43 protein-coding genes, 1 tRNA gene and 2 pseudogenes (1 of these 46 only partly in view) are annotated in these 43,525 nt (G+C 68.6%); 15 read left to right on the forward strand and 31 right to left on the reverse strand.

Going from position 1 to position 43,525, the window contains the following annotated elements:
- Positions 1-1,702: the 5' portion of a coagulation factor 5/8 type domain-containing protein gene (locus L942_RS31400; RefSeq protein WP_235079524.1), read on the reverse strand. Its footprint begins 56 nt before the window's first position; the window shows 1,702 of its 1,758 coding nt (coding positions 1-1,702); its start codon is at positions 1,700-1,702; the stop codon falls past the left edge of the window.
- Positions 1,703-2,465: 763 nt separating this feature from the next.
- Here L942_RS31400 and L942_RS31405 point away from each other — a divergent pair.
- Positions 2,466-2,538: transfer RNA gene (locus L942_RS31405), tRNA-Ala, on the forward strand.
- A 319-nt stretch (positions 2,539-2,857) separates the two neighbouring features.
- Here L942_RS31405 and L942_RS43285 read toward each other — a convergent pair.
- The 11 genes from L942_RS43285 to L942_RS31455 form a co-directional block, all read right to left on the reverse strand.
- Positions 2,858-3,469 (reverse strand): DUF3558 domain-containing protein, encoded by a 612-nt coding sequence (locus L942_RS43285; protein ID WP_235079522.1) that lies wholly within the window; start codon positions 3,467-3,469, stop codon positions 2,858-2,860.
- A 7-nt stretch (positions 3,470-3,476) separates the two neighbouring features.
- Complete coding sequence (locus L942_RS43290) at positions 3,477-3,992, reverse strand: hypothetical protein (RefSeq protein ID WP_235079523.1); 516 nt, start codon at positions 3,990-3,992, stop codon at positions 3,477-3,479.
- A 793-nt stretch (positions 3,993-4,785) separates the two neighbouring features.
- Positions 4,786-5,862, reverse strand: a complete 1,077-nt coding sequence (locus L942_RS31415) for an acyl-CoA dehydrogenase family protein (protein WP_037367343.1) — start codon at positions 5,860-5,862, stop codon at positions 4,786-4,788.
- Complete coding sequence (locus L942_RS31420) at positions 5,859-7,034, reverse strand: acyl-CoA dehydrogenase family protein (RefSeq protein ID WP_037367344.1); 1,176 nt, start codon at positions 7,032-7,034, stop codon at positions 5,859-5,861. Before L942_RS31420 ends, L942_RS31415 begins: the two co-directional genes overlap by 4 nt.
- Complete coding sequence (locus tag L942_RS31425) at positions 7,031-8,263, reverse strand: acyl-CoA dehydrogenase family protein (RefSeq protein ID WP_037367345.1); 1,233 nt, start codon at positions 8,261-8,263, stop codon at positions 7,031-7,033. The genes L942_RS31420 and L942_RS31425 overlap by 4 nt, the downstream gene beginning before the upstream one ends.
- A complete protein-coding gene (locus tag L942_RS31430; RefSeq protein ID WP_037367346.1) occupies positions 8,263-9,288 on the reverse strand; it encodes a phosphotransferase family protein in 1,026 nt (341 codons plus the stop codon). Before L942_RS31430 ends, L942_RS31425 begins: the two co-directional genes overlap by 1 nt.
- Complete coding sequence (locus tag L942_RS31435; RefSeq protein ID WP_037367347.1) at positions 9,285-9,737, reverse strand: MaoC family dehydratase; 453 nt, start codon at positions 9,735-9,737, stop codon at positions 9,285-9,287. Before L942_RS31435 ends, L942_RS31430 begins: the two co-directional genes overlap by 4 nt.
- On the reverse strand, positions 9,734-10,498 hold the full coding sequence (fabG, locus tag L942_RS31440; RefSeq protein ID WP_037367348.1) for a 3-oxoacyl-ACP reductase FabG: 765 nt from the start codon (positions 10,496-10,498) through the stop codon (positions 9,734-9,736). Before fabG ends, L942_RS31435 begins: the two co-directional genes overlap by 4 nt.
- A gap of 25 nt (positions 10,499-10,523) precedes the next feature.
- The gene (locus L942_RS31445) at positions 10,524-11,282 is read right to left on the reverse strand and encodes an SDR family oxidoreductase (RefSeq protein ID WP_037367349.1); all 759 of its coding nucleotides are present in this window, start codon (positions 11,280-11,282) and stop codon (positions 10,524-10,526) included.
- Positions 11,279-12,493 (reverse strand): acetyl-CoA C-acetyltransferase, encoded by a 1,215-nt coding sequence (locus L942_RS31450; protein WP_037367350.1) that lies wholly within the window; start codon positions 12,491-12,493, stop codon positions 11,279-11,281. Before L942_RS31450 ends, L942_RS31445 begins: the two co-directional genes overlap by 4 nt.
- Before the next feature lie 118 nt (positions 12,494-12,611).
- Entirely contained in the window at positions 12,612-13,097 is a 486-nt protein-coding gene (locus L942_RS31455; protein ID WP_037367351.1) for a VOC family protein, read from the reverse strand.
- A 202-nt stretch (positions 13,098-13,299) separates the two neighbouring features.
- Between L942_RS31455 and L942_RS44565 the strand changes: the two genes are divergently transcribed.
- From L942_RS44565 to L942_RS31470, 3 genes are all read left to right on the forward strand, one after another.
- On the forward strand, positions 13,300-13,503 hold the full coding sequence (locus L942_RS44565; RefSeq protein WP_051166371.1) for a ferredoxin: 204 nt from the start codon (positions 13,300-13,302) through the stop codon (positions 13,501-13,503).
- Between the two features lie 2 nt (positions 13,504-13,505).
- A complete protein-coding gene (locus L942_RS31465) occupies positions 13,506-14,675 on the forward strand; it encodes an NAD(P)/FAD-dependent oxidoreductase (protein ID WP_051166372.1) in 1,170 nt (389 codons plus the stop codon).
- Positions 14,676-14,830: 155 nt separating this feature from the next.
- Positions 14,831-15,160 (forward strand): peptidase inhibitor family I36 protein, encoded by a 330-nt coding sequence (locus L942_RS31470; protein ID WP_268745751.1) that lies wholly within the window; start codon positions 14,831-14,833, stop codon positions 15,158-15,160.
- Positions 15,161-15,243: 83 nt separating this feature from the next.
- On the opposite strand, the gene L942_RS31475 is transcribed toward L942_RS31470, so the two are convergent.
- A complete protein-coding gene (locus tag L942_RS31475) occupies positions 15,244-15,588 on the reverse strand; it encodes a hypothetical protein (protein ID WP_037367352.1) in 345 nt (114 codons plus the stop codon).
- A 54-nt stretch (positions 15,589-15,642) separates the two neighbouring features.
- Here L942_RS31475 and L942_RS31480 point away from each other — a divergent pair, with 54 nt between their 5' ends.
- The 3 genes and pseudogenes from L942_RS31480 to L942_RS45615 form a co-directional block, all read left to right on the forward strand.
- A complete protein-coding gene (locus tag L942_RS31480; protein WP_037367353.1) occupies positions 15,643-16,101 on the forward strand; it encodes a MarR family winged helix-turn-helix transcriptional regulator in 459 nt (152 codons plus the stop codon).
- A 37-nt stretch (positions 16,102-16,138) separates the two neighbouring features.
- Positions 16,139-17,035, forward strand: coding sequence for an NAD(P)H-binding protein (locus tag L942_RS31485; RefSeq protein WP_037367354.1), 897 nt, complete (start codon positions 16,139-16,141; stop codon positions 17,033-17,035).
- 302 nt (positions 17,036-17,337) lie between these two features.
- Positions 17,338-17,559, forward strand: a pseudogene (locus L942_RS45615) (CPBP family intramembrane glutamic endopeptidase); the annotation flags it as partial.
- 108 nt (positions 17,560-17,667) lie between these two features.
- On the opposite strand, the gene L942_RS31490 reads toward L942_RS45615, so the two are convergent.
- Positions 17,668-18,291, reverse strand: coding sequence for a VC0807 family protein (locus L942_RS31490; protein WP_037367355.1), 624 nt, complete (start codon positions 18,289-18,291; stop codon positions 17,668-17,670).
- A gap of 218 nt (positions 18,292-18,509) precedes the next feature.
- Between L942_RS31490 and L942_RS31495 the strand changes: the two genes are divergently transcribed.
- The 5 genes from L942_RS31495 to L942_RS46040 all read left to right on the forward strand — a co-directional run bounded on the left by L942_RS31495 (position 18,510) and on the right by L942_RS46040 (position 23,075).
- Entirely contained in the window at positions 18,510-19,118 is a 609-nt protein-coding gene (locus L942_RS31495) for a DUF1453 family protein (protein ID WP_037367357.1), read from the forward strand.
- Complete coding sequence (locus L942_RS31500; RefSeq protein ID WP_037367358.1) at positions 19,115-20,269, forward strand: sensor histidine kinase; 1,155 nt, start codon at positions 19,115-19,117, stop codon at positions 20,267-20,269. Before L942_RS31495 ends, L942_RS31500 begins: the two co-directional genes overlap by 4 nt.
- Positions 20,266-20,916, forward strand: a complete 651-nt coding sequence (locus L942_RS31505) for a response regulator (RefSeq protein WP_037367359.1) — start codon at positions 20,266-20,268, stop codon at positions 20,914-20,916. Before L942_RS31500 ends, L942_RS31505 begins: the two co-directional genes overlap by 4 nt.
- Positions 20,917-21,157: 241 nt before the next feature.
- Positions 21,158-21,889 (forward strand): phosphotransferase family protein, encoded by a 732-nt coding sequence (locus L942_RS31510; protein ID WP_037367418.1) that lies wholly within the window; start codon positions 21,158-21,160, stop codon positions 21,887-21,889.
- 16 nt (positions 21,890-21,905) lie between these two features.
- On the forward strand, positions 21,906-23,075 hold the full coding sequence (locus tag L942_RS46040) for a GyrI-like domain-containing protein (protein ID WP_081655305.1): 1,170 nt from the start codon (positions 21,906-21,908) through the stop codon (positions 23,073-23,075).
- A gap of 232 nt (positions 23,076-23,307) precedes the next feature.
- On the opposite strand, the gene L942_RS45935 is transcribed toward L942_RS46040, so the two are convergent.
- Positions 23,308-23,433 carry a hypothetical protein gene (locus L942_RS45935; protein WP_255409804.1) on the reverse strand — a complete coding sequence of 42 codons (126 nt, stop codon included), beginning with the start codon at positions 23,431-23,433 and terminating at the stop codon, positions 23,308-23,310.
- Between the two features lie 51 nt (positions 23,434-23,484).
- The gene (locus tag L942_RS31520) at positions 23,485-23,880 is read right to left on the reverse strand and encodes a cupin domain-containing protein (protein WP_037367421.1); all 396 of its coding nucleotides are present in this window, start codon (positions 23,878-23,880) and stop codon (positions 23,485-23,487) included.
- A 62-nt stretch (positions 23,881-23,942) separates the two neighbouring features.
- On the opposite strand from L942_RS31520, the gene L942_RS31525 reads away from it, so the two are divergent.
- The gene (locus tag L942_RS31525; protein WP_037367360.1) at positions 23,943-24,413 is read left to right on the forward strand and encodes a MarR family winged helix-turn-helix transcriptional regulator; all 471 of its coding nucleotides are present in this window, start codon (positions 23,943-23,945) and stop codon (positions 24,411-24,413) included.
- Positions 24,414-25,024: 611 nt separating this feature from the next.
- On the opposite strand, the gene L942_RS31530 is transcribed toward L942_RS31525, so the two are convergent.
- From L942_RS31530 to L942_RS31580, 11 genes and pseudogenes are all read right to left on the reverse strand, one after another.
- Positions 25,025-25,855, reverse strand: coding sequence for a spermidine synthase (locus L942_RS31530; RefSeq protein WP_037367361.1), 831 nt, complete (start codon positions 25,853-25,855; stop codon positions 25,025-25,027).
- On the reverse strand, positions 25,852-26,229 hold the full coding sequence (gene speD / locus L942_RS45630; RefSeq protein ID WP_037367422.1) for an adenosylmethionine decarboxylase: 378 nt from the start codon (positions 26,227-26,229) through the stop codon (positions 25,852-25,854). Before speD ends, L942_RS31530 begins: the two co-directional genes overlap by 4 nt.
- A pseudogene (locus L942_RS31540) lies at positions 26,224-27,360 on the reverse strand (type III PLP-dependent enzyme); the annotation flags it as partial. The gene speD and the pseudogene L942_RS31540, both read right to left, overlap by 6 nt.
- Before the next feature lie 350 nt (positions 27,361-27,710).
- Positions 27,711-28,901 carry a cytochrome P450 gene (locus L942_RS31545; RefSeq protein ID WP_037367362.1) on the reverse strand — a complete coding sequence of 397 codons (1,191 nt, stop codon included), beginning with the start codon at positions 28,899-28,901 and terminating at the stop codon, positions 27,711-27,713.
- A gap of 14 nt (positions 28,902-28,915) precedes the next feature.
- A complete protein-coding gene (locus L942_RS31550) occupies positions 28,916-29,731 on the reverse strand; it encodes an ABC transporter permease (RefSeq protein WP_037367364.1) in 816 nt (271 codons plus the stop codon).
- A complete protein-coding gene (locus L942_RS31555) occupies positions 29,728-30,687 on the reverse strand; it encodes a daunorubicin resistance protein DrrA family ABC transporter ATP-binding protein (protein WP_037367366.1) in 960 nt (319 codons plus the stop codon). The genes L942_RS31550 and L942_RS31555 overlap by 4 nt, the downstream gene beginning before the upstream one ends.
- 20 nt (positions 30,688-30,707) lie before the next feature.
- Positions 30,708-31,553 (reverse strand): DUF4097 family beta strand repeat-containing protein, encoded by an 846-nt coding sequence (locus L942_RS31560; protein WP_037367367.1) that lies wholly within the window; start codon positions 31,551-31,553, stop codon positions 30,708-30,710.
- Between the two features lie 76 nt (positions 31,554-31,629).
- Positions 31,630-32,151 (reverse strand): YlcI/YnfO family protein, encoded by a 522-nt coding sequence (locus L942_RS31565; RefSeq protein WP_037367368.1) that lies wholly within the window; start codon positions 32,149-32,151, stop codon positions 31,630-31,632.
- 369 nt (positions 32,152-32,520) lie between these two features.
- Positions 32,521-33,753: an iron uptake transporter deferrochelatase/peroxidase subunit gene (efeB, locus tag L942_RS31570; RefSeq protein ID WP_037367424.1), complete on the reverse strand. Its 1,233-nt coding sequence runs from the start codon at positions 33,751-33,753 to the stop codon at positions 32,521-32,523.
- A 19-nt stretch (positions 33,754-33,772) separates the two neighbouring features.
- The gene (efeU, locus tag L942_RS31575) at positions 33,773-35,794 is read right to left on the reverse strand and encodes an iron uptake transporter permease EfeU (protein WP_037367369.1); all 2,022 of its coding nucleotides are present in this window, start codon (positions 35,792-35,794) and stop codon (positions 33,773-33,775) included.
- Positions 35,795-35,870: 76 nt separating this feature from the next.
- Positions 35,871-36,440, reverse strand: coding sequence for a TetR/AcrR family transcriptional regulator (locus L942_RS31580; protein ID WP_037367370.1), 570 nt, complete (start codon positions 36,438-36,440; stop codon positions 35,871-35,873).
- A gap of 71 nt (positions 36,441-36,511) precedes the next feature.
- Here L942_RS31580 and L942_RS31585 point away from each other — a divergent pair, with 71 nt between their 5' ends.
- Entirely contained in the window at positions 36,512-37,096 is a 585-nt protein-coding gene (locus tag L942_RS31585; protein WP_037367372.1) for a dihydrofolate reductase family protein, read from the forward strand.
- A 154-nt stretch (positions 37,097-37,250) separates the two neighbouring features.
- Here the strand turns inward: L942_RS31585 and L942_RS31590 are convergent, their stop codons facing one another.
- From L942_RS31590 to L942_RS31600, 3 genes are all read right to left on the reverse strand, one after another.
- The gene (locus L942_RS31590; protein WP_037367373.1) at positions 37,251-38,072 is read right to left on the reverse strand and encodes an aldo/keto reductase; all 822 of its coding nucleotides are present in this window, start codon (positions 38,070-38,072) and stop codon (positions 37,251-37,253) included.
- A 14-nt stretch (positions 38,073-38,086) separates the two neighbouring features.
- Positions 38,087-39,265, reverse strand: coding sequence for an MFS transporter (locus L942_RS31595; RefSeq protein ID WP_037367374.1), 1,179 nt, complete (start codon positions 39,263-39,265; stop codon positions 38,087-38,089).
- Positions 39,266-40,250: 985 nt separating this feature from the next.
- Positions 40,251-41,585 (reverse strand): pyridoxal phosphate-dependent decarboxylase family protein, encoded by a 1,335-nt coding sequence (locus tag L942_RS31600; RefSeq protein WP_037367375.1) that lies wholly within the window; start codon positions 41,583-41,585, stop codon positions 40,251-40,253.
- Positions 41,586-41,816: 231 nt separating this feature from the next.
- On the opposite strand from L942_RS31600, the gene L942_RS31605 reads away from it, so the two are divergent.
- Positions 41,817-42,164 (forward strand): helix-turn-helix domain-containing protein, encoded by a 348-nt coding sequence (locus L942_RS31605; protein WP_037367378.1) that lies wholly within the window; start codon positions 41,817-41,819, stop codon positions 42,162-42,164.
- A gap of 716 nt (positions 42,165-42,880) precedes the next feature.
- Here L942_RS31605 and L942_RS31610 read toward each other — a convergent pair.
- Positions 42,881-43,471, reverse strand: a complete 591-nt coding sequence (locus tag L942_RS31610; RefSeq protein ID WP_037367425.1) for a ClpP family protease — start codon at positions 43,469-43,471, stop codon at positions 42,881-42,883.
- Between the last annotated feature and the right edge of the window lie 54 nt (positions 43,472-43,525).

Genomic DNA, 43,525 nt, shown 5'->3' on the forward strand with positions numbered 1-43,525 from the left:
CGTCGTTGATCACGTGGACGATCGTCCCCTGGTGGTTGAGCGAGACCGTCACCATGCCGTGGAACCGCACGTCGGGGGCGACCGGTGCGGCGAAGGCGTGCGAGCAGGACACCGACGGGTTCGTGCTGAAGAAGCAGTAGCTGCCCAATCCCCAGGCTTCGTGGCTGGTCACGTCCGAGGCGACCTCGTACGCGGCGTAGCCCGCGCGCTCGCCGTTCATCCAGGCTGCCTGGTCGGGGACGTCGTAGGGCATCTCGTTCTGGAAGAAGTAGGTGCGCCCGGCGTTTCCGTTCCAGGTCACCTGGGTCTTCTGGAAGTGCTCGACGAACAACCCGTAGACGGTCACGTCGTCGCCGTTCACGACCAGGCCGGTGTCCGCGGTATTGGCGCTCCAGCCGACGTGGCTGTCGTCTGCGCCGTGGTCGGCCCGCCAGAGCCACAGGTGGTCGCCGATCACGTTGTTGCTGTTGATGACGAGGCTGGTGCGCGCTTTGCCCGCGACGGCACCGCCGACGCGGAAGAACACATCGTGCAGCGAGGTCGGGTTCGCCGCGTGGTCTGCCCCCGAACCGGGGTCGCCGACCTGCATGAGAGTGGCCGACGAGGTTGTTCCCGCGTCGATCAGCAGGCCGGCGATCTTCACGCCGTCCACGTCGTCGACAGAGATGGCGGTGATTCCGCCGTCCGGCACCAGAGTCGCGATGCCGAGGCCGAGGACGACAGTGTCCGGGCGGATCACGTGGATCGGTTGATCAAGGTGGTACACGCCTGGAGTGATCAGCAGGTTCTTGCCCGCCGTCAGAGCGTCGTTCATCTCGGCTGCGGTAGCGCCCGGCTTCACGATGAAGAACTGGTCGATCGGCAGCGACGCACCTGGTGCGCTGTCGTGTTCCCAAGTGATCCCGGAAGTGTTGTTTCGCAGTGCGGGGACGAAGACCCGATATTGGCCGGACTCGTCGACCTGGAGGCACGGCTTCTCGCGGACAACCGGAGTCCGGGCGATCGTCGTGTAGGGCGGATCCGGGAAGGTGCCGGCGGGAGCGCCGTCCACTCCGACGAACACCATGTTCCAGGTAGAGCCGGTCCAGCCGCCGAACTGCGAATCGCGCGAGATCCATTGCTGCTGCGATCCGGAACGGACCTGGCCGTCGATCTTCGTGTCCGAGATCCAGCCCCCGCTCGACCAGCCGCCGCCGTCGTCGAGGCGGAGGTCACCGCGGACGTGCATGCGCCGGTACGGGCTGGCCTGCGACACGGCCCATTGATCCACGCCCGCGGCCGGGTTCACTGACAGGTTTTCCGCGCCGCGCCAGAAGTTCTGGGTCGCGTTGTTCGGGGGGAACCAGTCTGCTTCGACGTGCACCGCACCGTTGATCGTCACGGCGTCGGGCGTGCTGCCCAGTCCGAGGATTTGGGTGTAGAAACCGACGTTCACGTCGTTGGAGTACGTACCTGGCTTGAACAGGACCGCGTAGCGCTGACTGCCGAACTGGTTCTTCTCCTGCTCCGCGAAGATCGCGTCCAGCTCGCGCTGAATGCGCGCACTCGGCGTTGACGGATCGAAAACGACGACGTTCGGCCCCAGGTCCACTTGTCCCGGCGGCGGAGAAGTAGTGCCACCCACGGAAGTCAGTGTGAACGACTGGTTGGCGGCGTCCGGACGGCCGGGCTGCTGCGGCGTCGCCCGGTCGGCAGCCAGCATGGCCGGGCAGGCTTCCTCGTCTCGGGCGGGGATCAGATCAGTAATCGGAGCACTCGGATGCGCTGGCCATTGCGGGTCGGGCTCGGTAGACGGCAGCCGCGGCAAGGCTGCGCCATCGCGGGCCCCCGGTGCGTTCGTGTCCTTCGACGAGGGGAGTCGGGACGGACGGGTGGTCGCCTCGGTATCGCCCTCGCGGGTGAGGTGGAAGTGCCAATCGTGCGCGTTTGTTCCGGCGCTGGTGTACGGGCGGGCCAGCGAGACGGGTGTGGCGAGCGGACGAGCAGCGACACGCCTGTCGTCCGCCGTGCGGGCCTGACTGGGCCACGCTTCACTGTTCGCCTCGAGGGCCTGGTAGGGCGGTGTTCCACTGTTCTGGATCGGGCAGGCGACCGAACTCGGAGGTGCCAGCGCCAAGGCGGCCACTCTCCGTGGCTCCGGGTTCATCGCCACCTCCTCCTGAGACGGGACCGCCGGGCGGTCACAACCGGCGATACGACCACTGCGTGGCGGTGGGTGGCCCGGCGGCACGACTGCGGAGGAATGTAACCGCGCACACACCCGCACTCAACCTAAACCTGAAGAAAAGTCAGGAAGTGCAGGTGACCTGCACTAACATGCCCGGAGGGACGAGCAAAGGAGCGCGTTCGACCAGTTTGGCGGGCTGTTTCAGCAGGCTTGCGACACCTAACCGACCCCCTGACGAAGGCGCCGCAGGCGGGGTGTACTGTATGTCCATACGAGATGCGGAGTTCACCTCTGCTTCGGGGCTATGGCGCAGCTGGTAGCGCACCTCACTGGCAGTGAGGGGGTCAGGGGTTCGAGTCCCCTTAGCTCCACCGCAGGTCAAAGGCTCTTTCCGGACTACCGGGGAGGGCCTTTTTGCTGTCGTACAGCTGCCAAGTACAGCAGTAGCCCTCATTCGAGTGGGTCGCCCAGCTTCTTCAGGCCAGCCCGGGTGACCTCGTCCGGGGACAGCGTCGCCGGTCCATCCTTCCTCCGTCGCCGCGGCCCGCGACCGGATGTCCGCCGCCCGGCGGTCGTACCGGGCCTGGAACGAGTTGATGTGGTCGGCCGCCTGCATCAGCCCGCCCGGCCCCACGCCATTGGCGAAGTTCTCATAGATCTGCTGACCGGACATGGACTGCCCTCGCCATCTCACTGCCCGCCTTGCACGGTCGACAGGACAGCCTTCGCGACGTTCGTGGCCGCGGTCGTGGCATTGCTGCCAGGCACCCCCTGGATCAGCACCAACATTTCGTCTTGATCCGACAAGCCGACGATCAGACTCGCCTGTCCTTCTTTTCTGCGATCGGCCGTATTGGCCATAACCGCCGGAAAACCGTTCACCACGGTCGGTTCGAAGTATCCGTCGCGATAATACCCGGTCGCATGCTGTCGGTAGGTATTGGTAAGACCGTCCTTGACGGTCGTGAGAAACGTGGCACTGACAGCGGTGTATCCGTCACTGAACCGCCAGGAACAACGGATTCCAGTCGATTCCGAGTGCGCTTCCGCCTTGCTGAGCTGCAGCGATGACAGCTGGGTCGACGTCAACATGCCGCACGGATCAGAAAGGAACTTGTCGATCTTCAGCGGGGTCGCAACCTTGGGCGCAGTGACATGTCGACTTCCGGCCGAAGCAGGCGGACCGGCTTCACCGGAAGCAGGGCTCGCCGTCCCCGGATTCGAATTGCCGCAACCCCCAATGAAAGCGACTCCGAAACTTGCCGCAGCAGCCACCGTAAGGCGAAATTGATAGCGATTCACAATAGTCCTATTGGTACATTCCACCCGAAGGGGAGTTACTCGGATTTGCTTTCCCGAGGGCTTCCGCCACGTCGGCATTGTGTTGCACATAAGTACCGTTGGCTTTTTTCAGCGCATTGATATAGACGCAAGCACTGCGCTGCATCGACACATTGTGGGCAATCATTTTTTGAATTGACGCCTGCGCGACTTGCGCCTGCTGGACGGCAGGCTGGTCAGGCGACGGGGGTTGGGCGGCAGTCAACGCGCTTTCCTGAGTTTGCTGGTCGTCCTGCAGATCGTGGAGCACGTTCTCCCATCGGGAGATCAGTGCGGCGACAGTGCCCGGATCGAACCGATACCCGCCTGGGCGCGTGGAGTTCATCGTGGCGAACGCCGAATCGCCGGCGTCCGCGGTCCCTGCGTCCCACGGGGCGATGAGCTGGTCGGATGCCCGCTGCACCGATGTTCGGTCAGTGTCGGTCGACGAGTGCCCTGGCCCCATCGGCTGCCGTCGAGTGCCTGCCTGGCGGCGCACCGCCATCCGCTCTCCCCACGTGATGCTCCCCTCACAACCCGTCATCACTTTGCCGTCAGAGTATCGCACGAGGCTTCGTCGCGGGTGTCGATTGGCGAACCGGGACGCACTCGGAGCGCGACCGCTCGCAAGGGCCCCTGACCTGCGGCAGACACCTACTCTCGACGGCAAGGCTCGAACCCCGGGCGAGCCGTCTTTTTCGCGAGCTGGGCCTCGTGGGTGCGCCGGCTCGATCCAGGGCACGAAATTCGTCCACCGCTCCTTACCGCTCCCAGGGGAACCCCGCTCCGGGGCCCCATGCCTCCCGACGGCGCACCGCAACGGACGACGTCCGCTCGCACGCCATGCCCGATCTCGCCTGAGCCTGCCGCCGACGCTGGCCTGCACCCATGAGCCGTCTGACGACGGCCACGCCAAGGAGATCAAGGCGATCTTGCCGGCCAAGCCGCCCGAATTGACGACAGCAGCCGCGCAGCCTGCTCGCCCTGCTCCTCGAGACCGAACCCGCACCACCGCCTGCCCGGCGATAACGTACCGCCACGAATACCGCCAGGCTCGTCCGCCTGCGCCACGACAACCTCCCGACGCACGACACGACACGCCACCCCGTCATGTACTCAGGTGCCTTGCGGAAGTCGACCCCTGGCGGGAGCAGCACGATGACAGGTGTCGGGCTCTGACGTTCCGTGTCAATGAGGAGTTCAGAGCCGGGAGGTGTCGGGCCGACAAGCCGACTGGCGGCTGGCTCGCTACCGACGAGCCGTATGGGGCCTCGAAACGTTGACGGCCGCCGTACTGATCAGGACGGCAGGTCGACCAGCGCTGAGAGTCGGGAGCGGTGAACGCCGGAAGTGCCGAGTGCGAGCTGGTCCGACTTGGCGCGTTTGAGGTAGAGATGCGCCGAATGCTCCCAGGTCATTCCGATGCCGCCGTGCAGTTGCACGGCTTCCTCCGCGGCCACCACAGCGACGTCGCCGCAGTAGGCCTGTGCGACGGCCACCGCGACCGGGACGTCCGGGTCGCCTGTTGCGAGGGTTGCGGAGGCGTATTGGGCTGCTGCGGCGGCGGATTCGACGCTCGTGTACAGGTCGGCCAGGCGGTGTTTGAGGGCTTGGAATCCGCCGACGACCCGGCCGAACTGACGGCGCATCTTGAGGTACTCGACGGTGCTCTCCAAACACCAGCGGGAGACGCCGACCTGTTCGGCGGCGAGCAAACCCGCACCGCACTCGAGTGCGCGGCGAATCGCGAGCGAGGAGTCGGCGAGGACGCGGCGGCTGGGTGCGGCATCGAGGCGGACGTCGGCGAGTTGGCGGGTCATGTCGAGCGAGACGACCGGTCTCACCGTCGCATCGGCGGCCGCGACCTCGTACAGCGCTCCCCCGGCGACGGCCAGGAAGACGTCGGCCTCGAGTGCACCGGCGACGCTGGTGACGGTTCCGGTGATCCGGTCTCCGTCCAAGCCCAGCAGGGGCAGGTCCGCGTCGGGTGCAGTGGACCAGGGAACCAGCAGTGCTGCAGTGCGGGTGCCGGCGGCCAGGTCGCCGAGAAGGGCGGTGTCGCTGCCGGCCAGGGCGGTGGTGGCGATGACCGCGCTGGTGAGGAACGGGACCGGGGCGGCGGCGCGGCCCAGTTCCTCCAGGACGACTGCTGCTTCGCGGGCCGACGCGCCGTGGCCGCCGTGTTTCTCGCTGACCAGGAGTCCGGCCAGGCCGAGGTCGTGGGCCAGGGACTTCCACAGGCCGGGGACGAGCGAGCGGTCGCCGTCGTAGAGGGCCGTCACCGCTGCCGGGGAACAGCGGTCGTGCAGGAGGTCCCGCACGGTCGCCTGCAGGTCCTGTTCGAGTTCGCTGGGGAGCAGGTCGAGTTCGCTCATCGGGGAATCTCCTTCCACGGCACGTTTTTGTCGGCCCGGGGTTCGGCGGGCAGGCCCAGCACGCGTTCGGCGACGATGTTGCGCAGGATTTCCGAGGTGCCGCCTTCGATGGAGTTGCCTTTGGCCCGCAGGTAGCGGTATCCGGCGTCGCGGCCGGTGAAGGTGACCGATTCCGGGCGGGTCAGGGTCCAGTCGGAGTAGCGCAGGCCGGCTTCGCCGAGGATTTCCAGTTCCAGGCCGGACAGGTGCTGGCTCAGGCGCGCGAAGGCCAGTTTCATCGCCGAGCCTTCGGGACCGGGCTGGCCCTGGGCGAGTTTCTGCCGCAGGCGAGCGCCGGTCAGGCGGACGACTTCGGCTTCGACCCACAGCCGCAGCAAGCGCGCGTGCAGTTCCGGGGTGCGTCGTTCCGGACGGTCGCGCCAGGTTTGCGCGACGACGCCGATCATGCCGGTCTCGCGTTCGGCGGACTTGCCGATGGACACCCGCTCGTTGTTCAGCGTCGCGTTGGCGACCTTCCAGCCCTCGCCGACCGCACCGAGCCGCTGACTGTCGGGGATCCGGACGTCGGTGAGGAAGACCTCGTTGAACTCCGCCTCGCCGGTGATCTGGCGCAACGGCCGCACGTCCACGCCCGGGTCGGTCATGTCGCACAGGAAATAGGTGAGACCGGCGTGTTTGGGCGCGGACGGGTCGGTGCGCGCGAGGAGGATCGCGCACCGGGCCCGGTGCGCGACGGAGGTCCACACTTTTTGGCCGTTGACGACCCAGTCGTCGCCGTCGCGGACCGCGCGGGTGGCGACGTTCGCCAGGTCCGAGCCGGCGCCGGGTTCGCTGAACAGCTGGCACCAGATCTCTTCGCCGGTCCACAGTGGACGCAGGTAGCGGTCCTTCTGCTCGGCGGTGCCGAACGCGGCGATCGTGGGCGCGGCCATGCCGAGGCCGATACCGTTGGCTTCCGGACGGTTGCCCGGCGCGCCGGCGTCGGCGAAGAGCCGGTCCACGTCCGGCTGCAGCGACTGCGGGAGCCCGAGGCCGCCACAACCTTCGGGGTAGGAGATCCAGGCCAGGCCGGCGTCGAAACGCGCCCGAAGGAACTCCAGCCGTTCGACGGCGGCCGGATCGTGCGAGGCCAGGAACCGGGCGACCCGGTCGCGGAGCTGATCGGGAGTCATCGCCTTCCTCTCTTGTCTGCTTGCCGACGGATTTCCGCGCGGGCGAGCGAGTTCTTGTGCACTTCGTCGGGTCCGTCGGCGAACCGGAGAGTCCGGATCCCGGCGTACGCGGCGGCGAGCGGAAAGTCCTGCGAGAGCCCGCCGGCGCCGTGCAGCTGGATGGCCTTGTCGAGGATCCACTGCACGGTCCGCGGGGCCGCGATCTTGATCGCCTGGATCTCGGTGTGCGCGCCCTTGTTGCCGACGGTGTCCATGAGCCAGGCCGTCTTGAGCACGAGCAGCCGCAGCTGTTCCAGCTTGACCCGCGACTCGGCGATCCAGTCCTGGACGACGCCTTGCCGCGCAAGCGGTTTGCCGAACGCGACGCGTTCTTCCGCGCGGGCGCACATCAATTCGACCGCTCGTTCGGCGACCCCGATCGCGCGCATGCAGTGGTGGATCCGCCCCGGGCCGAGGCGGGCTTGGGCGATCGCGAACCCGTCGCCCTCGCCCGCGATCAGGTTCGCCGCCGGGACCCGGACGTCGGTGAACGTCAGCTGGGCGTGCCCGCCGTGGTCGTGGTCGTCGTATCCGAACACCTCCATGCCGCGTTCCACGACGAGGCCCGGGGTGTCGCGCGGGACGAGGATCATCGACTGCTGCCGGTGCCGGTCGGCGTCCGGGTCGGTCTTGCCCATCACGACGAAGACCCGGCAGTTCGGGTTCATCGCGCCGGTGATCCACCACTTGCGGCCGTTGAGCACGTATTCGTCGCCGTCCCGCTCGATCCGGGTGGCGATGTTGGTGGCGTCCGAGGACGCGACATCCGGCTCGGTCATGGCGAACGCCGACCGGATCCGGCCGTCCAGCAGCGGGGTCAGCCACTGCTGTTTCTGTTCCGCGGTGCCGAACTGCGCGAGCACCTCCATGTTGCCGGTGTCCGGGGCCGCGCAGTTGAGCGCGGGCGGTGCCAAGTGCAAGGCGCGGCCGGTGATTTCGGCCAGTGGCGCGTACTGCAGGTTGGTGAGGCCGGCACCGTGCGCTCCGGGGAGGAACAGGTTCCACAGTCCGCGGCGGCGGGCCTCGGCGCGAAGGTCGGCGAGGACCGGAGCGGAGTCCCAGGCCCAGCGGTCCGTCAGCCCGGCCAACTGCTCGGCGAACTTCGCTTCGGCCGGGTACACGTGCGTGTCCATGAAGTCAAGCAGTTCGGTCCGCAGCCGCGCGGTGCGGGAATCGAAGGCGAATTCCATCAGCGGTGCTCCTTCAGGGACTTCAGACCGCTGTCCAGCAGCGCCACGACGAGGTCGCCGATGCCGGCGAATCCGTCCCCGACCGTCAGGCCCCGGACGTAGCGGCAGTGAATGCCTTCGAGAATTCCGGCGAGTTTGAACGACGCCAGCGCCAGGTAGTACCCGAACGCGGAGAGATCGCGACCGCTTCCGCGCGCGTACCGTTCGATGATTTCGTTCTCGCGGAGAAAACCCGGCGCGGTGGAGACGTCGGCGATCAGGTCGCTGTCCGCGGCTTCGGCGAGCCGGCCGTAGACGAGCATCAGCGCGAGATCGGTCAGCGGGTCGCCGAGGGTCGCCATTTCCCAGTCGATCACCGCGGCCGGGCGGTCCTTCGCGTCGACGAGGACGTTGTCGAGGCGGTAGTCGCCGTGCACGATCCCGGCCGGGGACTCCGGCGGGACGCTGGCAATGAGTTGTGCGTGGAGTTCGTCGGCAGCGGGAAGGTCGCGCGTGCGAGAGGCGTCGATCTGCTTCTTCCACCGGTTCGCCTGGCGGGCGAGAAAACCCTCCGGGCGGCCGAAGTCCGCGAGGCCGACCTCGGCCGGGTCGACGGAGTGCAGCGCGCCGAGGGTGTCGACGAGCGCTTCCGAGATCATCCGGACGCGCTGTGGCGTCAGACCGGCGACGTCGGCGGTGTACCGGTACGGGACGCCCTCCACCCGTTCCATGACGTAGAAGGGCGCGCCGAGCACGTCCGGGTCCTCGCAGAGCGCGAACGTCGTCGGCACCGGCACCTCAGTGTCCTGCAGCGCGGCCAACACGCGGTACTCCCGCGCCATGTCGTGGGCGGTGGCCAGCACGTGCCCGATCGGCGGCCGGCGCACGATCCACGTGGTCGTGCCGTCGCTGACCGCGTAGGTCAGATTGGATTTGCCGCCGGCGAGCAGCGTCGCGGACAGCGTGCTCCCGGCTCCGGGGACTGCGGTCGGCAGCCATTGCCCGAGCTGCCGCAGGTCGAGTCCCGGCGGGTTCTGCGCGGTCACGGTGTCACCACGCTGACGGTCTCGACCACGCAGGCAGGCTTGCCGCCGGAATCCCGTTCGATCGTGACGCGGACGACGACCCGCCATCCGCCGGAACCTTCCGTGACGGACACCAGCTCGGCACCGGCCCTGACCCGGGAACCCACCGGAACCGGTGCCGGGAACCGGAGCTTGTTCGCGCCGTAGTTGACCGATGCCTGGAAGCCCTCGACGGTGTAGATCTGCCACAGCAGCATCGGAACCAGGCTCAGCGTCAGATACCCGTGCGCGATCGTCGTGCCGAACGGGCCCTCGGCAGCGCGGGCCGGGTCGACGTGGATCCATTGGTGGTCGCCGGTGGCGTCGGCGAAGGTGTCGATCTGCTGCTGGGTGACCCGGTGCCAGCCCGAGTAGCCCAGATGCGTGCCGACCACCCGCTCGAGTTCCTCGATGCCGCGGAAAACCTTCATGCGGCCGGCCCTCCGGCGACGTACAGCACCTGGCCCGAGACGTAGCCCGCGCCTTCGCTGGCGAAGTACGAGACCGCGTGGGCGATGTCCGCGGGCAGGCCCGAACGGTTCACCGGGATCTGCGCGACGACCGCCTCGCGGAAGTCCGCGAAGGACATTCCCATCCGCGCCGCGGTCGCCTCGGTCATCTCCGTCTCGATGAAGCCCGGTGCGATCGCGTTGACGGTGACGCCGAACTTTCCGAGTTCGAGCGCGAGCGTCTTGGTGAACCCCTGCAGACCGGCTTTCGCCGCCGAGTAGTTCGCCTGGCCGCGGTTGCCGAGCGCGGAGATGTTGGACAGGTTCACGATCCGGCCCCAGCCGGCCTTCGTCATGAATCCCTGCACAGCACGGCTCATCAGGAACGACCCGCGCAAGTGGACGTTCAAGACCGCGTCCCAGTCGCCGGCGGTCATCTTAAAGAGCAGATTGTCGCGGATGATTCCGGCGTTGTTCACCAGCACAGCCGGGTCGCCAAGCTCGGTCGCGACCCGTTCGACGGCGGCGGTCACGGCCTCTTCGGAGGTCACGTCGACGGCGACCGCAAGGGCGCGCCCGCCCTCGGCTGTCAGCTGGTCGGCGACCTTCGCGCATAAGGCTTCGTCGAGATCCAGTACTGCCACGGCGAATCCGTCCGCGGCCAATCGCTTCGCAACGCCTGCGCCGATCCCGCGGGCGGCTCCGGTCACGATCGCGGTGCGCGGTGTGGCTGTTGAGGTCATGAGAGATCGCTCCCGTAAGTAGTGGTCATTCGACGCTCGAGGCGAGAGTTCCGCCGCCGTCGACGACGACCGTCTGACCGGTCATCCAGGCCGCGTCGGACGACAGCAGGAAGGCGACGACCCCGCCGACGTCGTCGGGGACGCCCAGTCGTTTCAGCGGATACGCCCGGCTGGTTTCTTCTTCCCGGCCTTCGTAGAGCGCGGCCGCGAACCGGGTCTTCACCACGGCCGGGGCGACGCCGTTGACGCGGATTCCCGGACCCAGTTCGAGGGCGAGCAACTCGGTGATCGAGTTCAGCATCGCTTTCGTCGCCCCGTAAAAGCCGATATTCCGAGCGGGCCGGATGCTCGACACCGACGAGACGTTGACGATCGCGCCGCCGTGCGCGCTCATCCAAGCCGCGCAAGCCTTCTGGATCCAGGACACCGCGGCAATGCAGTTCACCTCGACGATCTTGCGCGCCGCGTCGAGATCGAGGTCGATCATCGGTCCGTAGGTCGGGTTGATCCCGGTGTTGTTCACCAGGAAGTCGACGCTGCCGAACGTGGCGAGCGCCTGACGGATGACGTCGTCCTGGTGCCGCGCGTCGTCGGCCCGCCCGGCCACCCCGAGTGCGTGCTCCGCGCCGCCCAACTGCTCGACCGCCGCGTCGAGCGCGTCCTGCTTCCGGGCCGTGATCACGACCCGCGCGCCGTCGGCGACCAGCCGCTGGGCAATGGCGAGCCCGATCCCGCGGCTGGCCCCGGTGACGATCGCGGTCCGACCGGCGAAACGGCCCGTCATGACAGCCGCTCCAGCACCATCGCCATGCCCTGGCCACCGCCCACGCACATGGCTTCCAGCCCGAACTGCTTGTCGTGCCACTGCAAGGAATTGATCAGCGTGCTCGTGATCCGGGCACCGGTCATGCCGAACGGATGCCCCACCGCGATCGCGCCGCCGTTGACGTTGAGCTTCTCCTCGTCGACCCCCAGCTCGCGCGCCGACGGAAGCACCTGCGCCGCGAACGCCTCGTTGATCTCCACCAGGTCGATGTCGCCGATCGACAACCCGGCCAGCGCCAGCGCTTTGCGCGACGCCTCCACCGGGCCGAGACCCATGATTTCCGGCGACAGCCCGGAAACCCCGGTGCTCACGATCCGCGCCAACGGAGTCAGCCCGAGCTGCTTCGCCTTGTCGCCGGACATGACCACCAGCGCGGCGGCACCGTCGTTGAGCGGACAACAGTTGCCCGCCGTGACCGTCCCGTCCGGACGGAACACCGGCTTCAGCCCGGCGACGCCCTCCAGCGTCACCCCGGGACGCGGGCCGTCGTCCGCGCTCACCACCGTGCCGTCCGCGAGCGTCACCGGCGTGATGTCGCGGCTCCAGAATCCGTCCGCGATGGCCTGCTCGGCGAGATTCTGGCTGCGCACCCCGAACGCGTCCTGCTCCGCCCGGGTCACGCCCTTCAGCTGCGCCACGTTCTCCGCGGTCTGCCCCATCGCGATGTACACGTCGGGCAGGCTGCCGTCGACGCGGGGATCGGACCACGTCTGCCCGCCTTCGGCGAACTTTTCCGTGCGCGCCAGCGCATCCGCGAACAGCGGGTTCTGCCCCTCCGGATTGTCCGCGACGCCGTTGCCGTACCGGCTCACCGTCTCGACCCCGGCGGAGACGAACACCTCGCCCTCGCCGGCGCGGATCGCGTGCAGCGCCATCCGGGTGGTCTGCAGGCTGCTCGAGCAGTACCGGTTCACGGTGACGCCCGGCAGGTGGTCCATCCCCGCCAGCACGGCGACCGCGCGGCCCAGGTTGTTGCCCGACTCCCCGGCCGGCTGGCCGCAGCCGAGCATCAGATCGTCAATGTCGCGCGGATCGAGCTCGGGGACCTTCTCGAGGACAGCCCGCACCATGGTCGCGGCCAGGTTGTCGGGGCGCAGGTCCTTCAGCGACCCTTTCCCGGCGCGGCCGATCGGCGACCGGGCCGCGGCGACGATGACGGCTTCACGCATCGGAACTCCAGATTACTAAGCGCTTGCTTATTAGGTGGTCAGCGGCGACCTTCTCAGCTATCGGGGCCCGCCGGGCGGTCCGACCCCGATATCGCGCCCGTTAGGGGGATACCGGACCTCAGCCCTGGGGCGCTTCAGGGACGTTCGGCTCGCGGCCGAGCGCCTGCATCCAGTGCAGGAGCGCGCCGCCGGTCTGCGCGGGGTCGAGGAAGTGCTCCGCCCAGCCGTCGTGGTCGGCCGACTCCCCGATGACCGCGGCACCGCCGGCGACGGCCAGCGCTCTGCACGCGCCGATCTCCGCGGTCTCGAAGGAGACGTGGTGCAGCCCGCCGCCCGACCTGGACAAGTATTTGGTGATCGGACTCTCGATCCGATGGCGGGGCGCGAACACTTCGAGCCGAAGGCCGGAGCCCACCTGGAGCCACGTGCCCTGGATGTCGAGCTCCTCGTCCTCGCCTTGTTCCTCGACGACGCCGCCGAGGCAGGCGACGATCGTGGCCACGGTGTCGTCGTAGCGTCGGCGCGCGGTGACGATCCCGATGTGGTGCAGCGAAAAGAGGTCCTTCCCCGGCAGTACGCCAGGGTTGTCCGCGGGAACAGTCATGCGTTCTCCTCAGGGGTCGTCGTCGCGCCACATCGTGTGTGCATCGACGGGCGATCCTTGTCACTGCGCTCGAATTGCGCCCGGCCGGGCGACGGGGTCCCGGGCGCCGCTCCCCCGCTCGGGCTGTCCTTGCCGCGGAATCGGCTCGGACCGGTCGCTGTGCGCGAGAGTCGACGCAGCCTCGATGGGGAAGGATCGTCCGATGCCACTGAAAATCGTCGCGGACACCGCCGTGTGCCAGGGAACCGCCTGCTGCATGATGGAATCGCCCGGCCTGTGCGACGTCGACGAGCAGACCGGGAAGGTTATCGTGCTGGTCGACGAGATCGGCGACGCCCGGCGCGCGGAGGCGGAAACCGCGGTCCGCGCGTGCCCGACGAAGGCGCTCGAACTCCAGGACTGCTGACCATGGACCGAATCGTGGTCGTCGGTGCTTCGGTGGCCGGCGTGAACGCGGTCGAAACCTTGCGCAAGAACGGCTTCGACGGGGATGTCACGCTGGTCGGAGCGGAGCCGCAGTTGCCCTACGACCGGCCCCCGCTCTCGAAAGAGGCGTTGCGGACCGGCCCCGCCACCGCCGACCTCGCGCTGCGCCCGCCGAACTGGTACGAGGAACACGGCATCACGCTGCGGCTCGGCCAGCCCGCCGCGAACCTTTCCGCAATCGACCGGCAGGTCGAGCTCGCGGACGGAAGCCGCCTGCGCTACGACGGCCTGATCGTCGCCACCGGCTCGGCGGTGCGGCACTGGACCCAAGCTGAACATCCGGTCCGCACGCTGCGGACCTGGTCCGATGCCGCGGCACTGCACGGCGAACTCCGGCACGGACGGCATCTCGTGATCATCGGAGCCGGTTTCATCGGCCTGGAGATCGCCGCCACCGCACGGGAACTGGGCTTGGACGTCTCCGTGATCGAGATCGAGGCCGCCCCGCTCGCCCGGGTGCTCGGCGCGGAAACCGGCCAGTGGTTCGCCGATCTGCACGCCGCCAACGGCGTCTCGATGCACTGCGGCAGCCGAATCGAGCGGCTCGAACGTTCCGGCGACCAGACCAAGCTCGAACTCTCCGACGGGACCGCTCTCACCGCGGACCTCCTCGTCGCGGGAGTCGGGGTCACCCCGGCCGCGGCGTGGCTGGCCGGCAGCAACATCTCGCTCGACGACGGCATCGTCTGCGACGCGCAATTGCGCACCACATTGCCCGACGTAGTCGCCGCCGGGGACGTCGCCCGCTGGCACAACCCGGTGTTCGGCTACGACATGCGCGTCGAACACTGGCTCAACGCGGTGGAACAGGGCAAGCACGCCGCACTGAGCCTGCTGGGTTCGGACGAGCCCTACACCCACGTCCCGTACTTCTGGTCCGATCAGTTCGACGCGAAGATCCACAGCGTCGGAATCACTGCCGACGCCGACGCTTCGACGGTCCGCCGATCCGACGCGGACGGGATCTCGGTCGTGTTCGGCCGCCACGGCGTCGTGTGCGGCGCGTTGTGCGTGAACGCCCCGCGCGACGTCGTCCGCTACCGGCAGGCGATCCGGAACGGCATGCCCTGGGGCGACCTCGTCGCCGCCTGACCCGCGCGACCCGACCGGCCGATCCCGACACGGAGCCCGCCATGGCGTATGTGATCACCCAAGGATGCTGCAACGACGGCTCCTTCGTCCCGGCCTGCCCGGTGCCGTGCACCCTGCCCTGGGGATCCAACGTCACGCACACCGAGCAGCTGTAGATCGACCCGAACGCGTGCATCGACTGCGGTGCCTGCATGGACGCCTGCCCGGTCGAGGCGAACTACCCGGACTTCGAGCTGCCGACGACGTCGATTTCGAACTACGGATCTTCCCAGCCAAGCTGCTATGAGTTCAAAGGCCGGGTTGCCGGGCAATTCCAGTGCGTCAAGAACAACGCACTGTCGGGATATAACCGGACCAGTCGCACGGTCCGCCTCTACTACAACAGCGACTACGCGGGCACCTACATTGATTTCCCGCCCGGCAGCGGCCGGGACGGCGGCCTCGGTCCACTCGACTTCAACAACGCTTCCCACAAGTTTCTGTAGAAGTGGCACCCGGCTACCCAGGGTTCTCTGGGTAGCCGGTCAGCCGCAAAGGAGTGCCAGCAGCCCGGACGCACCCGCTTCGCTCACCACAACACGACGGCAGTGAGCACATGCACCGCGCCCACCACCGAACTTCCCGCGATCATGCCGCGTTCCCCGCGGAACACTCCGATGCCGACGTCGCCCGCCTGCGCGACCGCGGCCGCGATCAGGACCGCCGCACAGACTGGTCCAGGCCAGACCAGCGGCACGACCGCGGCCGCGGCGCCCAGCGGCACTGCCCGGACCGCGTACATCCAGCCGTAGAACTTCTCGCCGTTCGTCGGCTCCGCACTGCGGCTCAACGCCGCCGGGCGCACTGCCGCGACCACCGCGAAAACAACACTGACCACCGCGAGCACGGCATTGGCCACCACCAAGACGGTCATTACTACCCCAAACTATTTACAGATTGAACTATTCACCGATGCTAGGGTACCGGCGTGGCGACCAACAGCTCTTTGCCGGAGACCTCGGCCTTCCGGCTCCTGGTGCTCGGCACCGACCTGGCCGGAGAGTTCGCCGAGCACCTGCGCGAAACCGGCCTGACCCCCAAGCATCTCGGGGCGCTCGCCATGGTCGAGCAGGGGTTCGCGCGGACGCAGGACGACATCGCCCGGCTCATGCGGGTGAGCCCCAGCCTGGTCGTCCGGCTGGCGGACCAGCTGGAACAGCACGCCCTCCTCGAGCGGCGGCGCGACCCGGCCAACCGGCGCAAGCACGTCCTCACCGTCACCCAGGCGGGGAAATCCCTCCTTGCCGAGATGGGTTCGCTCGCCGCGGCCATCGACGCCGAACTGGTCGCCCGGCTCGGCCGTCGGCTCGGCGGTCAGCTGGACGAGGCGCTCGGACGGCTGATGGGCAAACTCCTGGAGGACCGGCAGCGCCCAGCGCCGCGGTAAGCAGCGGGATTCCGCGCACCCGGCTACCGTCGCAAGCATGCGCGTACTCGTCGCCGGAGCCTCGGGGTTCGTCGGCAGGCGGTTGTGCCCTGCGTTGCGAGTCGCCGGGCACGACGTGCTCGCCATGACGCGCCGTCCCGAGAACTACCGCGGCGCGGGCGAGGCGGTCCACGGCGATGTCGCCGACATCGGTTCCTTGCGGGCCGCGCTGAAGAATGTCGAAGCCGCCTATTACCTCGTGCATTCGCTGGACAGCACTGACTTCCAGCAACGCGACGCCAACGCCGCACGCGCTTTCGCCCGGGCCGCCGCGGAGGCGGGAGTGGGCCGGATCGTCTACCTCGGCGGTCTCGGCGACGACGCCGACTCGCTGTCGAAGCATCTGGCCAGCCGACGCGAGGTCGAACGGCTGCTGGCCGAGACCGGGGTGCCGGTGACCGTGCTGCGCGCCGGGATCGTCATCGGGCACGGCGGGACGTCGTGGGAGCTGACCCGCCAGCTCGTCGAGCGCCTGCCCGCGATGCTCACCCCGCGCTGGGTCGGCACGCGCACCCAGCCGATCGCGCTCGCCGACGTCGTCCGCTACCTGACCGGCGTGCTGGAGCATCCGGAGACCGAGGGCCGGACGTTCGACATCGGCGGCCCGGAAGTCCTGACCTACCGGGACATGCTGCAGCGCGTCGCGGTGATGGAGGGCCGGATGCTGGCGATCGTGCCGGTCCCGCTGCTCTCGCCCCGGCTGTCGTCCTACTGGCTTTCGCTGGTCACTGACATCGACGTCCCGACCGGACGCGCGCTGATCGACTCGATGGGCAACGAGGTCGTCGTTCGCGACGACGCGATCCGCCGGATCGTCGAATTCGAGCCGATGGGCTACGACGACGCCGTACTGCAGGCACTGGGCGAACGCGCGCGACAACGGCGGGCCCGGTGAAGGGATTCCTGACCGCGGTGACGGCGGCGGGCTCCGGACTGCTGGGCGCGTCGCTGGCCAGCAAGCCGGGCTCGCGGCGGTTCCACGCGCTGACCGCGTCGGTCGCGGCGACCTGGCTCGCCGGCGCGCGAGTGGCCGGGTCTGCGCCCCGGGGCCGGCCGGACGTCGTGCAGCCAGTGCTGGCGGGCGCGGGCGCGTTCGGGGTGTTTTACGGCTGCGCGCTGGTCGCACGCCGGATTCCGTTGCTGCGCCGCGCAATCACCGGCGTCCTCGGCCACGCCCACCACGGCTCGACACCGACCGTGGTCACGACGGCCCTCGTCACGGGTGCCGCGGAGGAGGTTTTCTTCCGCGGCACCCTCTACGACGCGGTCGGCCCTCGAGGCTCGACCGCGCTGTACGTGGTGTCCACGGCCGCGACACGGAATCCGGCTTTGGTGCTGGCGTCAGCGACCATGGGCACGCTCTTCACGCTGCAACGCCGTTGGAGTGGCGGAATACAGGCGCCGTTGCTGACGCACCTGACCTGGTCTGCCCTGATGATCGGCTTCCTGCCGCGGCTTTTCCCGCCCCCGGATCCCAGCACTGCCGAGCCCAGGCCCGTAGGCGTTGCCACAGGCGGCGATGCGCGGCTACGACCGGTGCTGAGCCGGCTGCTCGGCCCGCCGCCTGGTCAGCAAGGTCCACGCGATCAGCCCCGCGAACGCGACGACCATCAGCGCCTGCGAACAAGCAGCCGCGGTGTCGAACGGCAGCGTGTACACCCCCACGATGCGAAGCACCGAGTCTGCGATCAACCCGCTGCCCCACACCAGCGAAATCTGGTACCAGCGCCGCCGCAGCGTCGCGTCGTGCGCGGTGGCTTCGAATTCGCGTTGCTGAGCACCGCCCGCCGAACGTGCGAAGCGTCGTGCCGCGTAATACGCGAGCGGGCGGTTGAGCACGCAGCTGCCGACCAGGGCGACCCCCGCGCAGAAGGTGGTCACCGATTCTTTCGCCAGCAGCAGGCGCGGGTCCCCGGTCACGAAGCTCAATCCGAGGCCCAGCCCGAAAAGCAGCACGAGGAACGACGAGAACAGGTCGAGCCGCCGCTGCGCCACCGCGACCCAGATCGTCCGCGCCGCGGCGACGACCGTGCCGATCAGCAGGGACACGTAGGCACTCGCGCCGAGCAGGTTGGCGGTGTAGTAGGCGACGACGGACAGACCGACGTCCAGGAACATCGTGGTGATCAGCGCGCGGGCTTGCTTGGTCATGCCGTACTCCCCGGTTCGTGGCTTGGAATTCGCCCGCCGAACGCTACGGTCGCCGCCGCCGGTCGTCTTGGTGCCGGAGACGTATCCCGGGTGGAGAAGTCCGGGCGCGGGTGGAGGGATTTCTCCACCCGCGGATACGCCGCGCACCGCACGACTTCGAGGCCGTTCCTCCGTAGTTTTCTCGGCATCGGAACGACTTCGGAAGGCAGGAACAACCCATGAGCGGACCCGTGGAGATCGTCCTGATCGTGGCGGCGGTCGGTTACGTGATGGTGCGGCGGCTGATCGGCGAGCCGGCGCAGGCCAAGCAGATGCTGATCTTGCCCGCGGTGCTGTCCGCGGTCGGGCTCAGCACCGTGTCCGGCGACGTGAAAACCGCGACCTCGCTGGTGTTTCTGGTCGGGACCGCGGCGATCAGCGTCGTCCTCGGCGTGCTGCGCGGGGCCAGCGTCCGGATTTCCCGGCGCGACGGCGCCGCCTTCGTCCGCTACACCCCGGTCACCGTCGGGCTGTGGGTGGCGAACATCGTGCTCAAGGTCGGCGTGAACTTCGCGCTCAACGCGTTCGACCCGCGGGACGCCGGCGGCGTCTCCAACAGCCTGCTGCTCACCATCGGCGTCGGCGTCCTCGCCGAAGGGCTGGTCGTGCTCTACCGCGCGCTGCGCGCCGGGCACCAGGTGCTGTGGACCCAGGGCCGCGACGGCGCACCCGGACAGACCTCTCCGCTGCTGGACAACCTCCAGCGCAACCTCGGCGGCCGCGCGGCGGAGTGGAACACTCAGTCCGGCCACGACGCGAACCAGACGAGGAGGAACCTGGTCCCATGAGCAAGCCGGACCAGCGGGCGCTGTCGCTTCTCGGGCAGTACCGGGACGGCCTGATCCAGCCCGTCCTCGTCATCACCGCGATCGCCTGCACCGCGGTTCAGTGGGCGGACGCGACCATCGCGTACCGGCCATTGGCCTTGCCGCTGTTCGTGCTCGTCTCGATCGCCGGGATCGTCTCGCTGCTGCCCTGGACCCGGCTGCCCGAACGGCGGCAGATCGCCGTGATGAGCTTCTACATGCTGTTCGGCGCGCTGCTCCTGCCGCTGGCGCACGGCACGTTCGCGGCGACCTTCCCGTTCGTCGCCGCGTCCGCCTCCGGGATCAAGCTCGCGTCCCGCCGGGCCGCGGCGACCATCGCGGTGGCCGGCTCGATCGTCGCGGCGGCCGCGACCTGGACGGTCGGACAGCTCGCCCCCGGCACCCCGGTGTGGCCGGTGTGGGTGACGTTGACGGTGGGCCTCCCCGTCGCGGTCGGCATCTCCCACCACGACCGCCTCGACGCGGTCCGCAATGCCCAGCTCGCCGCCGAATCGGCCCAGCGCGCCCGCGAGTCCGAAGCCCGTGAGGCAGCGCTCGTCGAACGAGGCCGGATCGCGCGCGAGATCCACGACGTCCTGGGCCACTCGCTTTCCGGGATCGCCCTGCAGCTAGACATGGCCGATGCCCTGCGCGACAGCGGCCGCGACGACGAGGCGGCCGCCGCGGTCCGCAAGGCACGCGCCATCGCGGTCGACTCGATCACCGAGACCCGCCGCGCGGTGCACGCGCTGCGCGAGGACACGCTGCCGCTGTCTGAGACGTTGTGCAAACTCGCTGAACACGCCTCGGCCGGGTTCTCGATCGAGGGCGAGGCCGGCGCGGTCGGCCCGGAGACCACGCACGCCATGGTCCGGGCGGCGCAGGAAGCGATGACCAACGCGGCCAAGCACGCGCCGGGCGCACCCCGGAGCCTCCGGCTGGCCTTCACCGCCGATCAGGTCAAACTGACCGTGCACAACGGGCCCGCGACCGAACCCGTCCGCGCCGAACTGGCCGGCGGCTCCGGACTGGGGCTCGTCGGCATGCGCGAACGCGCCGCCCTGCTCGGCGGCACCCTGCGAGCAGGCCCGGCCGACGGCGGCTGGACCGTGGAACTGGAGCTGCCTCGATGACCGACCGTCCGATCAGCCTCGTTGTCGTCGACGACCAGGCGACTGTCCGCGAAGCGCTCGCGGTCATGCTCGACCTCGCCGAGGACGTCAACGTCGTCGCGACCGCCACCAACGGCGCGGAAGCCGTCGAGGCGGCGCAGCAGCACCGCCCGGACGTCGTGCTGATGGACCTGAACATGCCGGTTCTGGACGGGGTCGCCGCGACCGGGCGGATCCGCGAAACCCAGCCGGACACCACGGTTCTCGTGCTCACCACGTTCGACGACGACGAATCGATCCTGGGCGCGCTGCAGGCGGGCGCGAGCGGCTACCTGACGAAAGAGGCGGACCGCACCACGATCCTGCACGCCGTGCGCACCGCGGCGCAGGGCCAGACCGTGCTCTCGCCCGAGGTGCAGCAGCGGCTGCTCGCGCTGGCCGCCAAACCGGCCCCGCCCGCGGAACCGGACCTCGCCCTGACCGCACGCGAACGCGAAATCCTCGGCCTGATCGGGGAAGGGCTGCGCAACCCGGAGATCGCGGCGAAACTGGTGATCAGCGAGGCGACGGTGAAAACCCACATCAACAACCTGTTCGCCAAAGCCGGCTTCCACTCGCGGGCGGACGCGGTGCGCTACGCGCTCAAGTATCAGAACGGGCAGCGGTAACTTCCGCGGGGCAAGGTTTTCTCGCGTTTTCGGCGGGAAGCTCGACCGGCGAATGACCGGGGCCGACGTGGCGGATCTGGGTGGCGGCGCGGGTTTGCCGCCTTGGCGAGAATGCTGCTGCCCGATCCACGTTCGTTCTGGGGAGCGCGCCTTTCGAAGCCACGGCCTCGCGGTCGAAACCCCCGCCACGGGCAGGGAAAACCCGGTGCCATCCGTGGTCGTCTTCGTGACAATCGCGGCCATGGCGGAAGTCGAAATCATCGTCGCCCACCACGAACGCGCGACTCTGCGCGTCGGCGACGTGTTCCTGAAGGTCGACACCGATCAAGCGCGCGCCGACGCGGAGGTCGCGGCGATGGCGCTCGCTCCGGTCCCGACACCCGAGATCCGGTGGCGGAAACCGCCGGTGCTCGCGCTCGCCGCCTTGCCCGGACGCGAACTCGGCCGACCCGGCACTCCGTCGACCGCATCGCCGGCAGCCTGGGCCGCCGCGGGAGCCGCCGCCCGGAAGCTGCACGACGCGCCGTTGCCGCCCTCGCCGGGCTGGGACCCCGACGAACTCGCCGCGGACCTCGACCGCGAATGCGCGTGGCTGATCGCGAACGACGTCCTCCCCGCCGACCTGGTCACCCGCAACCGCCAGATCGCCCAAGCCGCGCTGCGCCCGTGGACCCCGGTGTTCACCCACGGCGATCTGCAGGTCGCCCACATCTTCGTCCAGGACGACGAGGTGACCGGCATCCTCGACTGGTCCGAGGCCGCCCAAGGCGACGCCCTCTTCGACCTCGCCGCGCTGACCCTCGCCCACCAGGAACATCTGCCGGACGTCCTCGCTGGATACGGCACCGAGGTCGACCTCGACGTGCTCCGTGCGTGGTGGTCGCTGCGCGGCCTGCGGGTCGTCTGCTGGCTGGCCGGACACGGCTTCGACCCGGCGCCGGAGGTCGCGATCTTGAAGACACTGCTATTCTAGTACTAGAATAGCGGTCATGCCCGCCCTCACCGACGCCGAACTGACCGTCCTCGGCCTGCTCGTCGAGCAACCCCGGCACGGCTACGAACTGGAACGAGTGGTCGAGGAACGCGGCGTCCGGTCCTGGACCGCACTCGGCTTTTCGTCGATCTATTACGTCCTCGACAAACTGGCCAAGCGCGGCCTGATCGAAGCCACCGGCGGCCCGCGCTCCGGGAAGTCGCGCGCGACCCTTCAAACCACCCAGGCAGGTGTCGAACTCTGCGCGGACGCCACCCGCGAAGCGCTCAGCAGCATCACCCCGACCCACGCGCGCGTCCTCGTCGCCATGGCGAACAGCCCGGTCCTGCCGGACGAGGAAGTGCGTTCCGGACTGACCGCGCGAGTAACCGCACTGCGCGAGCAACTCGCCGAAGTCCGGGCGACGCGTGCCCGCCAAGAACCCCTGCCGGACGCCGCGGCGGCGATCTTCGACTACAGCGAAGCAATGCTCACCGCCGACCTCACCTGGACCGAAAACGTCCTCGCCAAGGAGACCTCGATGGAGAAGTACGACGTCAAGAAAGCTCACCGCGCACTGTATGCGCCGTCGGCGAAAGACTTCACCGTCGTGGAAGTCCCCGCGCTCCAGTACCTCGCCGCCGACGGCCACGGAGATCCGAACACCTCTCCCGAGTACTCGAACGCCGTCGAAGCGCTGTACGGAATCGCTTATGCAGTGAAGTTCGCCAGCAAGAAAACCCTCGGGCGGGACTTCGTCGTCGGACCGCTCGAAGGACTGTGGCGCGCCGAGGACCCCGCCGTCTTCCTCACTCGGGAGAAGGGGAAATGGGACTGGACGATGCTGATCAATCAGCCGGACTGGGTCACCGAGGAGATGGTCCGGGAAGCCGCCGAAAGCGTCGCGAAGAAAAAGGACAACCCAGCGCTCGCCGGAGTCCGGCTGCGCACCTTGGACGAAGGCACCAGCGTCCAGATCCTGCACGTCGGCTCATACGACGACGAAACGCCTACGCTGCACCGGCTCCACGACGAATACCTGCCGGAAAACGGCCTGACGTTCAACGGCGACCACCACGAGATCTACCTGAGCGACCCGCGCCGCACCGCTCCGGACAAGCTCAAAACGGTGCTGCGGCAACCGGTCAAGCCTCTTGGAACACGATCTGCTCCGGCGGAGGCGTGAGCTTCAAGGGCTGCCGCGCCTTTGCTGCCACTGCGCGCCGCGATCGAGCCGTCAGTGGATCGTCCCGCACGCTGCCCGGGAAACGCGAAGGCGACCGCGCGGCCGTCAACGGCACGAGAACGACGGTAACTGCCGGACCGGCCGGCAGTTACCGTGCTTCCCGAGCCGCCACGGACCGGTCACTCGGATCGCGACCACTTGTCCCGCAACGGATTCCTCCGTGCGCGCCTCGTTACTGGCAGGCTTCGCAGTCCGGGTCGTCGATCCGGCAGGCGGCACCGTCGACGAGCGGAAAATCGAAGTCGTCCAGAACGGGAACGACCGCGGCGGACTCTTCTGGCGTGGTGGGAGCAGACATATCCGTTGTAGCGCTCAAGATCGCCGAACATTCCGTGACGCCCGCCACAGTTCAAGCGATCCAGTCCGGAAGAATCTTGTCCCCGTCCTCCGTCGCGCAAGCCGGCACCACCCCGGTCCGATACACCCGCGTGCTCCCCGGCGCACACACGATCGCCACCATGCCGCTCCGCGCGTCAGCCCGCACCTGCCGCTCCAGATCGGCGGGCAACACCACCGTCTCCCCCTTTCCCGCGACCTCCACGACCCCGTCCACGGTGATCTCCGCAGCTCCGTCGAGGATCGTCCACACCTGCTCGGTGTCGAACGCATGCACCGGCCCCACCGCACCGGGGGCCATCTCCACTCTCCACACCGCCTGCCGGCTGCCGCCCTGCGTCGGCGAAGCCAACGTCGTCATCACCGCATTGGGCGTCTCCGTCCGGCGGCCGTCCCGGATCACTGTCATGTGCCGCTCCCCGTTAAGATAGACAATCAGGTTGTCCATATAGTCAACGGGGTTGTCTACCTATGTCAAGCGATCCGCACGGATACGAGCTGCCGCTGCGCCTGCTGTTCGGCTTCCGCAGCCTGATCGACGACCTGCACGCCGAACTGGCGAAGCAAGGCCACCCCGACGTACGCCCGATGCACGGCTTCGTCTTCCAGGCAATCGGCCCGTCCGGCACGACGGCCGTGGAGCTGGGCCGCACGCTCGGCGTGTCCAAACAAGCCGCGGGCAAGACGATCGACGCCCTGGAGCGCCTCGGCTACGTCCACCGGCAACGCGACCCGGACGACGGGCGCCGGATGCTGGTACGACTGACTGACCGGGGGTTGGACTGCCTGGCCAAGTCAGCGCGAATCTTCGACCGGCTGCGGACCGGATGGGCGGAAACCCTGGGCGCCGAGCGGCTTCGCGCGCTGGAGGAGGACCTGCGGAAGGTCACTTCCCCGGAGTCCGCGCGACTGGATCTGCCGGGATGGTTCGCCGGCCATTGACGCAGCGCCTTGACACGGCGCGGAGGCGGCAGTTGGATCCGTTCATGCAGCGAAGAGGGGGAATCCTGCTGGCGTCCGCTGTGACGGCCGGCGCGGTGCTCGCGGTAGCGATCGGGTTGTCGTCCGGCGGTGATCAACCGCAGGCCAATCCGGTGGCAGTTTCCACTCCTTCCGCGACTCCCACTCCGCCGTCCCCGCCCCCTTCTCCCTCGCCCTCGCCTTCCCGAGCCGCGGCGACGCCTGCACCGCCGGTTCTCCCCTCCACCAGCGCGCATCCCGCACACCGGAGCGCATCCGCACCGAAACCCGCGCATTCAGCACCGTCGGGGAACGCCCCCAGCGACGCGGTCCGCTACCGCGTGTACGAGCCGCCGATCAACCCACGGCCGCAAGGACAGGTGCCCGGAGCGGGGTGGGAACCGGGCACGAAGTCCGGCAACACCGGCCCGTCGGACGAACCCGTCACGACCCCGACCCCCCCTGCCGAACCCAGGGACGCACTAGCCCGATCACGCGTCGATGACCACGCATCATCGTCGGCAGTTCCCGCTGAAGCACCCGGCCAACTGACCACCCGCCCGGAGTGATCAGCGCGAACGTCCAGACATCCGTTACCGGCGAAGGCTGATCGGCGGAACCGTCGCTCCCCGCAACGTCAGCGCGTCAATCGAAACCGGCCGATACGTCAGCGTCTCCAACCGCTCCACCATTGTGTCCACCGGCGCTTCCCCGTCCGTACCGAAGAAAAACGCCCACTCATGCTCCGGCGACCCGAAGTAAACCGGCATCGGGAAGACCTCCTCGAACCGGCGCCAGCACTTCACCAAGGTCGAGTTCCGCCACAACGTCGGACACCCGCCCTGATACGCCACCACGCCGCCAGGCGTCAGCAATGCCCGGCACCGCGCCAGAAATTCCTTGCTGTACAACCGATTGTGCTGCGCTTCAGGGTCATCCTGCTCATCCGGAAGATCCACCAGCACCACGTCGTACTTCTCCGCGCAGGCGTGGACGTACTCCCACCCATCGGCGTAACGCACTCGGATCGGCCCCTCGCCCCGTTCCGCCCGCGCCAGCTCAGCCGGCGTGTACCCGTACGGAAGATGCTCCGCACAAAGCCGCACGGCCTCCGCGTCGATGTCCACGTGATCGACCGACGCCCCCGCCTCAGCCGCGATCTGGCACACCACGCCCTCACTGGACCCGACCACCAACACCCGATCCACAGTGGACGCCAGGAGCAACGCCGGAACCAGCAACGCCTCGTGATATACCAGCTGGCTGAACTCGGTGCTCTGCCGCTCGTCGTCGCAGAACAGCGAAATCCCCTGCGCCGTCTTGCCGATCACCAGATGCTGGTAAGCCGTCCGCGTGTCGACGAGCACGTCCGATACCTGCCACCGCCGCGTCAGTCCGGCACCGACCGGTTCCTCGATGTTCAACTGTCTTCCTGTCCTCTGTGGATAGTGGTGACTCGCGAAACGCGCGCACCGAGCAAGTCGCGCAACAACTGAACGGCCAACTCCGGATCTGCCCTACGCCCGCACGTGAACACGTCCACAAACGCTGAGCCGCGCTCCGGATACGTGTGAATCGAAGCGTGCGACTCCGACAGCAACGCCATCGCCGTCACCCCGTGCGGCTCGAACTGTTTGTACGTCACTTCGCACACCGTGGCACCAGCCTTGTCCAGCGCACGTTCCAAGCTCTCACACAAAACCGCCGGGTCGTCGAGCAACTCCGCGGACACTCCGGAAAACTCAGCCAGCACGTGTCGTCCCGCGAATTCTCCGACGCCGCTGGATTGCCCGCCCACGAAGTACGACCGCAACGGCGGAAACCCGTTGAAGGACACCGAAGAGTAACTTTGGGTATACGCCCCCGCGTTCGGAATGTCGACGTAATCCCCAGCCCGCAACGCCAACGGCAACCGATACGGCGTGCGTTGATAAAGCACGTCGTCCCCGTCGCAAGTCGGCCCCGCAACCACCACGGGCCCGTCCGGACCGCCGTCGTGCGCGGTGACCAACCGATACGCGATGGCCTCGTTCTCCGCCTCGGCAAGCCCGCCGTACCGACCGATGTCGAGGTACACCCAACGCTTCTCGTCCGCCGGCGATTTGCGCGACACCAGCACAACCTCGCTGCGGATCATCCCCGCCGAAGCCACTACGGCCCGCCCCGGCTCGAATGACAACTCCGACGCTGCCGCGAAATGCCGTCCCACCGATTCGCGAATAACGGCCGCGTACTCCGCCAACGGCGGCGGCTCGTCCCGATATGCAACCGGAAAACCGCCGCCGATATTCAACCCCCGCAAGGAAACCCCGCACTCGGCAACCGCACGAGCGACCGCGCCCGCCGCCGCGATCCCGACTTCCCACGCCCGCGGATCGACATGCTGCGACCCAACGTGAAACGCGACCCCCTCCGGGTCAAGCCCCCACTCCGCCGCCCGCGCCAAGAGCTCGACCGCCATCTCGGGCGCACATCCGAACTTGCGTCCGAACGGCGTCTGCGCCCCCGGACTGTCCACCAGAATCCGGCACGAAACAGTCGCGCCCGGTGCGAACTCCGCGATCTTCTGCAGATCCTCGAGGCTGTCAAAGGTAAACCGCCGCACCCCCACGCGGTGCGCGAACTCGATGTCCCGCGCCTTTTTCACCGTGTTGCCATAGGACAGCAACTCCGGACGCACCCCTTGCGCGAGACACAACTCGATCTCCTCGCGCCCCGCGACATCGAACCCCGCACCAGCTTGCCGCAACACCCGCACGACTTCCGGCGCAGGATTGGCCTTGACCGCGTAGTACATCCGCGCTTCGGGCAGCGCCTCGCGAAGCCGCTGGCAGTTCGCGCGCACCAGGTCAAGATCCACGACCAGACACGGCGTCGGCGGCTGCCGCTCCTCCAGGAACGCCCGGCAGCGCTCCAACCCTTCAGTCACAACGCCCGAGTATAGGTGCCAGGTTCAGCGCAACAGCTCTGCCAGCCTGCGCCGCGCGAAGTCTACGAACGGTACACAGTCCATTACTTGACAGCCCGCGTCGCCGATCTTCCCCCCACGGAAACCGCTGCATCTGTCCCGAGGTACGCCGGAGACGGATCCGCCACGTGCGGCGTAAACGCCGTTCCCGCAGCACTCACCACGCACACAAAACCCCGCGGGACCGACTCCGCGTCAACGACACCCACGCGCTCTTCTGCCCGCCAAGACGCCCACTCCAATCAGCTCTGGCTCGGCCCCCCGAAGGACGCCGAGCCAGAACTGACCAATCAACCGCGACGGAGCCACGATCACCAGGCGACCGGAAGCTTCTGCACCCCGTAAATATTCTGCACCTCAGGCCGCAGAGAAACCTCCCCCGCCACCCGCAACGTCGGGAACCTCCGCGCCAGCGCGGGCAGCGCCACCGTCATCTCCACCCGAGCCAGTTGCTGCCCCAGGCACTGGTGAATCCCGTGGCCGAACCCGACATGCCCGACCGCCGAGCGCCGGACGTCCAGCTCGTCCGGCCGGTCGAACTTCGCCGGATCCCGGTTGGCCGCCTGCACCGACAGCACGACCGTCTCCCCGGCCCGGATCACCTGACCGCCGACCTCGACGTCCGCCAACGCGGCCCGCACCCCGGTGTGCGCGATGGACAGGTACCGCATCAACTCCTCGACCGCTGCGCCGGCAGCCTCCGGCTCGTCCCGCACCACCGCCCACTGCTCCGGATTGCGAAGCAGCGCGTAGGTCCCCAACGCGAGCATGTTCGCCGTCGTGTCCAGCCCGGCCGCCAGGAGGAACGTGCCCAGCCCGGCCAGTTCCTCGTCGGTCAGGTCGCTGCGGGTCAGGTCGCTGAACAAATCGTCCGTGGGCGCGTCCCGCTTAGCCGGTACCAGCGAAGCCACATACTCCTGCAACTGGCCATAAGCAGTCATCCGTTCTTCTTCGGAAAGATCGACGTCGTTGATCGCCGCCGCGTGCCCCAGAAAAGACGCCCGGTCCGAATACGGCACCCCGAGCAATTCGCAGATCATCACCGCGGGCACCGGATGTGCGTACGCCTCGAGCAGATCGACCCCCGGCCCGGCCTTTTCCATCGCGTCCAGATACTCGCGCGCGACCTCGGCCACCCGGTCGCTGAGCAACCGCATCCGCCGCACGGTGAACTTCCCGGTCAGCAGCTTCCGGAACCGGGTGTGCTCCGGCGCGTCGATTCCCGTCATGTCCCCCACCGGAGCCGGCGGCAGTTCCGGATAGTGCTCCATCCCGGGGAACGGGTAGTGCCACAATTCGTACCGGTTGCTGAACCGCTGGTCCCCCAGGATCGCCCGGACCTCCGCGTGCCCGGTGGCCAGCCAGCCGACGTGCCCGTCCGGGAACCTCATCCGGGCGAGCGGAGCCCGGTTCCGCACCTCGGTCAGCGACGGCGGAGGATCGAACGGGCAACCCGGCGCCCGCCCCATCGGAACCCCTTGCACGATCTCCTCGCCAGTCATCCCCCAAGCCCCTTTCAGTGTGCGTATTCGCGATTGAAAAGCTTCTTGGACCAGAGATAACCGCCGACGCCCATCACGGCACACCAGCCGAGCGCGAACCAAAGGTGGTTGCCGAGCGGCCGGTCGAGCAGCAGCGCGCGCAGGGTCTCGATGATCGGCGTGAACGGCTGGTATTCGGCGAACCACCGCAGCGCGCCCGGCATCGAATCGGTCGGCACGAACCCGCTGCCGAGGAAAGGCAGCAGCAGCAACGGCATCGGCGTGTTGCTGGCCGATTCGACGCTCTTGCTCACCTGCCCGAGCGCGACGCACAGCCACACCAGCGCGAGCGCCACCACCACGAGGAACCCGACCGCGGCGAACCACGAACCGACCCCGGCGGCCGGCCGGAATCCGACCAGCAGCGCGACCCCGGTGACCACCACGAGCCCGAACAACGCTTGCAGCACACTGCCGAGCACGTGCCCGGTCAGCACCGAGACCCGGGCGATGTGCATGGTCCGGAACCGGGCGATGACCCCCTCGGTCAGGTCCATCGCGACCGAAATCGCCGTTCCCTGCACGGTGGCGGTAATGGTCATCAGCAGAATCGTCGGCGCGACGAAGTTGGCGTATTCGGCTCTGCCGCCGCCGGCACCGCCTAGTCCGGCGCCGAGCGTGCCGCCGAAAACGTAGACGAACAGCAGCAGGAACACCACCGGCATGCCGACCAGCATGATCGTCAGCGACGGGTACCGGAGCATGTGCTTGAGGTTCCGGCGCAGCATGGTCAGCGAATCGCGCACCGGGTAGAACCGCAGATCCGGTCCGGCGAGAGCGGGAGCAGTCATCGGGAAGTCACCTTTTCGTCAGTGGGGTTGCCGGTCAGGGCAAGGAAAACGTCGTCGAGATCGGGGGTGTGCACGGAGAGTTCGCCGACCTTCACCGGCAACGCGTCGAGCCGGTCGATCAACGCCTTGAGCGAGTGCAGGCTGCCGTCGCTGGGCACCCGCAGCACCAGCGCGTCGTCCTTCCGCGACGCCTCGCTCAGCGCGCGTTGCGCCTCCGCGAGGTCGGCCTCGTCGTCGAAGCGCAATTGGACGTGTCCGCCGGGAATTTGGCGCTTCAGCTCTTCCGCGGTGCCCTCGGCGACAATCCGCCCGTGATCGAGCACCGCGATCCGGTCCGCCAGTTCGTCGGCCTCTTCGAGGTATTGCGTGGTAAGGAAAATCGTGACGCCGCCGGCCACGAGCTTGCGCACGATTTCCCACATCGCCCGGCGGCTGCGCGGGTCCAGGCCGGTGGTCGGCTCGTCGAGGAAGATCACCCGCGGGCTGCCGACGAGCGTCAGCGCCAGGTCGAGGCGCCGCCGCATGCCGCCGGAAAAGGTCGAAACCGGTTTCTTGGCCGCGTCGACGAGATCGAACTGTTCGAGCAGTTCGGCCGTGCGCTGGCGGCGCGCGGTCCGGTCGAGGTGGTGCAGATCCGCCATCAGCAGCAGGTTTTCTTCGGCGGTCAGCAGATTGTCGACGGCGGAGAACTGCCCGGTGACGCCGATCGAGGCGCGGACCCCGTCCGCCTCCGCGGCGAGGTCGTACCCGGCGACCTGCGCCGCACCGGCGTCGGCATTGATCAAAGTGGACAGAATCTTCACCGTGGTGGTCTTGCCCGCGCCGTTCGCGCCGAGCAGCGAGAAGACCGTGCCGCGGGCGACCGTGAGGTCGATGCCGTCGAGCACGACGTGGTCGCCGTAGGACTTGCGCAGTCCGGTCGCGGCGATCGCCGGCCGGGAATGGTTGCTGGACATGACTTTCTCCCAAGCTTTGGTCAGGAACGGTGGACGATGATTTCGCCGAACGCGGTGTGCCCGCGGACCTCGACGGTCTCCTTGGACTCGCCCGGGCTGGCCGAGGTCTCCAGCTGGTTGCGCACGTGGCCGAAGTTGGTCTTCACGTCGAGCCAGGCCGCGGTGCCCTCGGCGATGCCGATCCGCAGGTCGCCGATCGCGCTCTCGAGCAGGACCGAACCGCGCACGATCTCGCCGAGCCGGATGGCGCCGTTGGACGTCTTCGCGTCGACCCCCGCGCCGGCGTGCTCGACCGTGATGTCGCCGTTGGCCGCGCGCACCCGGACGTCGCCGGACGCGGACTCGATCGTGGTGTCTCCGTTGGAGTTCTTGACCACGACGGTCCCGTCGACCGGGCCGAGCCGGACCTTCCCGGACGAGGTCGAGACCTCGGCGTCGCCCGCGACGTCCTCGACGGTGACGTGGCCGACCGAGGTGTCGACGCGCAGCGGGCCGGTCCGGTCGAGGCTGACGTTCCCGGCGGCGGTCTTGAACCGCGCCTGCCCGAGCTGCCCGGCGCTCTGGAAAGCGCCCGCCTGCACTTCGGCGGCAATCCGGGAGCCGGTGGGCAGTTCGACGGTCACGTCGACCGAGCGCGTCTTGCGGGAGAAGTCGAACGCCCGCAGTTTCGGCCCGGTGATGTGCAGCGTGCCATTGCTGTAGTCGACGCGGACCTGCTTCGCGGTCTTCACGTCGGACGAGTCCGTCTCGTCGGTCGGCCGGACGTCGACGACCGTGTCGGCGCGGTCGCTCGCGGCGAACCGCACCTGGCCGACGCCGAGGTCGAGGGTGACGGAAATCGGGTCGGGAGTGTCGAATTTAGGCATGGTTGTCCCCACATCGGTATTCGGTGTGCCGTCGCCGCAGGTCGGCGACGGGTGAAGAAATCAGCGAAAAACTGAGCTACCGGACCCAGCCGGTGAAACTCTGTTTGGAAAACGTGCCGCCGGGCGACTCGAACCGCGCCTCGCGTTCGGGCCGCTGCTGCAGCGCCGCGGTGGCCGCCCGGACGAGCCAGGCGTTGACCGAACGGCCCTCCTTGGCGGCGGCCTCCTCGACCGCGGCCTTGAGCTGCTCGGGCAGCCGCACATTGATCCGCGCGGACGGGCCGTCCTCGGAGAACAGCGGTTCCGCCTCCGGCGCCGGTTCGGCCGCGGGCGCGGCGGCCGGAGCGGGTTCGGCGGGCGGCGCGGTCACGACGAAGTTCGGGTCGCGGCCACGGAGGCGCAGTTCGACCGAACCGGGCGCGAGGTCCCGGGTGATCTCGTCGACGGCGCCGGACAGCGTGTCCAGGAGGGTCATCCGGATCGCCGATTCGAGCGATCCGGTGAGCCGCTCGACCAGCGCGCGTCCCTCTTCGCCGCCGGCCTCGGCCAGCGTCGCGAATTCCCGCCCGAGGTTGCTTACGTACGTGGTCAAGTCCATGGCACCACTATGGCACACGTATGGCACCACCACAAGCCACCTTGGCTCACTTTGGCGCCATGATGGCACCTCAATCGGCAAAACTGCAGGTCAAGGCATGGTGCCATCCTGGAAAATAGGTGAGCCAACGTGGCACCACGGGCCGGGCGACCGGGATTGCCGCCCGCTCTGACTCCGCGACTTGGCCGCTTACGCGACCGGCAGCTCGACCCCGGCGCGGTAGTGCGGACACTCGTCCAGCGGGCCGTCGTGACCCGCCGGTCCGGCAGTGCTGCAGCGTCACCGCTCCTGGATCGCCTCCGAGCGGTGACTGTGCTCCGCCAGTCGCCGCACCGGCCATTGCCCCTGAGCAGCGCGCCGACACCTCGCTTAATCAAACAATCCGCGGGCGTACCAATCGGCCTGGTCTCGGACCCCCGGCAGCGTGAAGAAGTAGCCGCCGCCGAACGGCTGGACGTAGTCCACCAGCGGCTCGCCGGCCAGCCGCTCCTGCACCGTCTCGAACTGCCGCCGCACGTCCTGCTGGTAGCAGACGAAGACGTGCCCGGCCTGGAGTTCCCCGTTCCGGTCCACGCCGAGGTCGTAGCTGTAGGAACGGCGGACGAGGCGCTGGTTCTCGGTGGCGGGCGTCCGCGGGTTGGCCTTCCGGATGTGCGCGGTCAGCGGGATCACCGCACCGTGGGGATCCGCGGCGTAGTTCGGGTTGTCGGTCTCGGCGTTGCCGTCCAGCGGGGCGCCCGAATCGCGGCGGCGGCCGAACATCTTCTCCTGCTCGTTGATCGACACCCGGTCCCAGAACTCGACCAGCATCCGGATCAGCCGCACTACCTGGTAGCTGCCGCCCTGTGCCCACGCGGGCTCGGCCGGATCGTCGACCCACACCAGCCCGCTCGCCTCGCCGCCGACCGGATTCGCCGTGCCGTCCTTGAACCCCAGCAGGTTCCGGCCCGCGCCGGACGGCCGCGGCGGCGGGTTGTAGCCGTGCATCTTCCACCGCAGCTGCATCGCGCCGCGGGTGTGCCGGGTGAGGTCGCGCAGCGCGTGGTGCACCGTGTCCGGGTTGTTCGCGCACAACTGGATCAGCAGGTCGCCGTGCATCCAGGCGGCTTCCGGCGCGTCGTCGGGGAAGATCCGCATCGGGGTCAGCTTTTTCGGTTTCCGCGCGGCGAGGCCGACCCGGTCGAAAAGGCTGGCGCCGAACGAAACCGTGACGGTGAGACCGTCGGCGGGGACGGACGGGCCGAGCACCTCGCTGTCCGACGGCGGCCTTCCGACGCCCAGATTCGGCGGGGTGCCGCCGGTGGTGAGGAACCGGGCGCGGTCGGTGAGCGTGTGCAGGAGCGCGATCAGGTCCGTCTTCGAGCTGCTGAGCAGGTCGAAGGCCACGAAGGCGGCGGAGGCCTGTTTTTCGGCCGGAGCCGGGGTGAGCACGCCGGACTGGTTGGCGCCGTGGAACGGATACTCCGTCGCCGGGGTCGGCGCCGCGCCGGCCGAGCGCTCGTCGGCCTGGGCGCCGCCGATCAGCACGCCCCCGGTGAGCGCGGTGCCTGCCGCGCCGGCGGCCGCGCCTTTCAGGAAATTGCGGCGATTGACGTTCGTCACTTCGGGATTCACCAGCCGATCAGTGGCTCGGGGGAACTTCGAGCAGAGTGGGCACCGCGGACAGGGTCTCGACGACAGCTCCGGCCGCGCCGTTCACCGCCTGCCGTTGGGCGAGGGTCGTGGGCGCGTGGTTGGCCAGCGCTTCGTGCAGCGTGGTGAGCTGCTTTTCCGCCGTCTGGACCAGGCCCGGGGCGCGCTCGTTGAGCAGCGGGGTCAGCTCGGCCAGCACCGTGCGGGTGACGTCGATGTCGGCATCCGTTGCCGGGTAGGCAGTCCCGCTGCCTTGATCGTCCATTCCGGACAGATGGTCGCGGATCGCGTCCTCGAGGATTTCGTGCGCGCGGATCGGCAGCTTCGTGGGGTCGCCCGCCACGTCGTCGGTGTCGAGTTTCCCGTGCAGGGTCGTGAGATCCTGCGCGAGCTGGTCGGCGACCGGGACCAGCGACGCCGGGGCCTGGCCGTGCCACAGGCCGTACTCCAAGCGGTGCAACCCCGTGAAGCTCGGATCAGCCGTGTTCGCGGGGAGACCGTCGGGCAGGCCGTCGACCGCGGTGCCCGCGTCCCCGAAGCTGTTGTAGGACGCGCCGACCCGCTCCCACGCGAGCTGCGCGGTCAGCCAGTCTTTCTTCGCCGCCTCGGTGTTGTTCGCGGCCAGGTCGGCCCGGACCGTGCCCACCGCGGCCGACACCGCGCCGAGCTGCTGGGCGGCGTAACCGAGATATTGCCGATTCGGGCCGGCGAGGTCTTCGGTGGTCACCGGTTTGACCGGGGCCGGGCCGTCGTTGGCCGCACCACCGCTGACCTGCACTGGAGCCGAAGCGGTGGTCGCCTGCCCGGACATCAGGCAGTGGAAGGTGTAGGAACCGTCGGACAGCGTCGCGGACATCGTGGCGCTCGTGGCCGGTCCGATCGTCTCGATCTCCGCGACGATCCCGCCGCTGCTGTCGTCGAGCCGGATCTCGCCCGCCTTCGCCGTCTTGTTGGTGACGGTGATGGTTTGCGTCCCAGCGGGAGCGGACTTCCATTCCGGCGCGCAGTCGTGGTCGGTCACCGAGATCGCCGAACCCGCCGCAGCCTCCGGAAGAGCAGCGACCACCGAAGCCGCCACCGCGACCGGCACGATTACCAGCGCGCCCGCGACGATCGCGGTGTGGTTGCCCGCCAGCCGTTCCCACTTGCCCGCGGGGGCCGGTTCGCTCTCCGGCTTTCGTTCGACCGGCTGCCGACCGGCCGCGACGAACAGCGGCAGCACGACGGCGAGGTAGCCCAGCCAGGCCGTCACCTGCAGGACGGTCATCCGGGGCGTCAGCTCGGTGACGCCGCTGATCAGCGAAACCCACCACGAGTTCGGGTCGATCGAGCCGGTGAGGTCGAACGCGACCCAGCTCTGGCCGGGCAGCACTCCCCCGTCCTGCAGGTCGCCGAGACCGTAGGACAGCACGCCGGCCGCGATGACGATCAGCACGAACGCGGTGCGGCTGAAGAACACGCCGAGGTTGAGCCGTACCGCGCGGCGGTAGAGCAGCCAGCACAACAGGATCGCGAGGCCGAGCCCGAGCGCCGCCCCGGTCAGCGGCGCGACCGTCGTGCCGGACGCTTTCACCGCCGTCCAGAGGAACAGCGTGGTCTCGAGGCCCTCCCGGCCGACCGCCAGGAACGCGGTGAGCGTGAGCGCACCCGCGCCGATCGCCACCGCGCGTTCGACTTCGCCGCGCAATTGCGCGGAAAGCCCCATCGCGGTCCGGCGCATCCAAAACACCATGCCGGTGACGAGAAATACCGCGAGCACGCTCAGCGAGCCGCCGACGATCTGCTGCGCACGGGAAGAAAGGACATCAGTGGAAAAGGTGAGAATCGTGGCGAAACTGCCCGCCACGGTCACCGCGCCCAGCACGCCCAGCCACACCGAAGCCGTGGACCCCGCGCCGCCACCCGGCCGGATCTTGCGCAGCGCGGCCAGCAGGATGCTCACCACGAGGCCCGCTTCCAGCCCTTCGCGCAAGCCGATCATCAAGTTCGGAACCGCTTCTGCCCACTGCACGCAGATTACGATAGGCAAACCTAAATTGACGGTCGAGAGGGGGCCGCGGAACGGGTCTTTTCCTCCCGGATAGTCCCTATTCGGCGGCGACGATCCGTTCGACCGCTTCAGTGATCAAGTGCTCCCGCTCCGCCTCGTCGAAAACATCCGGCAAGGTCAGCTGTTCGACGATCAGCCAGTTCAAGGCGAGGATCAGCAGTTTGACCGCCGTGGCGTCGCCGGGCAACCCGGAAGCCTCGTGGTAGGCGACATTCGCGTCGACATCGGCCCGGACGCGCTCGGTCAGCACCCGGCGCAACTCCGGCCGGCGCGTGGCCTCGAGCCGCAGCTCCAGCAACGCGAGATACCCGGTGCGAAACGCCGCGACCCGGCTGACCAGCTCGCGCATCAGCTGGGCGTACGACTCCCGGTCCCCGATGCCGGGCGGGAGCGTGTCGTCCTCCGGCTGCAGCCGTTCGTAGACCCGAGCCCCGGCCTGCGTGAAAAGCTCGTCCCGGTTGGCGAAGTAGTTCGACGCGGTGCCCGCGGGCACGCCGGCCTCCCCGTCGACCGCCCGGAACGTCAGCCCGCGCGCCCCCTCGCGCGCCAGGACCTCGATCGCCGCGTCGACGAGCGCGGCCCGCCGCTGGTCGTTCCTCCGCACCATTTGACACCACTCCAGCTGTAGTTGTATGGTCCAAACCACTTCAGGCATAGTACTACAGACGGAGTTAATAGATGCGAAAGCTCGTGTACTACATCGCGGTCACCCTCGACGGCCGCATCGCCGGTCCCGCGGGCGAGTTCGACTTCTTCCCGCAAGGCGACGCCGAGCAGACCGCCGCCTACATGGGATTCATGAACACGCTGTACCCGGAAACCATCCCGACGGCCTTCCGCGCGGCCTTCGGTGTCGTGGACACCCCGAACCGCAGATTCGACACCGTCCTGATGGGCCGCGCGACACACCAGATCGACCCGACCGCGCCCAGCCCGTATGCGCACCTGCGCCAGTACGTCGTGTCGAGCACGCTGAAACCCGACCTGGATCCGGCAGTGACCGTCGTCCCCGGCGATCCGGTCGGGCTGGTGAGAGAACTGAAGGAAGGGGACACAGGGAAGGACATCTGGCTGTGTGGCGGCGGGAAGCTGGCCGGAGCCTTGCTGCCGGAGATCGACGAGATCGTGCTGAAGAGTTATCCGGTAGTGGCCGGCGCGGGCATCCCGATGGTGGAGGGCGGGTTCGATCCGACGGTGTTTTCGGTGGCGGAACGGACGGCTTTTCCGAACGGGGTCACGGCCACCCGGCTGGTGCGCAACTAGGCCGACGGGCGGCGGGGCTCCGGCTCTCGGTCCGGTGCCGCGGATGCTCGCTGCAGAATCCCGCGCACCAGTCGGCCGGATCGCCGTATCGGATGCGCCCCACGCACCCGATACGGCGTCGAGGAAGGGGCCGGTTTCCGTTGCCCCGCAACGGTCAGTTGAACTGATCCGGATCCGGACCGGTGCGCAGGCCGCGGTCGGCGGCTGCGATCGCGGCGAGGTCGGCGTCGGCGAGTTCGAAGCCGAAGACGTCGAAGTTCTGCCGGATCCGGGCGGGCGTCACGGACTTCGGGATCACGATGTTGCCCACCTGCAGGTGCCAGCGCAGCACCACCTGTGCGGCGGATTTCCCGGTGCGCGCGGCGATTTCGGTGATCGCCGGGTCGTCCAGGACCGCACCCTGGGCGAGCGGGCTCCACGCTTCGGTCGCGATGCCGTGCTCGGTGTGGAAGGCGCGCAATTCGGCCTGTTGCAGACCGGGGTGCAGCTCGATCTGGTTGACCGCGGGCACGAGGTCGCTGTGGTCGAGCAGGCGGCGCAGGTGCGCGGGCTGGAAGTTGGACACGCCGGCGGCGCGGATGCGGCCGTCCTTGGCGAGGTGTTCCAGTGCGCGCCAGGTGTCGAGGTAGCGGTCGCGGGCGGGCGTCGGCCAGTGGATCAGGTACAGGTCGACGTAGTCGAGACGGAGTTTCGCGAGGCTGGCGTCGAAGGCGCGCAACGTGGAGTCGTAGCCCTGGTCGTCGTTCCACAGCTTGGTGGTGACGAACAGGTCGGCGCGGGAAATCCCGGACTCGGCGATGGCGCGGCCGACGCCTGCTTCGTTGCCGTAGATCGCGGCGGTGTCGATGCTGCGGTAGCCGGCTTCGAGCGCGCTGGCTACGGCAGCGGTGGTCTGGTCGTCCGGGACCTGGAAGACGCCGAAGCCGAGCTGCGGAATTTCGACGTCGTTGTTGAGGCGGACATTGGGGACAGTCACGGATGGTGCCTTTCTCAGTGCTGGACAAGGGGTTCGGCCGCCGCGACGCGCGGACGTCGCTCGAGCGCGGCCGACCAGACGGCGAGACCGAGCGCCGAACCGGCGAGCGCGGCCCCGACCCAGTTCGGTGCGGTGTAGCCGAATCCGGCGGAAATCACGACGCCGCCGAGCCACGCGGACAGCGCGTTGCCGAGATTGAACGCGCCGATGTTCACGACGGACGCGAGCGTCGGCGCGCCGTGCGCCTGGTCGAGAACGCGTTTCTGCAGCGGCGGAACCGTGGCGAAACCGAGCGCGCCGATCAGCAGAATCGTTGCCGCGGCGAGGATTTGGCTGTGCGCGGTGACGGTGAACAACGCCAGGACGATCGCGAGGCCGCCGAGGCTGACGTACAGCATCGGCATGAGCTTGCGGTCGGCGAACCGGCCGCCGGTCAGGTTGCCGAGGAACATGCCGATGCCGAACAGCACCAGCAGCCAGGTCACCGCGCCCGCCGAGTACCCGGCGATCTCGGTCATCATCGGGGCGATGTAGGTGATCGCGGCGAAGACCCCGCCGAAGCCGAGGACCGTCATGGCCATCGCGAGGACCACCTGGACGTTCCGGAACGCGGCCAGCTCCTTGCGCAGATGTGCCCCCTCGGGCCGGGGCAGGTCCGGCACCAGCTTCGCGACCCCGGCGAGCCCGACGACGCCGAGCGCCGCGACGATCCCGAAGGTGACGCGCCAGCCGACCGCCTGCCCGACGAACGTGCCGAGCGGCACGCCGACGATGTTGGCGACCGTGAGCCCGGTGAACATGATCGCGATCGCCCCGGCCCGCTTGTCCGGCGCGACCAGCTCCGCCGCGACGACCGAGCCGATCCCGAAGAACGCCCCGTGCGCGAGCGACGCGACGATCCGCCCGGCGAGCATGACCCTGAACACCGGCGCGACCGCCGACAGCAGGTTCCCGGCGATGAACAGGCCCATCAGCAGCATGAGCATGGTCTTGCGGTTGATCTTCGTGCCGAGAACCGTCATCACCGGAGCGCCGGCGACGACCCCGAGCGCGTACCCGGTCACCAGAAAGCCGGCCGCCGGGATGGACACGCCGAACTCGGCGGCGATCTCGGGGAGAAGACCCATGATCACGAATTCGGTGGTGCCGATCCCGAACGCCCCGATGGCCAGCGCTACCAGTGCTAGTGGCATGAGCCCGCGTCTCCTTGGTCTGCATGTGGATGCCGCTTGTCGGCTTCCGCAATAGTTGCATACGCGGTATGTTGTTGGCGCTTGTTGTTGATGAGAGTCACAGCTGAGGCTGGTTCGAGTGGAGGCGGGCGGGCCGGGCTGGGCGGCTAAGGCAGTCGGAGTGGACTGCGGAGCTGTGTGGGGCCCGGAGACAAGGCCACAGGCTTGGTGGACAGACGCGGGAGCCTCGGGACGGAAGTCCTGGCGACGGAGGCTGCACAAACTGCTGAGGTGGAGCCGCGGGCGCGGGGCGATCGCGGCCGGAGCGAGCGCGCAGGCGATCACGGCGTCTGCGCACGCAACAGCAGCCGAGGTGGAAGGGCGGGGCGCGCAGGCGACCGCAACCAAGGCAAGCGCGCGGGCATCATGGCGTCTGCGCACGCAACCGCGGCCGAGACGGAAGCGGCAGGCGCGCAAGCAACCGCAGCCGAGGCTAGCCCGCACGCGATCGCGACCTGCGCCAAGCAACCGCCGCCGAGACGGGAGCAGCAGGCGCGCAAGCAACCGCAGCCGAGGCTAGCCCGCAGGCGATCGCGGCCTGCGCGCAAGCAATCGCCGCGGAGACGGAAGCGGCGGCCGCGCAAGCAACCGCAGCCAAAGTGAGCCCGCAGGCAACCGCGGCCGAGACAGATGCCGCAGGATCGCAGGCAATCGCGGCACGCGCGCAGGCAACCGCCGCCGAGCTGGTCGCCGCAGACCCGCAGGCAACCGTGGCATGCGCGCAAGCAATCGCGGCCGAGGCGGATTTGTGCACAGGCAATCGCGGTCGAGACGGGCGTGCGCGGTCGATCGCGGCGAAGACAGTCACAGCGTCATCAGCAAGTCCCGGGCGACTACCGCGGCCGTGTCGATGGCCCACCAACAGCAAGTCGACGGTATGCAATCGACCGGAATACTTGCGACAGGTAGGCGCGTGGACGGAATTCAGTCGCCCGTCCGGCTGGACTCAGTCCGCCAACCGGTCGAGCGCTTGCTTGAGCTGCGGAATCCAGGCCTCGTGCTCCGGCTTCATCAGGACCGACCGGAGAATGGTGACGGTCTCGGCGTCGCGTTCGACGTCGGGGTGCAGGGTGGCGAAAGCGTCCGCGTCGACGCGCAAAGTGGACAGGTACAGCGGGTTTTCCTGGTCGGCCATGCCGTTCTGGAGAATGGCGTTGGCGGCTTCGGTGATCTCGCTCATCCGGGACCGGCGCGGCCAATAGGCGACAATGTCCAAAGCGGGCTCGAGGTGCAGCGCGAAACGGTCGGATTCCTTGAGCAGTCTGGCGAAATCGTTCGCTGCCCGGCGGCACGCGGCCAGCAACGGACCCAAACCGCGGCCACGTTCCAGCGGAAAGGCTTGCAGGGTAAGCCAAAGCGCACCGGCGGCGGCACCCGCGCGGGAGCATTCCAGGGAAATCTCTCCGAGGTGCAACTCGTCGGAAGTAAAATATGTATAGGGAGAATCGTGTTTGTAGAACCGACCGACCGCCGGATCGGCGAACAATACCGCACCGCATCCGTACGGCTGAAGCCCGTGCTTGTGCGGGTCGACGACGACGGAATCGCACGAGCCGATGGCGCGGTAGGCCGCGTATTCGTCCAGCAGGGTGTAGAAGCCACCGTACGCGCCGTCGACGTGCAAGCGGACGCCGTACTGTTCCTTTAGCGCAAGGGCTTCCTGGATGTCGTCGACCGCGCCGAGCCCGGTGGTGCCTGGAGTCAGCACCACTGTGCCCACCCCGCCGCCGCGGACCTCGGCTTCGACTGCGGACATATCAACGCGTCCGTCTGGAAGTGCGCGCACCGCACGGGATTCCACGCCGAGCACCTGGCACATGCGGCCGTGCGTGTAATGCGCGTCCCGCGAGTGGACGACCGCCTTGCCGGGAGCCAGTTCGCGGGCAACCCAGAGGGCTTCGAGGTTCGCGATCGTCCCGCTGGAGGTGAGGTGACCGAGCGACGGCTGCGCGAAGCCGAACATCCGGGCCAGCTCCGCGATGACCTCGACCTCCATCGGCGAGGTGGCCTGGGACGCGTCGAGCGCGTGGTTGTTCGGGTTGACCACCATCGCGGCGAGGTAGGCGGCGACCGCGACCGGATGCGGTGGTTTGAGCATCTGGCCTGCGTAGCGGGGGTGGAAGAACGGGAAGGACGCGTCCATCCGGGCGGCGTAGGCGTCGAGCAGCGCGGCGAGATCGACGTCCGGGCGGCTGGCCGGGGACGGGGTGAACGGACCCCACTTGCGTTCCCAGGCCTCGACGCCGCGGAGAGCCTGGTCGATCAGTTCGCGCCGGTCCATGCGTCACCTCGTCGGTCGCTGGTTGCTGCCCCGTGCGCACCCTACCGACTGGCTTCGGCTTCGCGCGCTGGCTGGGCACCGCGGCGATTCCGGCCGCCGAGCTGACCGGCTTCCGGGTTGGCCTGCGGTGCCGCCGAATGCGCTCCCCCGCTACCGTGCGGTGGAAGATCAGCATTCTGCCCTGAGCGGAACCGCTGTCGCCGCGGGCCCGGCGGATGCCAGGCTGGGCCTATGGCGGACATCCTTCCCTTCCACCAGCGCCGCGCCCCCGCCCGGGACGACGAGGCGGAACCCCTGTGGCGCGAGGTGCTCGGCCGCAGTCTCCGCACTGCCCGGGAAAATCAGGGCGAGCGGCTCGTCGACGTCGCCGAGCGCGCCGGGATCTCGCCGCAGTACCTGTCCGAGATCGAGCGCGGCAGGAAGGAACCGTCGAGCGAGATGATCGCTGCGGTGACCGGTGCGCTCGGGGTCAACCTCGCAGGTCTGCTGAGCGGGATCGCCGTCGACCTGCGGCGGATCAGCGTGGTGGGCCCACGACCGACGCGCCGTCCGGCCGGACCGGTGCTGATGGCGGCCTGATCGGCGAAACCGCAGGCCGGACCCCGAGACCGGCCTGCGCTCGCCGAACGTGGGGCATCAGCCGGTGCGGTGCCGCACGCCCAGCTGCCCCACTGCGGAACCACCCCCGGACGTGCCTCGACTGCCAACCCGTGCCGCACCGGACACCCGACCCGTGCCGCGCAACGGATCCGCGACGTCCTGCTCGCGGGCGAGCTTCGACCGCCCAGTGCGCCGACGCACCCAGCCGCTGCCGCGCCACGAATCTGCCCCGTCCCACTCACGGGCGAGCTTCGACCGCCCAGTGCGCCAACACACGCTGCCGATGCCGCACCGCGAATCCGCCGCGCCCACCTCACGGACAAGCCTCAACCACCCGGTGCGCCCACGCACCCCCGCCGCTGCCCCGCCACGAATCCGCCGCGCCCACCTCACGGACAAGCCGCGACCGCCAACTCACGCCGCACCGCCGCCGAGACACGAATCCGCCCCGCCCCACTCGCGGACGAGCCTCGAGCACCTGATCCGCCAACCGGCCTCGACCGGACACCCCATTGCTGCCGCACCGTGAATCCGCCGCGCCCTCCTCACCGACGAGCCTCGACCGCCCAGTGCGCCACCGCACCCAGCCGCTGCCGCACCGCGAATCCCCCGTGCCCACCTCACCGACGAGCCTCGACCACCCAGCGCGCCGACACACCCCACCCCAGCCGAGCCACGAATCCGCCCCGCACCACTCACGGACGAGCCTCGATCACCTGATCCGCCAACCCGTACTCCACCGCCCCGGCTGCGTCGAACACTCGGTCGCGGTCGGTGTCGTGCCGGAGTTCCGCGACGTCGTGGCCGGTGTGCCGGGACGTGATCTCCTCCAACTGCGTCCGCACCCGGATCACCTCGTCCGCCTGCAGGATCAGGTCCGGGATCGTTCCGCGGCCCTGCGCGGCGGGCTGGTGCAGCACGACCCGCGCGTGCGGCAGCACCGATCGCCGTCCGGCCTCGCCCGCGGCCAGCAGCACCGCGCCGGTGGCCACCGCCTGGCCGACGCACGTCGTCGCCACTGGGGCCTTGATGAAGCGCATCGTGTCGTACAGCGCCAGCATCGCGGCCGGGTCGCCGCCCTCGGAATTGATGTACAGGTTGATTTCCTGCTCCGGATTGTCCGACTCCAGGAACAGCAGCTGCGCGATCAACGCGTTCGCGACGCCCGAGTCGATCGCAGTGCCCAGGTAGACGATCCGTTCGGACAGCAAGTGCGAGTAGACGTCCATGATCCGCTCGCCGCCCGCGCTCCGGGTCACGACGTTCGGGATGGTGTAGGTGCTGATAGCGGTACCTTCTTTCATGGCTGGGACCTCCGGGGAACGCTTCTGGTGCTTGTC

Source organism: Amycolatopsis orientalis DSM 43388 (assembly GCF_000411975.1).
In the GTDB taxonomy this organism is placed as follows: Bacteria; Actinomycetota; Actinomycetes; order Mycobacteriales; family Pseudonocardiaceae; genus Amycolatopsis; species Amycolatopsis orientalis_D.

Coding starts and splice junctions, on each gene's coding strand:
- L942_RS44565 (WP_051166371.1), top strand. CDS start 13,300: ATGCCACTGAAAATCGTCGCGGACACCGCCGTGTGCCAGGGAACCGCC.
- L942_RS31505 (WP_037367359.1), top strand. CDS start 20,266: ATGACCGACCGTCCGATCAGCCTCGTTGTCGTCGACGACCAGGCGACT.
- L942_RS31560 (WP_037367367.1), bottom strand. CDS start 31,553: ATGCCTAAATTCGACACTCCCGACCCGATTTCCGTCACCCTCGACCTC.
- L942_RS31445 (WP_037367349.1), bottom strand. CDS start 11,282: ATGACGGGCCGTTTCGCCGGTCGGACCGCGATCGTCACCGGGGCCAGC.
- L942_RS31525 (WP_037367360.1), top strand. CDS start 23,943: ATGTCAAGCGATCCGCACGGATACGAGCTGCCGCTGCGCCTGCTGTTC.
- L942_RS31500 (WP_037367358.1), top strand. CDS start 19,115: ATGAGCAAGCCGGACCAGCGGGCGCTGTCGCTTCTCGGGCAGTACCGG.
- L942_RS45935 (WP_255409804.1), bottom strand. CDS start 23,433: ATGTCTGCTCCCACCACGCCAGAAGAGTCCGCCGCGGTCGTTCCCGTT.
- L942_RS31420 (WP_037367344.1), bottom strand. CDS start 7,034: ATGACTCCCGATCAGCTCCGCGACCGGGTCGCCCGGTTCCTGGCCTCG.
- L942_RS31605 (WP_037367378.1), top strand. CDS start 41,817: ATGGCGGACATCCTTCCCTTCCACCAGCGCCGCGCCCCCGCCCGGGAC.
- L942_RS31510 (WP_037367418.1), top strand. CDS start 21,158: ATGGCGGAAGTCGAAATCATCGTCGCCCACCACGAACGCGCGACTCTG.
- L942_RS31520 (WP_037367421.1), bottom strand. CDS start 23,880: ATGACAGTGATCCGGGACGGCCGCCGGACGGAGACGCCCAATGCGGTG.
- L942_RS31435 (WP_037367347.1), bottom strand. CDS start 9,737: ATGAAGGTTTTCCGCGGCATCGAGGAACTCGAGCGGGTGGTCGGCACG.
- L942_RS31450 (WP_037367350.1), bottom strand. CDS start 12,493: ATGCGTGAAGCCGTCATCGTCGCCGCGGCCCGGTCGCCGATCGGCCGC.
- L942_RS31585 (WP_037367372.1), top strand. CDS start 36,512: ATGCGAAAGCTCGTGTACTACATCGCGGTCACCCTCGACGGCCGCATC.
- L942_RS31475 (WP_037367352.1), bottom strand. CDS start 15,588: ATGACCGTCTTGGTGGTGGCCAATGCCGTGCTCGCGGTGGTCAGTGTT.
- L942_RS31485 (WP_037367354.1), top strand. CDS start 16,139: ATGCGCGTACTCGTCGCCGGAGCCTCGGGGTTCGTCGGCAGGCGGTTG.
- L942_RS31490 (WP_037367355.1), bottom strand. CDS start 18,291: ATGACCAAGCAAGCCCGCGCGCTGATCACCACGATGTTCCTGGACGTC.
- L942_RS31425 (WP_037367345.1), bottom strand. CDS start 8,263: ATGGAATTCGCCTTCGATTCCCGCACCGCGCGGCTGCGGACCGAACTG.
- L942_RS46040 (WP_081655305.1), top strand. CDS start 21,906: ATGCCCGCCCTCACCGACGCCGAACTGACCGTCCTCGGCCTGCTCGTC.
- L942_RS31555 (WP_037367366.1), bottom strand. CDS start 30,687: ATGTCCAGCAACCATTCCCGGCCGGCGATCGCCGCGACCGGACTGCGC.
- L942_RS31600 (WP_037367375.1), bottom strand. CDS start 41,585: ATGGACCGGCGCGAACTGATCGACCAGGCTCTCCGCGGCGTCGAGGCC.
- L942_RS31465 (WP_051166372.1), top strand. CDS start 13,506: ATGGACCGAATCGTGGTCGTCGGTGCTTCGGTGGCCGGCGTGAACGCG.
- L942_RS31455 (WP_037367351.1), bottom strand. CDS start 13,097: ATGACTGTTCCCGCGGACAACCCTGGCGTACTGCCGGGGAAGGACCTC.
- L942_RS43290 (WP_235079523.1), bottom strand. CDS start 3,992: ATGGCGGTGCGCCGCCAGGCAGGCACTCGACGGCAGCCGATGGGGCCA.
- fabG (WP_037367348.1), bottom strand. CDS start 10,498: ATGACCTCAACAGCCACACCGCGCACCGCGATCGTGACCGGAGCCGCC.
- L942_RS31550 (WP_037367364.1), bottom strand. CDS start 29,731: ATGACTGCTCCCGCTCTCGCCGGACCGGATCTGCGGTTCTACCCGGTG.
- L942_RS31595 (WP_037367374.1), bottom strand. CDS start 39,265: ATGCCACTAGCACTGGTAGCGCTGGCCATCGGGGCGTTCGGGATCGGC.
- L942_RS31565 (WP_037367368.1), bottom strand. CDS start 32,151: ATGGACTTGACCACGTACGTAAGCAACCTCGGGCGGGAATTCGCGACG.
- L942_RS31580 (WP_037367370.1), bottom strand. CDS start 36,440: ATGGTGCGGAGGAACGACCAGCGGCGGGCCGCGCTCGTCGACGCGGCG.
- L942_RS31415 (WP_037367343.1), bottom strand. CDS start 5,862: ATGAGCGAACTCGACCTGCTCCCCAGCGAACTCGAACAGGACCTGCAG.
- L942_RS31545 (WP_037367362.1), bottom strand. CDS start 28,901: ATGACTGGCGAGGAGATCGTGCAAGGGGTTCCGATGGGGCGGGCGCCG.
- L942_RS31495 (WP_037367357.1), top strand. CDS start 18,510: ATGAGCGGACCCGTGGAGATCGTCCTGATCGTGGCGGCGGTCGGTTAC.